General features: G+C 48.6%; 43 protein-coding genes, 2 tRNA genes, 2 pseudogenes and 1 riboswitch. Of the genes and pseudogenes, 26 read left to right on the forward strand and 21 right to left on the reverse strand.

The genetic code is table 11. The features are described 5' to 3' along the window. Nucleotides 1-195: pseudogene (locus H503_RS12555) on the reverse strand (ISL3 family transposase); the annotation flags it as partial. 71 nt (nt 196-266) lie between these two features. Between H503_RS12555 and H503_RS11885 the strand changes: the two are divergent. The 4 genes from H503_RS11885 to H503_RS0105760 all read left to right on the forward strand — a co-directional run bounded on the left by H503_RS11885 (nt 267) and on the right by H503_RS0105760 (nt 5,072). Then, on the forward strand, nt 267-1,028 hold the full coding sequence (locus H503_RS11885) for a TAXI family TRAP transporter solute-binding subunit (RefSeq protein ID WP_276324356.1): 762 nt from the start codon (nt 267-269) through the stop codon (nt 1,026-1,028). Between the two features lie 6 nt (nt 1,029-1,034). Continuing rightward, entirely contained in the window at nt 1,035-1,580 is a 546-nt protein-coding gene (locus H503_RS0105750; protein ID WP_009014951.1) for a DUF1850 domain-containing protein, read from the forward strand. Beyond that, complete coding sequence (locus H503_RS0105755; RefSeq protein WP_016459994.1) at nt 1,522-3,549, forward strand: TRAP transporter permease; 2,028 nt, start codon at nt 1,522-1,524, stop codon at nt 3,547-3,549. The genes H503_RS0105750 and H503_RS0105755 overlap by 59 nt, the downstream gene beginning before the upstream one ends. 248 nt (nt 3,550-3,797) lie before the next feature. Next, nucleotides 3,798-5,072: a nickel pincer cofactor-dependent isomerase, group 22 gene (locus H503_RS0105760; RefSeq protein WP_014129047.1), complete on the forward strand. Its 1,275-nt coding sequence runs from the start codon at nt 3,798-3,800 to the stop codon at nt 5,070-5,072. Nucleotides 5,073-5,160: 88 nt separating this feature from the next. On the opposite strand, the gene H503_RS0105765 is transcribed toward H503_RS0105760, so the two are convergent. Next, nucleotides 5,161-5,970 carry a helix-turn-helix transcriptional regulator gene (locus tag H503_RS0105765; RefSeq protein WP_009014948.1) on the reverse strand — a complete coding sequence of 270 codons (810 nt, stop codon included), beginning with the start codon at nt 5,968-5,970 and terminating at the stop codon, nt 5,161-5,163. A gap of 199 nt (nt 5,971-6,169) precedes the next feature. Here H503_RS0105765 and H503_RS0105770 point away from each other — a divergent pair, with 199 nt between their 5' ends. The 4 genes from H503_RS0105770 to H503_RS0105785 are packed head-to-tail and all read left to right on the forward strand — an operon-like array spanning nt 6,170 to nt 10,715. Continuing rightward, a complete protein-coding gene (locus H503_RS0105770) occupies nt 6,170-7,501 on the forward strand; it encodes an SLC13 family permease (protein WP_016459995.1) in 1,332 nt (443 codons plus the stop codon). 32 nt (nt 7,502-7,533) lie between these two features. Continuing rightward, on the forward strand, nt 7,534-9,072 hold the full coding sequence (locus H503_RS0105775) for an NAD(P)/FAD-dependent oxidoreductase (RefSeq protein ID WP_009014946.1): 1,539 nt from the start codon (nt 7,534-7,536) through the stop codon (nt 9,070-9,072). 10 nt (nt 9,073-9,082) lie between these two features. Further along, on the forward strand, nt 9,083-10,342 hold the full coding sequence (locus H503_RS0105780) for an NAD(P)/FAD-dependent oxidoreductase (protein ID WP_009014945.1): 1,260 nt from the start codon (nt 9,083-9,085) through the stop codon (nt 10,340-10,342). Continuing rightward, the gene (locus H503_RS0105785; RefSeq protein WP_009014944.1) at nt 10,335-10,715 is read left to right on the forward strand and encodes a DUF1667 domain-containing protein; all 381 of its coding nucleotides are present in this window, start codon (nt 10,335-10,337) and stop codon (nt 10,713-10,715) included. Before H503_RS0105780 ends, H503_RS0105785 begins: the two co-directional genes overlap by 8 nt. 50 nt (nt 10,716-10,765) lie before the next feature. Here the strand turns inward: H503_RS0105785 and H503_RS0105790 are convergent, their stop codons facing one another. The 6 genes and pseudogenes from H503_RS0105790 to H503_RS0105810 all read right to left on the reverse strand — a co-directional run bounded on the left by H503_RS0105790 (nt 10,766) and on the right by H503_RS0105810 (nt 17,236). Further along, nucleotides 10,766-12,073: a nickel pincer cofactor-dependent isomerase, group 22 gene (locus tag H503_RS0105790; protein ID WP_009014943.1), complete on the reverse strand. Its 1,308-nt coding sequence runs from the start codon at nt 12,071-12,073 to the stop codon at nt 10,766-10,768. Further along, the gene (locus H503_RS0105795) at nt 12,060-13,004 is read right to left on the reverse strand and encodes a LysR family transcriptional regulator (protein WP_009014942.1); all 945 of its coding nucleotides are present in this window, start codon (nt 13,002-13,004) and stop codon (nt 12,060-12,062) included. The genes H503_RS0105790 and H503_RS0105795 overlap by 14 nt, the downstream gene beginning before the upstream one ends. A gap of 182 nt (nt 13,005-13,186) precedes the next feature. Further along, nucleotides 13,187-14,326 carry a metallo-dependent hydrolase gene (locus H503_RS0105800; protein ID WP_016459997.1) on the reverse strand — a complete coding sequence of 380 codons (1,140 nt, stop codon included), beginning with the start codon at nt 14,324-14,326 and terminating at the stop codon, nt 13,187-13,189. A 52-nt stretch (nt 14,327-14,378) separates the two neighbouring features. Further along, nucleotides 14,379-15,434, reverse strand: a complete 1,056-nt coding sequence (locus tag H503_RS12950; protein WP_367281727.1) for a TRAP transporter substrate-binding protein — start codon at nt 15,432-15,434, stop codon at nt 14,379-14,381. After that, nucleotides 15,426-16,709 (reverse strand): annotated as a pseudogene (locus H503_RS12955) (TRAP transporter large permease); the annotation flags it as partial. The gene H503_RS12950 and the pseudogene H503_RS12955, both read right to left, overlap by 9 nt. Next, nucleotides 16,709-17,236: a TRAP transporter small permease gene (locus tag H503_RS0105810; protein ID WP_009014939.1), complete on the reverse strand. Its 528-nt coding sequence runs from the start codon at nt 17,234-17,236 to the stop codon at nt 16,709-16,711. The gene H503_RS0105810 and the pseudogene H503_RS12955, both read right to left, overlap by 1 nt. 154 nt (nt 17,237-17,390) lie before the next feature. Between H503_RS0105810 and H503_RS0105815 the strand changes: the two genes are divergently transcribed. The 4 genes from H503_RS0105815 (at nt 17,391) to H503_RS0105830 (ending at nt 22,077) form a co-directional block, all read left to right on the forward strand. Then, nucleotides 17,391-18,362, forward strand: coding sequence for a LysR family transcriptional regulator (locus tag H503_RS0105815; RefSeq protein ID WP_016459998.1), 972 nt, complete (start codon nt 17,391-17,393; stop codon nt 18,360-18,362). A 592-nt stretch (nt 18,363-18,954) separates the two neighbouring features. After that, a complete protein-coding gene (locus H503_RS0105820; RefSeq protein WP_014129040.1) occupies nt 18,955-20,031 on the forward strand; it encodes a tripartite tricarboxylate transporter substrate-binding protein in 1,077 nt (358 codons plus the stop codon). 104 nt (nt 20,032-20,135) lie between these two features. After that, nucleotides 20,136-20,573 carry a tripartite tricarboxylate transporter TctB family protein gene (locus H503_RS0105825; protein ID WP_009014936.1) on the forward strand — a complete coding sequence of 146 codons (438 nt, stop codon included), beginning with the start codon at nt 20,136-20,138 and terminating at the stop codon, nt 20,571-20,573. 19 nt (nt 20,574-20,592) lie between these two features. Next, entirely contained in the window at nt 20,593-22,077 is a 1,485-nt protein-coding gene (locus H503_RS0105830; protein ID WP_009014935.1) for a tripartite tricarboxylate transporter permease, read from the forward strand. 95 nt (nt 22,078-22,172) lie between these two features. On the opposite strand, the gene H503_RS0105835 is transcribed toward H503_RS0105830, so the two are convergent. From H503_RS0105835 to H503_RS0105890, 11 genes are all read right to left on the reverse strand, one after another. Further along, a complete protein-coding gene (locus tag H503_RS0105835) occupies nt 22,173-23,069 on the reverse strand; it encodes a hypothetical protein (protein WP_016459999.1) in 897 nt (298 codons plus the stop codon). A 163-nt stretch (nt 23,070-23,232) separates the two neighbouring features. After that, nucleotides 23,233-23,421, reverse strand: coding sequence for a hypothetical protein (locus tag H503_RS0105840; RefSeq protein WP_014129037.1), 189 nt, complete (start codon nt 23,419-23,421; stop codon nt 23,233-23,235). Further along, a complete protein-coding gene (locus H503_RS0105845; RefSeq protein WP_009014933.1) occupies nt 23,411-24,370 on the reverse strand; it encodes a LysR family transcriptional regulator in 960 nt (319 codons plus the stop codon). The genes H503_RS0105840 and H503_RS0105845 overlap by 11 nt, the downstream gene beginning before the upstream one ends. A 121-nt stretch (nt 24,371-24,491) precedes the next feature. Beyond that, a complete protein-coding gene (locus H503_RS0105855) occupies nt 24,492-27,983 on the reverse strand; it encodes an autotransporter outer membrane beta-barrel domain-containing protein (RefSeq protein ID WP_026385568.1) in 3,492 nt (1,163 codons plus the stop codon). 179 nt (nt 27,984-28,162) lie between these two features. After that, nucleotides 28,163-28,780 carry a thiamine phosphate synthase gene (locus H503_RS0105860; protein ID WP_009014931.1) on the reverse strand — a complete coding sequence of 206 codons (618 nt, stop codon included), beginning with the start codon at nt 28,778-28,780 and terminating at the stop codon, nt 28,163-28,165. Beyond that, the gene (gene thiH, locus H503_RS0105865; RefSeq protein ID WP_009014930.1) at nt 28,777-29,994 is read right to left on the reverse strand and encodes a 2-iminoacetate synthase ThiH; all 1,218 of its coding nucleotides are present in this window, start codon (nt 29,992-29,994) and stop codon (nt 28,777-28,779) included. The genes H503_RS0105860 and thiH overlap by 4 nt, the downstream gene beginning before the upstream one ends. A gap of 6 nt (nt 29,995-30,000) precedes the next feature. Then, nucleotides 30,001-30,780, reverse strand: coding sequence for a thiazole synthase (locus tag H503_RS0105870; RefSeq protein WP_009014929.1), 780 nt, complete (start codon nt 30,778-30,780; stop codon nt 30,001-30,003). 37 nt (nt 30,781-30,817) lie between these two features. Beyond that, nucleotides 30,818-31,504 carry a sulfur carrier protein ThiS adenylyltransferase ThiF gene (gene thiF / locus H503_RS0105875; protein WP_009014928.1) on the reverse strand — a complete coding sequence of 229 codons (687 nt, stop codon included), beginning with the start codon at nt 31,502-31,504 and terminating at the stop codon, nt 30,818-30,820. Further along, on the reverse strand, nt 31,488-31,688 hold the full coding sequence (gene thiS, locus H503_RS0105880; RefSeq protein WP_009014927.1) for a sulfur carrier protein ThiS: 201 nt from the start codon (nt 31,686-31,688) through the stop codon (nt 31,488-31,490). Before thiS ends, thiF begins: the two co-directional genes overlap by 17 nt. A gap of 144 nt (nt 31,689-31,832) precedes the next feature. After that, a riboswitch (TPP riboswitch) is annotated at nt 31,833-31,931 on the reverse strand. Between the two features lie 52 nt (nt 31,932-31,983). Further along, on the reverse strand, nt 31,984-33,714 hold the full coding sequence (locus H503_RS0105885) for a vWA domain-containing protein (RefSeq protein WP_009014926.1): 1,731 nt from the start codon (nt 33,712-33,714) through the stop codon (nt 31,984-31,986). A gap of 11 nt (nt 33,715-33,725) precedes the next feature. Further along, nucleotides 33,726-34,646, reverse strand: coding sequence for an AAA family ATPase (locus H503_RS0105890; RefSeq protein WP_009014925.1), 921 nt, complete (start codon nt 34,644-34,646; stop codon nt 33,726-33,728). Between the two features lie 155 nt (nt 34,647-34,801). Between H503_RS0105890 and H503_RS0105895 the strand changes: the two genes are divergently transcribed. After that, a complete protein-coding gene (locus H503_RS0105895; RefSeq protein WP_009014924.1) occupies nt 34,802-35,134 on the forward strand; it encodes an ArsR/SmtB family transcription factor in 333 nt (110 codons plus the stop codon). 19 nt (nt 35,135-35,153) lie between these two features. Beyond that, complete coding sequence (arsB, locus tag H503_RS0105900; protein ID WP_016460003.1) at nt 35,154-36,188, forward strand: ACR3 family arsenite efflux transporter; 1,035 nt, start codon at nt 35,154-35,156, stop codon at nt 36,186-36,188. 39 nt (nt 36,189-36,227) lie between these two features. Here the strand turns inward: arsB and H503_RS0105905 are convergent, their stop codons facing one another. Continuing rightward, nucleotides 36,228-37,766 (reverse strand): Na+/H+ antiporter NhaC family protein, encoded by a 1,539-nt coding sequence (locus tag H503_RS0105905; RefSeq protein WP_026385569.1) that lies wholly within the window; start codon nt 37,764-37,766, stop codon nt 36,228-36,230. A 178-nt stretch (nt 37,767-37,944) separates the two neighbouring features. Here H503_RS0105905 and H503_RS0105910 point away from each other — a divergent pair, with 178 nt between their 5' ends. Together H503_RS0105910 and H503_RS0105915 are read left to right on the forward strand one after the other, a co-directional pair. After that, nucleotides 37,945-39,477 (forward strand): alanine/glycine:cation symporter family protein, encoded by a 1,533-nt coding sequence (locus tag H503_RS0105910; protein WP_016460004.1) that lies wholly within the window; start codon nt 37,945-37,947, stop codon nt 39,475-39,477. An 11-nt stretch (nt 39,478-39,488) separates the two neighbouring features. Continuing rightward, on the forward strand, nt 39,489-40,244 hold the full coding sequence (locus H503_RS0105915) for a heparan-alpha-glucosaminide N-acetyltransferase domain-containing protein (RefSeq protein ID WP_009014920.1): 756 nt from the start codon (nt 39,489-39,491) through the stop codon (nt 40,242-40,244). Between the two features lie 885 nt (nt 40,245-41,129). Here H503_RS0105915 and H503_RS0105925 read toward each other — a convergent pair. Beyond that, nucleotides 41,130-42,323, reverse strand: coding sequence for an aminotransferase-like domain-containing protein (locus H503_RS0105925; RefSeq protein ID WP_009014919.1), 1,194 nt, complete (start codon nt 42,321-42,323; stop codon nt 41,130-41,132). 314 nt (nt 42,324-42,637) lie between these two features. On the opposite strand from H503_RS0105925, the gene polA reads away from it, so the two are divergent. From polA to H503_RS0105985, 10 genes are all read left to right on the forward strand, one after another. Beyond that, the gene (polA, locus tag H503_RS0105935; RefSeq protein WP_009014918.1) at nt 42,638-45,259 is read left to right on the forward strand and encodes a DNA polymerase I; all 2,622 of its coding nucleotides are present in this window, start codon (nt 42,638-42,640) and stop codon (nt 45,257-45,259) included. 50 nt (nt 45,260-45,309) lie between these two features. Further along, the gene (mutM, locus tag H503_RS0105940) at nt 45,310-46,134 is read left to right on the forward strand and encodes a bifunctional DNA-formamidopyrimidine glycosylase/DNA-(apurinic or apyrimidinic site) lyase (RefSeq protein WP_009014917.1); all 825 of its coding nucleotides are present in this window, start codon (nt 45,310-45,312) and stop codon (nt 46,132-46,134) included. A 9-nt stretch (nt 46,135-46,143) separates the two neighbouring features. Then, entirely contained in the window at nt 46,144-46,761 is a 618-nt protein-coding gene (gene coaE, locus H503_RS0105945) for a dephospho-CoA kinase (protein ID WP_009014916.1), read from the forward strand. Nucleotides 46,762-47,019: 258 nt separating this feature from the next. Continuing rightward, nucleotides 47,020-47,616 carry a lytic transglycosylase domain-containing protein gene (locus H503_RS0105955; protein ID WP_009014915.1) on the forward strand — a complete coding sequence of 199 codons (597 nt, stop codon included), beginning with the start codon at nt 47,020-47,022 and terminating at the stop codon, nt 47,614-47,616. 101 nt (nt 47,617-47,717) lie between these two features. Then, nucleotides 47,718-47,804: transfer RNA gene (locus H503_RS0105960), tRNA-Leu, on the forward strand. A gap of 16 nt (nt 47,805-47,820) precedes the next feature. Further along, nucleotides 47,821-47,906, forward strand: a tRNA-Leu gene (locus H503_RS0105965). Between the two features lie 390 nt (nt 47,907-48,296). After that, nucleotides 48,297-49,511 (forward strand): NADP-dependent isocitrate dehydrogenase, encoded by a 1,215-nt coding sequence (locus tag H503_RS0105970; RefSeq protein ID WP_009014914.1) that lies wholly within the window; start codon nt 48,297-48,299, stop codon nt 49,509-49,511. A gap of 196 nt (nt 49,512-49,707) precedes the next feature. Continuing rightward, nucleotides 49,708-50,892, forward strand: coding sequence for a Zn-dependent hydrolase (locus H503_RS0105975; RefSeq protein ID WP_248604841.1), 1,185 nt, complete (start codon nt 49,708-49,710; stop codon nt 50,890-50,892). Nucleotides 50,893-50,972: 80 nt separating this feature from the next. After that, nucleotides 50,973-51,278, forward strand: a complete 306-nt coding sequence (locus H503_RS0105980; protein ID WP_014129030.1) for an HIRAN domain-containing protein — start codon at nt 50,973-50,975, stop codon at nt 51,276-51,278. A gap of 66 nt (nt 51,279-51,344) precedes the next feature. Then, on the forward strand, nt 51,345-51,641 hold a 297-nt coding region (locus H503_RS0105985), incomplete at its 3' end, for a transposase (protein WP_026385381.1).

Genomic DNA, 51,641 nt, shown 5'->3' on the forward strand with positions numbered 1-51,641 from the left:
CAAAATGGATCCGATAGCAATCCTTTGCCAACGGTAATCCTTGATTCTATCGGTCTTCGCATGACAATTAGGGCATTGGACAACAGCTCGATTCAGTTCCATAATAAATTCAATTTGTTGCTCACTGTGGATGCATTTTTTTATTACGTTACCTTTGACATTCAAGGAATTTGCTATATAATCAAATGTGGACATAGGCCATCTTCCTTTCATTTAGGTTTGGCGATTTAATTGTAAGAGTGGATGCCGTCTATGTCCACTTTTTTATGCAAAAATGGGGTGAGGAAAGAATATTTCCTCACCCCAACATTTATTATAGAACCGTTATTCAATGCCAAGAAGCATTCGGCGCTTTTGAAGGTAAGAAAAAGGAACCGGATTTGCGCGTTATGATGGGCCTGTGGCCTAACGTTGTCCAGATTGTCACGACTGAAGACACGGGCATCAAGACTTTTGCTGATATCAAAGGCAAGAGAGTCGGTGTTGGTGCCCCAAACTCTGGCGTTGAACTAAATGCCCGTATGATTTTTGAAGCCAATGGCATGAGTTATGATGATGCTAAGGTTGACTACTTGTCCTATGGCGAAGCCATCGATCAGATTAAGAACGGTCAGTGCGACGTTGCTTTTGTAACGAGCGGTCTTGGCAACGCAACCATTAAAGAACTAGGTACGATGAAAAAGATTCGCTTTATCCCTATTGACGGGAAAGCTATTGAAAACTTGACTAAGAAGTACCCGTTCTATATGCCATACAGCATTCCTAAGACTTCCTATGATACCGAAGTCGATACGCCGACGGCTGCTGTTATGAATGTTATGCTTGTTGATAAGAAACTGCCGGATGATGTTGTTTATGACATTCTGACAGGAATTTATTCTGAAAAAGGACTTGCCACCATCGGTGCTTCCCACGCAACGGCAAAACGTGAAATTAAACTGGATACGGGCCTCCGTGGCATTAAGGGAACTCAGCTGATTCTCCATCCGGGTGCTGAAAAGTTCTGGAAGGAAAAAGGAAAGCTCTAATCCAGGATGAAAGGCAAACAAAAAATTGCCTTGTGTTTGGTCTTTCTGCCCCTTGCCATTGGACTTTTGGCCTGGTGGCATTGGGCAAGCCAAACCGTCATGAGAATCAAAAATTATGATACCCAGCACATCTATGTTGAGTTCCCTGCCAAAGCTGGGGATCGTTTATTTTTTGGTTGGATTCATTCACTCGAACATATTCACTGGCATGAGTACTTCCACATCGCTCCGGACCATTCATTGATTCTTGATACCATCTCGTTTCCTGCTTTTGGGGCAGGAATCCCAGAAAATAGAGGGAAGAAAACATGGGTGGATGAGAAGGGCAACATCTTTATGGATGAAATTGACCAGTCATTTCCACGGATTGACTGGATCAACTCCCATTACGCGACACGGAAAATCAAGCTCAATGACGAGCTTATCACCAGTGGCAGACTCCTGCCGGAACATACTCGATTGATTCTTGTAATTGAAGAGAGGGGATTCTTTGATGGAAGATTTGAAGAAAGCATCCACAACCAACCCTACCTCGGCAAGTTCTTTCAGTGATGCACCACTTAATAAGGATGGTGTCATTACCGGTGATATGTCCGAAGAAATGATGGCTAAAACAACGGCCATTATTGAAAAGGTAGATAAGGAATCGGCGACCCGTAAATTTACTGGCGTCATGCAATCGTTCTTTTACATTTTTTGTATCCTTGTTTCGCTTTATCATCTTTATACGGCTATCTTTGGTCCTCCTGTGACTTTGGTGCATCGGAGTCTTCATGTGGCCATGATGACGAGCTTGTGTTTTTTGATGTATCCGATGCGCAAGAAATCCAGTCGGACGAAACCTTCTATTCTTGATTGGATTTTGGCGCTCGCTGCGTTCGCAGTTCCAATCTATATCTATACCGATTATCTCGGTGTCGTGGAACGAGCTGGCCGAGCCAGTCAGACTGATATGATTATGGCTACGCTCCTTGTTGCCCTGGTCCTCGAAGCGACCCGCAGATGCAGTGGGAAGGCTTTGCCTCTTTTGAGTATTGGCTTCATTCTATACGGAATATATGGCCGTGAGTTTCCCGGCATGTTTATGCACCGGGGATACGACTGGCTGAGCCTTTCGAATCATTTCTTTGCCAACACGGAAGGTATCTATGGCACGTCGGTCAACGTTTCGGCAAGCTATATCTTCCTTTTCATTCTTTTTGGCTGCGTGATGACAAAGTCAGGAATGGGTAAATTCTTCAACGATATATCCCTTGCACTCGCTGGTCATACAAAAGGCGGTCCGGCCAAGGTTTCTGTTGTCGCTGCGGGTCTTTTGGGTTCCATCAATGGCAGTGCCGTTGCAAATGTTGTAACGACGGGATCCTTTACCATTCCGCTTATGAAAAAGACCGGTTACAGTGCCGAATTTTCTGGTGCTGTATCGGCCGCGGCTTCTGTCGGCGGCCAGCTCCTTCCGCCAATCATGGGAGCGGCGGCCTTTATCATGGCAGAAATTTTGGGTGTCAAGTATTCAGAAATCATTGTATGGGCAGCCATTCCGGCACTTCTTTACTACATGGGTATTTTAATTCAGGTTCAACTGCGTGCTTCTAAGGATGGGCTTGTAGGTGTCCCTAAATCACAACTGCCTAAAGCTATGGAAGTATTGAAAGCACAGGGCCATTTGATTATTCCCATTCTGTTCCTTCTGTATATGCTCTTTTTCTCAGGTTCTACCGTTGTTTATGCTGCCGTTCTGACAATTGGTGTTACGATTGTCGTTGCAGCTGTGAAAAAAGCAACGCGAATGAGCCTTAAACAAATTGTTGATGCTTTAGCCGATGGAGCTAAACAGACCGTCAGTGTGGCAATGGCTTGTGCTTGTGTCGGTATTGTCGTTGGCGTGTCCTCCAAGACTGGTTTTGGCCTGACCATGGCAAATACCATTATCAGTTTGGGCCAGACATCCATTCTCTTTACCCTCGTCTTTACCATGGTGACGTGCATGATCCTCGGCATGGGGCTTCCTTCCATTCCGTCCTACATCATCACGTCCTCCATTGCAGCACCGGCACTGTTTAAGCTGGGGATCCCGAACGCATCGGCCCATATGTTCAGCTTCTACTTTGCCATGTTTGCAAACCTCACGCCCCCTGTTGCCCTGGCTGCCTTTGCGGCAGCTGGCGTTTCTGGCGGCAATCCCATGAAGACGGGGTGGACAAGCGTACGTCTTGCTATTGCAGGCTTTATCATTCCGTACATCTTTGTGCTGTCCCCACAGCTCATGCTCATTAATACGACCCTTGCAGAAGGGCTTCTGACAACGGCGACGGCAGCACTTGGTGTATTCCTTCTAGCAGTTGCCTGTGAAGGCTACGTCTATGCACCGGTTGCTCTCCCTCTTCGAGTAGTGGCCCTTGCTGGGGCATTGTGCCTCATGATTCCGGGCTTCCAGACCGATATCGTTGGTGCGGCTGTGCTTGTGGGTCTGATTTTGATTCAGAAAAAGAAAAAAGCCGGTCTGAAATCAGCTGCGTGATAAGATTGGAGAAAGACTTCCCTATAAATGCGTAGGGAAGTCTTTTTGATATCATCAATGACCTAATGGGGAAGACCTTACGGAAGCATGAGTGAAGTACTGTGGATGCAGAAATAGAAGCCTATTCCTATTGGCTTTCTTTTAAAATTCTTGGAAGATTCATCAGAAAATCTGAATGATACAAGAATATTCTGTCATCTCTTTATGTTATACTTTGAGGGGAAGGAATGCTTGGGAGGTGTCATGATATGATGGATGCGCTAAAGAAAATGCTTGATGAATACAGGATTCCTCCTGTTATTGAAATCAAAACGAAATTTGATAAAACTCGTCTGCCTAAGGCAGAAGAGGTCCTTTTGGCGCGCCTTCAAGAGAAAAAACTCCCCATACGGCCAGACATGCGAATCGCTATTACAGGTGGAAGTCGCGGTATTGCGGATTATCCTGCCGTGATGAGGGCTGCGGTCCGTTATATCAAGGCATGTGGGGCTGTCCCCTTTATCGTTCCTGCCATGGGAAGCCATGGCGGGGCCACTGCAGAAGGTCAGGTTGAGGTCTTAAAGAATCTTGGCATTACGGAAGAGACCGTGGGTGCTCCAATCTATTCAAGTATGGATGTCGTTGAGATTGCCCGAACGGAACTGGGACTCCCTGTTTATTTGGACCGGATTGCATCGGAGGCAGATGGCATCCTGCTGCTCAATCGGGTAAAGACTCATACATCCATTTATGGTGCCTATCAGAGTGGTCTTGTCAAGATGATGGCTATTGGACTGGCTAAACACAAAGGAGCAGCGATGACCCACAGCCTTGGTACGGATTATCTGAACGATAACATGGCAAGGGTGGGGCTTCTGGCTCTTAAAACCGCTAAAGTCGTTGGCGGGATTGCGGTCATAGAAAATGGTTACGATGAACTCGCTGATGTCTATGCCCTCAGAAAAGAAGAAATCCCAACAGAAGAACCCAAAATCCTGGAACGGGCCAAGAAAATGGTCCCGCGCATTCCCTTTGACGCGATGGACGTGCTGATTTGCTGTGAGCTAGGAAAAAATATATCAGGGACCGGGATGGACCCTGCAATTGTGGGAAGACCCATCAATAATCGGCCCAATGTTGGACCTGATGTGACGGAGCTGGGGATTCTCTCCATTACGCCTCAATCCGAAGGCAATGGCAATGGAATCGGCATGGGAAACTTTATTTCCCGGCGCGTTCGGGACGAACTTGATGAATCCATGACGGTCATTAATGCTTTGACGGGAATGAAGCCCTTTACGGCTATGATTCCGCCGACGATGGAAACGGACGAACTTGTTTTTAAAGCCTGTATCAAGGCCGCAGGAAGAATTGCCCCGGAAGATCTTCGCATGGCGATTATCCGCAATACAGGGAACCTCGAACGAATCTGGGTATCAAAAGCCCTTGCAAAAGAACTCGAACCAGAGCGAGGATCCTTGGTAGGGGATTATTTCCCTGTTCCTTTTGAAGGTAATGGTGCCCTCAAACATTTTTGGAAATAATAAGAGGTCACTTTACACGAAAGTATTGGATAACAAAAAGATGGAAACAACAGTATGTGAAGTGCTGTTGCTTCCATCTTTTTTGTTGTTACTTTTTTGATTCGCGTACAAATTTTTTCGGTGACATTCCAATTTTATTGGTAAAGGTTCGAATGAAATGCGGATAGCTCTTAAATCCTACCGCAGCTGCTACATCCCGTACCATCATGGTATTTTCTTTCAAGAGGACACAAGCTTTTTGCAGACGGAGCATTGTCATATAGTCGCCAATGGAAATCCCCGTATGATCCTTGAAAATCTTGCAGAGACGGGATTTGCTGACATAAAGGTGGGTGGCGATATCGTCAAGATGGATGGACTCCAGGTAATGGGCCGAAATATAGGTGATGGTATCCATAATGGTGCGGTCGCGCGTTTCGATTTCGGCTGTTTCGTCTGTCTTGCAATCGTGCAGTTTCCTTGCCACAGCAAGCAGAAATTTTTCTAGCAAAAGGGTGCGATAGATATCTTCCCCAAATTGGGGGCGTACAGGAGCAATCAAGTCCTCCATAAGACTCGAAAATTTAATGAGGTCATGCTGAGAAAGCATGATATGGTGGGGAACATTTTCAAATAGCTTTTTTAGATTAGTTTCCGGTGTGGACATCTTTTCAAGGAAACCAACAGGAAAGCGTAAAGCATAACGATCTGTATGATCCTTGACTGAACTGAATAAATAATGGATTTCAAAGGGTCGGATGATGATCAGACTGCCCGTTTCGAGGGGATAACGGGTATCTTGGACCAGAAAGCTGCCATTATGATTCAGACTGAGATAAATTTCCATTTCATCATGGAGCTGTGGAACGGAATAAACGATAGAGGATCCAAAATAGGCATAATAAGGAAGCTTACCCAAGAAAATCGCCTTCTTTAATTTGCATTTATTCTTGCCTTTAAGGTGAATATTAACAAATTAAATCAATATAATCAATATAAATTGACTAGAACTTAAATATTTCCTAGGATGAAAGAGGAGATTGTGATCACAACTGCAGAAAACTGAATATTACGAGTCCTTTGAATTTTTACGGAGACATATTGAAGGAGGCGCAAATATGTCCGAGACTACACTATGTATCGTAATTGTCGCAGTTACGATGGTCTTATTCATCACGAGGGCGTTCCCTATGGCGGTTACGGCCGTCCTTTGCTCACTGGCAATGGGAATCATGCTCCCCAGTGTCAAGTTATCTGCCATCTATTCGGGATTTGGCAGTGCTCCTGTCTGTATGATTGCCGGGATGATGATTGTTGGAGACGCTATTTTTCAAACCGGCGTGGCTCAAAAGATGGGGGTTGCCATTGGAAAACTAAGGATTGTGCAGAATGAAAGGATCTTTACTGTTGTTGTGGTGACCATCTGTACCTTCATGTCTGCTTTCATGAGTGATTCTGGATGCATTGCCATGTGGATGCCAATCATAGCAGCGGTTGCGGCTGGTTCGAGAGGAAAAATCCGTTCCAAGATGGTCATTATGCCCGCCGGAATTGCCTGCATTGTTGGTGGGGCAACGACCCTTGTTGGGTCAACTTCACAGAATACAGCCAACAGTTTCCTCATGCAGACAGCAGGGTATGAGATGGGAATGGGGGTTTTTGATGTTACACGCATCATGTGGATCGTTGATATTGTCATGGTCCTTTACTTTGCAACGATTGGGTATACCATTACTAAAAAGACCCTAAAGCCAGGGTCCCCTCATTTTGACGATGGAAACCAATATGCAGCGGCGCCCTGTGATGAACTCGATGGGGTCGGGATTCCTCAGGTTCCTAAGAAAAAGCAGGTCATCTCGGTCTTTACGTTGGGAATTTGCATTGTGGGATTTATCCTTTGTGGTTTCAGGCCCTTCAGTGCCTATTTGAATATTGCAAATGTTGCCCTGATTGGCGCGACGATCCTTTTTATGACCAAAACGATTTCTTTTGAGAAAACCTTGCACGAACTCAATTGGGGTGTTCTTCTGACCGTCGGCGCCATTACCACTTTGGGAACGGGATTGGAAAAGACCGGAGCAGGAGAGCTGATTGCCAGTAGTATCCTTGATTTTTTCGGAGGTGAAAATGCTTCCTTGACGGTCGTCATTTGTGTGATGTTTGTCTTAGGAAGTTTCTTGACCTTATTTATGCAGAATGTTTCGGTTTCGGCGATGCTTGCACCTATTTATATTCCTTTGGCACTCAAGATGGGGCTCAGTCCTGTACCGTTTATCATTCTCATTGCTGTGGCGTCTAATATGGCCATTGCAACCCCAATCGGGACGCCTGTAAATATGCAGATACTTCCCGCTGGGTATAAATTTAGTGATTACGTTAAAATTGGGGGGCCCTTATGGTTGTTATTCATGATTGTGGTTTGCCTAACAGCGCCTTCCCTGCTATTTTAGAAAGGAACCTTGAATAAGGAGGAAAAAGAAGAATGGAACAATACGATGTCATTGTCATTGGCGCAGGGGTCGTAGGAAGCGCCATTGCAAGGGAACTATCCCGATATGAACTAAAAACAGCCGTTCTTGAAAAGGAACTGGATGTGGCGACAGGAAACTCCAGCCGCAACACGGGCATGCTTCACGGTGGGTTTACGTATAAACTGGGGACGCTGCGGGCCCAATGTTCCGTAGAAGGCAATCAGGAATTCGATAAAGTGGCTTCCGAACTGGGTGTGCCTTTTAAGAGAACGGGAAAATTGGTTGTTGGATTTACCGAACATGACCGCCAAAATATCCTGCGCTTTAAGGCCAACGGGGAAGCAAACGGCGTCAAAGGTATGCGTATGGTCGATGCTGACGAAATGCATCGCATTGAACCTAACGCAGGCGGCAATTTTGCCATGTATGTTCCTAGTTCCGGAATCTTGGATCCTTTCCAGTACACCATTGGACTTGCTGAAAATGCCTGCCATAATGGCGTTCATTTCTACTTCGGATCCCGTGTCACGGGCATTAAGCAGATTGCTAAGGATACACCCGACATGGCTCTTCTTATCAAGCGAAATCCTTCCATATCAGGGAAAGAAGACTTGTATGAGGTAACGACAGAACGGGCCATTTTCCTTGCAAGATGGGTCATTAACAGCGCCGGTGCCTATGCCAACAAGATCGGCCAAATGATGGGCTATCCGCATGTTCCTCAGTATGGATGCAAAGGAGAGTATTACGTCCTTGATAAAAAGGCCGGCCAGTTTCTCAAGATCCCTGTCTATCCAGCTCCAAATGACCAAGGGGGATTCGTGACGCACGCAACGCCTACGGTGGATGGCAATATTCTCGTAGGACCTGATTGGTATGATACGGAAGGCCCCGAGGATTATGCAAACCAGAAGCAGAGTTTGGATAAACTTTTTACTGATGGAAAAAAGATGTTCCCCAAGATGGCGCGCCCTTATTTCATCCGTAATTTTGTGGGAATCCGGTGGCGCAACTGTAATCCGACAACAAAGGAAGCTCTGGATTTCCGGATTGATACAAATGCAGGGATCCCCCATACCATCAGCCTTGTAGGAATCGAGTCTCCTGGTGTCACGGCGGCAACACCGCTGGCTCGCCGCGTGGCAGCCATTCTCCTTGGTACGGAAGAAAATGAAGGAACCCGCATTAAGAAAAAAGCGGCTTTCGATCCAATCCGCAAACCGATTCCGCGTTTTGCTGAAATGACCTTGGAAGAACGGGTGGAAGCGATCAGAGAAGATCCAAACTATGGACAGATCTTTTGCCGCTGTGAAAACGTGACCAAGGCTGAGGTCTTGGCGGCTCTTCATAATCCTTTGGGAGTCCATACAGTGACGGGAATCAAGAACCGGACCCGATCCATGATGGGAAGATGCCAGGGCGGTTATTGCCAGACGCGGATTACGGAACTCATCGAAAAGGAACTGGGGCTTTCTCCGGAAGATCTTCGTTACCAGCGTGAAGGCGGCTGGATCTTTACAGGAACAGTTCGGAATGAAGCCGGGAAATGAGAGGGAGCAGATGGAAATGAAAGCGGAAAAAGCTAAGGTGCTGCATACGGATGTCGTCATTGTCGGCGGCGGCCCAGCTGGTCTTGCAGCGGCGGTCCAGCTCTATGATGAAGGAATTACGGATCTTTTGATCCTTGAAAGGGAACATGCCTTGGGCGGCATACTCAAACAGTGTATCCATGATGGATTTGGCCTCACACGGTTTGGAGAATCGTTAAGCGGTCCTGAATATGCAGCCCGTTTTATCAAGGAAGTGGAAAAACGGAAGATCCCTTATGTGACGGATACGACGGTCATTAACGTGACACCTGATCATGAGGTGCAGGCAGCCCATGAATCGGGCATGATCATTGCTAAAGCAAAAGCGGTTGTCCTCACTATGGGCTGCCGGGAACGGACAAGAGGAGCCCTTGCTATTCCGGGAACCCGCCCGGCTGGTGTCATTACGGCAGGCGTGGCCCAGGCCTATATCAATCTTCAAAACCGGATGCCTGGCAAAGAAGTGGTGATCCTAGGGTCCGGGGATATTGGCCTTATCATGGCTCGCCGCCTTACCCTTGAAGGAGCGCATGTCATCGGCGTCTACGAGATCAACCCTATCCCGAGCGGCCTTCCCCGCAATATTGAGCAGTGTCTCCACGATTATGACATTCCCCTGCACTTGGGATACACCGTATCAGATATCAAGGGAACGGACCGTGTGACGAGCGTTGTCGTATCCAAAGTGGATAAAAAGCTTCAAGTGATTGAAGGAACAGAAGAGGAAATCCCTTGTGACACCCTTGTCCTTTCTGTTGGATTGATCCCGGAAAATGAACTGACCTTGGGTGCAGGCGCTGTTCTTACCCCGGCTACGAGTGGGGCCATTGTCGATGAATACTTTGAAACGACCGTACCGGGAATCTTTGCCGCAGGCAACGTCCTACATGTTCATGACTTGGTTGATTTTGTCTCCCTGGAAGCAGAAGCTATGGCCCGGGGAATCAAGCGCTACCTGGAAGGAAGCCGCTATGAGGCTGTCATTGACGTTAAAACGGGCCGTAATGTGGGACACACGGTTCCTCAAAAGCTTACAGGAAAAGAAGATGTAACCCTTTCCCTTCGTGTACGGGGCCCTCAGAAAAATGCCAAAATTACGGTTCGCCAAGGGAATCATGTTGTTGCCCAAAAGCTTGTAAAAAATGCCCTGCCGGCAAATATGATTGAACTGCCCATTAAGAGTAACCAGATTATTGGAACAGCGTCCTTGGAGGTGAGCGTTGATGAATAAGGAGTTAACCTGTATTGTCTGCCCCAATGGCTGTGACCTGCATATCGCCTATGAAAAAAGCGCAGAAACCATTGAGGTCCTTTCCGTTGAGGGGGCGCTATGTAAGCGGGGGGAAACCTATGCTCGGCAGGAGCTCATTGCCCCCAAACGCAGTATTGCTAGCTCTGTCCTTGTTGAAGGTGGAGAATTGCCGCTCGTGAGTGTAAGAACTAAAGGCGTGATTCCTAAAAACATGATTTTCCCCGTGATGAAAGAAATCCGGAAGACGGTGGTGAAGGCTCCTGTCGAAGAAGGAAGTGTGCTTATTCCAGATGTACTGGGGCTTGGCATTGACGTGATTGCAACTAAGCGGGTGGAAAAGAAGCAAGGATAACAAATGGCCCTCTCCTACAGAAATGCAGGAGAGAGCCATTTTTAGTAGAATCAGATGATCTTCGTCAAAAGGTTGCCTTCATCGTCAAATTCCATATATTCAGGCGTATCTAGGGCTTCCAGTCCTTCATATTTGCCTTCTGCGACATCAGCATAATAGGCTTCGGAAAGCATGATGGTTCCGATATGGAGACTGTTGGGAATCCGGATGACACGGGCATGTACCTTATCAACCCCATTTAACGTGCGGATGCAGAACTGGATGCTTTCCTTGTCCGTTGCCATGATGATAGGAAGCTCTGCCGAACGGATGACCGTGTTGGTAATGGTGTTGGGATACATCATCTGCAGGTCAATCTTGTCAAAGAGGCGCTTAGATATACAGCTTGCGAGGCCCGTCCCGAGGGCGTTGCCATGAGAAGCTTCCGTTAGATCAAGAAAACATGTCCGCTGCACGTTGACGCCGCCATGGGCATAAGGCGTGGAGAAGGTTCCTGTAATGTTGGGGTCAACGCCGGTGCCGCTGTAATTCTTCCCAATCTCGTCGACGATGAGTACATCGCATTCACCAACGATGAGACGGGGCATATTGCCAAAGGCTTCTTTAAGAAGCCCCGGTTCCTCCGTTAGGATGTCATCCCGATGAACCGCTGCAATTCTAGCTGTTTCGTCGTAAGCATTTTCAATGGTACAGACGCCCATGAGAATGGGGGCTTTATCGAGAATGACTTTGGCGTTTGCTGGAAGATTCTTGGCAATGACGCCCATGCCGTCGCTGTGGACGCTTTCGGCGCCTTCCTGTTTGCCGAGGCCAACAACCATCATCTTGCAGAACCCGCTTTCATAGGGGCCGCGAAAGGCATTGTGGGGCTTTACGCGGCAGGAGACGATGATGCCGTCGGAATGATAGGCAATCTTGTCTAGGTAAACAGGTTTTCCCAGCTCGCTTGTTCCCAAAAGGACGGTTTCCATGGAGGAGCGGATAGGGCAACCCATGCTTTCTTCCGTAATGTTGTAGCCTTCAAGGATCTGGAGCTGTCCTTCTGCTGTCGCCCCGCCGTGGCTTCCCATGGCAGGAACGATAAAGGGATGAGCCCCCTTTTTCTTTACGAAATCAACAATAGCTTTAGTGATGACGTCGACATTGGCAATGCCGCGGCTGCCTGCCGTGATGGCAATGTTCATACCTGGTTTGATGAGTGAAGCTACACGTTCGCCTTCCATGGCTTGCCAAACGGCAGCGGGGATATCTTCCCGTTTGATGAGAGGCCGGGGAAAGCTTTGCTTTGCCCGGAACATCTTTGGGATAGGCACGCCTTCAAGCAGTTTTGAAACAACACCGCCTCTAACAATTTCCATTATTTTTCCTCCTTGTGTTTCCTGCACGTAAGGTAAATCCGGTAGCGGACACAAAATGGTCCAGTTCTTTTTCAAAATAAGTTAGCAGTTCCTTACGGACGGGATCGAGATCCCGATGGGTTACCTTATACGTCACGCGGCGCGGTGGCGGCGTAGTCAGTTCGTAGAGAAATAGGCCTAAGCGATCCAAGATTCCAGAGTCCTTGAGATAGAGGGCAAAGGCTTCTGGAATAATGCTCCACGTTTCTTTTCCCAAAAGGGAAAGCAGGGCTTGGGATGTGTCCACCGTGGCAAGGGGACTTGCCGATGAACCGAAAACTTCTTGATGCCAGGGCTCAAAATCTGGTGACCAGTCAGCAAGCAGCTCTTGACCAGGTGGGAGAGTGGTTGGATCAATAGGCTGGGGATGATTTCCAAAATCTCCAACAACATAGTGTTCTTCGGAAAAAAGGGGATCTGTTACAAGAAGGGGACTGCGCCGCTTCCTTACGACCAGAGCCACGTCAAGTTGATGGGCTTCCAGGGAATCATAGAGTTTAAAGGATGGGCTTGTTGTGTAAAAGAGGTGGAGCGGGGAAGAGCCCCCTTTGTCATTGAGCAGTCTTTTGTAAAACGGGCTCATGACCATGCTGATGGATTCTATACTGCCGATACGCAGCATCTGGGACCGTCTTCCTAGGTGAAACCCCTTGATGGAACGGGATAGGTGCATCCAATCCTCGGCAAGAGGGATAAACTCCAACCCTGCTTCAGTAAGGTGAAAATTCCGTTTCCCTCGGCTGCGGCAAACGAGGATATTTCCCAATTCTTCTTCTAGCTGATGGAGACGATGACTCAACGTGGATTGGGAAATGGTGAGCTTTTCGGCAGCCGTGGAAAAACTGTTGCATTGGGCAAGCGTCAAAAAAGTACGAATCAAATCAGTATCCATGGCACCTCCTGGAAATTAATTTTAAAGATAATATATCATGATATTATCTAAAATTCAAATTAAATATATTGGATTGTGAGGCAAGAAGGATTGATGTAATCGATGCATTGCAAAAATCTCTCTATGATGAAACAAAAGCCTGGCAGCTCCTGATAGGTTGGAGTGCACAGGCTTTTGTTTACTTATTGGAAGTCAGCTTGACAATAGACGCAGCGACCATCTTTAAATGTCATTTGAGGTACAAGAACATGATGGCCAATGAAGGTATGACCATTGCAATCTTCATAGGGGACTTGTTTTCTTTTATCTTTAAAAATTACAAGATCTGCAGGCGTACCGACCTTCAGCGTTCCTAATTCAGGATGGCCAATGAGATGTGCTGGTTTCTTTGTTGCTGTTAAGAGCACACTTTCTAAACTCATCCCGAAATCTACATATTTTGAGAGAATGCGGGGAAGGGAATGAAGGGGTTGAAGAAACCAACTGGATGCATTGTTATCGGAACTGATGATGTCTGGCACAAATCCTTCTTGGACTGCGTTTTGAGCCACGACGAGATCGAAATTGCTTCTTCCATTACAGGCATCGAAGAGGACACCGCGCCGGCGTGCTTCCCATAAGCCTTTGAGAACATGGCCATCTTTGTCTAGACAGGTATGTTTACCCTTTCCGTGGAAAATATGGCAGATGACATCGCCAGGACGGAGATACGATGCAAGTTCGTCAAGGGGAATGGGAGAATCGGTGACGTGAACCACAACACGGGTACCAATGCGATCCGCAATTTCAATGGTCTTTTTTAAGGAAATACGAGCCATTCCTGCAGAGAGAATATTTTTTGACAGTCTTGTTTTCAGTCCAACAAGGTTATGACCATACCTCTTGAATAGTGACATAATCTTTTCTTCATCAAAATATTTGGGGTCTAGATTCTCTGGATATCGGTTATTGGATTGACCACCGGAGGCGACGAGCAGACAGTTAAGAATCCGTACGTCAGACATCGATATAATGGTCTTGTAGTAAAGTTCATAGCCACCCGCACCTGTTGTGCCTGCATCCACTGCTGTTGTAATACCAGTGCAGAATGAAGTCGCGTCTGGATTCACACCATTTTCACTGCCGCCTTCGTAGTAGTGGGTGTGATAATCAATGAGACCTGGCGTAATGAGACAATCTTTGGCATCGATGATACGATAGTTTTTCGATTTGTGAGGGAGTGGCGTCTCCGCAATCTTTCCACCTATGATAGCAAGATTGGAATGAATCCAAGTGCCTGTTTCTGTATCCAAGAAAGTTCCATTCTTGATGAGAAAATTCATAAAGTACATCCTTTCTAAAAGCCTTGATGGCAGGCATCAAGGCTTTTGTAAATTACTGCTTTTTGGTTTGTGCAATTGCGTCCATGAGTTGGTCAACAATTTCATTACCTACATCGCGCCGGACCATTTGCTGTACGACTTTGCCTTTTTGGCGAATTTCTTCTACGACAGAGGGATCCAGCGTAATAATCTGATCACCTGCGTCAATGCAGATCTGTTTGTATTCTTTGATGCTGGCATCCGCTTTGGTATTGCCATACGCAGTAGCGGCCGCAGCGCATTCGTCGACAAGCTGACGGACATTTTCAGGCAGAGAGTTATAAACATCCTTGTTCATGAAGAAGGTGATGATGTGCCCGATATGATTGGTTTCGATTACATATTTCTGCACTTCCTGAACATTGTTTCCTACAATGTTCATATAAGGGTTTTCCTGTCCGTCAATGGTTCCTTGCTGCAGTCCCATGAATACTTCTGTGAACTGCATCGGTGTTGCTGCTGCACCTAGGGCATCCCAATAAGCAAGATGGTAAGGATTGGTCATAACGCGGATTTTTTGCCCTTTCAGATCATCCAGTTTTCTTACGATCTTGTTTGTTGTGAGTTGACGGAATCCAGCATCAGAGTAACCAAGCATTTGGATGCCGCCCGCATTGCAATACTGGTTCATGATGTTAGGAAAATTCCCGTTGAGGACGGCTCTCATTTGTTTTACATCATCAAATAGGTTTGGCATGTCAAAGACGGCATATTGGGGGATAAAATCAACAAGGTCTGTTGTCATTCCTGTCCCGATGTCTATTGAACCACTGACCACAGCTTCCGTAAATTCCGTTGTGTTGCCCAGCTGACCGCTTGGATAGATATCAACCGTGATCTTACCGCCGGATTTTTGGTGAATTAAATACGCAAATTCAGAGACCATCTTATAGTTGATAGATGAGTCAGCAACAGTCATGGCGGCTCTCCAATGGTATTCTGCAGGAATCGACGCAGGGTCCAAGGCTTTGATGTTTTTTCCATAAAAATCGGCATCAGCATCCAAAGCAGGTGTTGTCGTTGCTGCAACTTTTGCAGTATCTTTGGAGAGGGCACTGACAAGCCCCATAGAAATCCCTGGAACAGCGGTAATCAGACCTAGGGAAATCAGGAATGTAACGAGGAAGGGAACGACGGAACGGGCAAGTCTCAGCATAGGAATTTTTGTCATGCCGGATGCAACAAAAAGATTGATTCCCATGGGAGGAGTAACCATACCAATAGCTAGGTTGCAGGTCATGATGATCCCAAAATGAATCGGGTCAACACCTAAGGCCGTAGCGACTGGAACCATGATTGGAGTTAAAATCATGATATTTGGAATGTTGTCGATGAACATGCCGCATACAAGCATGACAAGGTTCATGATGAGAAGGACTGCATACTTATTGTCCGAAAGGGCAAGAACCCCTTGGCTGATGGTCTGAGGATAACGGAGCAGCGTCAATACCTTTGCAAAAGCGGCTGCTGCAGCGATGACGAAAAGAATATTGACGTATGTCTTGGCACCTTCCATAAAAACATGTCCAAGGTCCTTGATAGAAAGTGTTCGATAGACACAGATGCACACAAAAAGACCGTAGAAAACGCTGATTACAGCAGCCTCAGTAGGACTGCAGATGCCTGTATAAATCGTTCCCAAAATGATGACCGGTGTCATAAGAGCAAAGAAGCTGTCTTTAAAGAGCTTCCATAATCCGTCTTTGTGGAGCTTGGCATAGCTTTCCTGAAGTTTTTGTTTATCTTCACCATGCTTCTTGCAGTAAATGTAGCAATAAACCATGAGGGCAACGCCAATGAGGATGCCCGGAATGATTCCGGCAATGAAGAGTTTTGAGGGAGAACAGTTGGCGATGGAAGCGTAGACAATGTAAGATATGGACGGTGGAATGATGACTCCAAGTCCACCTGCAACTGTCACAATTGAAGTTGCAAAGATCTTGTCGTATCCTTTGGCTACGAGAAATGGAATTGTCATGGATCCTACAGCAGAAACTGTAGCTGGGGAGGATCCGGAAATAGCCGCATAGAACATACAGGTAACGACGACAGCGCAGGGAAATCCTGCCGTTTTATTGCCGATAAAATAACCAAAGAAATTGAAGAGTTTCTTCGAAATACCGCCCCTTGCCATAATCATACCGGAGACCATGAACATAGGCACGGCTAGAAGGGTGAAGCTGTTTAGCCCCGAAAACATGGCACGGGCAACATCACTTACACCAAAGGAAAAGGCTTGATTTGCTAAATGGGGCAACATAGAGAGAAAGGAAAAAACGCCTCCAATGGGAAGTGCCGCGATGATAAGCACGAATAGAACTAGAAAGAAAATCCCGATACCCATTAGTTCATCTCCTCCTTCTCATTTTCCATATCGTTTCCGTTGTCTGCTTCTGTTTGCGCTTTTCCTGTAAAGAGACGATATAGAAGCTGAAGGTAACGAACCATTCCAAGTGCAAGGCCTAAGGCCATGAAACGGTACAGCGAAGCGACTGGAATCCGGAGTGCAGGACTGGCCTGATGAATCAAATCAGCTTTTCCTATCAGTTCAATGGTTCCTTGAAAAAGAAACCAAATAATCCCCATCATGACAAGGGTGATGAGAATTTCAATATACTTTTGAATTGATTCAGGGAGCAGTCTTGTAAAGGTATCTACCTTTAGACTGACCCCTCTCCGAATGGCGCAAGGTAGGCAGAAGAATGCTGACAGTGCAAGCAGGTAGCAACATACCTCATCTGACCAAGTCAAGGCATGGTGGAATCCATAGCGCATGACAACATTTGCAAAGGACAGTACGCACATGACAGCGAGCATGATTGCCAAAATCAGGAGCTCGAAATTTCGGTCAAGCCAGTGTAATACTTTCATGATAAAACCCCTTTCTTTACCTTTTCCTAGGGAGATGAAATAAAAAAATATTCCGATAACTCTTGCGATTCATTTTACTGGCTTGACGAAATGAAATGAAGGTGATAATAATTTATTTTATAAGTAGAAAAACTACTATTAAGGAGGATCCTCCATGGATATTAAGATGCTGGATTACGTCGTCATGATTGCCAAGTGTGAGAGCATTTCCAAAGCCGCTGAGAAACTTTATTTAACGCAGTCCGGTCTCAACCAGCAATTACTGAAGCTGGAACGCAATCTTGGAATCAAGCTCTTTGAGCGGGATCATCATCATTTTCGGATTACTGATGCAGGAAAAATTTATGTGCGCAATGCAATGGAAATCCTCCGAATACAGCGTAATACCCTTATGCAGCTAAGTGATCTCAAGAATAATATCCATGCTGAAATTTCCATAGGTCTTACCCATGAACATGGAATTGATCTTTTTACGGCTGTCTATCCTATTTTTCGTCATCATTACCCTTATCTTCGATGCAAATTGGCAGAACATATTGTACGTGATCAATATCAGCTCATCGAAGAGGGGGAACTTGATATTGGGATTGTCTTGACCAATATTAACACTGCAAAATGTTTTCCAGATTTGGTCTTTCATGAAGTTTATCAGGAAGATTTGCTATTGGGGATTCCAATGACCCATCCTATGGCTAAAAATGCCGTACCTATTGGAACCGCCCAGCCGCTCCGAGTCACCGATATCCATCTATTTAAAGATGAGCCATTTTCTCTTATTTTTGAGGATTCTACCATGCGCAAGGAAGTTATTGATCCTATGTTTGAGGAAAATCAACTGCATCCTATCATTATGCTTGAAACGGCAATCAATACAGCACTCACACAAATTGTGGGTAAGGGGCTTTCCTGTACAATCCTCCCGCATTCTCGTGTCTTATCTAGTCCATATCGCGATGATTGTGCATGGTTTCGCCTGCTTGATAATCCCGTGTGGAGTGTCTCTATCGTCCACAGGAAAGACTATAAACTCAGCAAATCAATATATGATCTTATCCGTTTGATGGATCAGTATGGTCAAAAATTAGAAAAGATATTTTTAACTGAAAGTCCTGGCTATCTAAAATAATGCATATTAAAAGACCTTTCGAGAATGGCAGATCAAACTCGAAAGGTCTTTTCCATATCTATGTGAGGGTAGATATGGGTGAGGGATTGCCTCATATCCCTAAAATAGCAGATTTTTCGGTAAAATGCAAATAATTTCAACTATAAGCATCTTTCTGAATTTTATTAGTAAAACAATGTAGATGAATAATATAAATATAATTTAACTGCCGAAAGGATGAACCAAAAGAACGTATGAAAATCATTCAATAAGTTTTTCTTAGAGAAAAACTAACTATTTAGAATTTGTGTTAATGGTATGCATGGAATAAAATTGAAATAACAGAAAATTACATCTTATCCGAATAGGATTGCAACAGATGTAATACGAGGTGAATTGAGCGGTGATTGCCTTCTTTCATGATGAACTTTGCATTTTCTGAAATCATGGAAGAGTGGAAACCTTCAAAAAGTAATAATCTAAAGTAATGATCCTTGGAAGAATCTTCAAGCAGGTGTTGATTCTTCTGCAGGGCAGAAGAAATCTCATAAGATTCCGGACTTCCTCTATCGTGGAAGGAAGACGGGCAATAAAGAAAAGGAGTGTTGAAGTTATGGGTAAATTAGGAAAACGGATCATGGCATGTCTTAGCGCCAGTCTCGTTGTCATGTCCTTAGCTGGCTGCAGTGTCGGCGGCGGTGGTAATGGTGGGGATAAGAAATCAGTTGCAGGCAGCCTCAAAGGGAAAAACGTCCGGGTTGTCATCGGCTCCACTTCGACTTCTGGTGACTCTTACATGATGGCAGATCTCGTTACGCGCTATCTTTCCAAGAAGATGGGGTTCAAGGGTAAGGTTGACGCCATCGGGAACTCTGCAGCACTTGACACCATTTCCAAGGCCAAGGGCGATGGTACGACGGTCATGATGTTCCACGATATGACTTTCTTGAGCGTACTCTTTGGCTCTGTTGATAAGAAATATGCCCTGGAAAACCTGACGGTTGGTCCTCGTATCGGTCAGAACCCTGGCGGTTGCTTTGGTGCTGCTAAGGATGCTCCGTACAAGTCACTTTCTGAAGTGACAAAATACTTGAAAGCAAACCCAGATAAGACGGTTTCATTTAACATTGAATCGGGCGCAACGAGCCATCTTGCTTTCGTTGCTTACTACCTTGATGTAAAGCGTAAGGAAGGCGATGCTGTTGCAAGCCGTATCAAAGCAATTGTTGGCGGCACGACGGCTGATAAGCTGCAACGCCTCTGGGACCGCAATGCTGACGTTATCTACGGTGATACCTCTGCTTTCGAACAGTATACCAAAGATGGTGTCGATGCTAAACTTGCAATGAACATGTTTGATTCCTGCGGCAAGGTGAACGGTCTTAAAATTAACTCCATGGCTGAAGACGGAATTGAATTTGAAGGCAAACCCTTCGACTTTGCAAAAGATTTTGCCATGTACTTCCCGAAGAACATGGATGAAAAGGTTCTCAAAGAATATGAAGCGGCTATGGTTGAAATCGTAAAGGATCCGCAGTTCCAGAAAGACATGGCTGCCCTTTACTACAACACGTTGAAACCTGAAGAAGTAACTCTTCAGGCTTCCAAGGACTTCATCTATGGTAAACGTAAGATGTGTGAATCCTTGATTAAACAAGCTCCGGCTCTGGATACGCTGACCAGCCACTGAGAACGGTCCTTCATCTAAGTGAAATCAAATGGCGCTTCCCGATGCGAAATGAAATAGAGGTCCTCGGGAAGCGTTTTTTATGAAAAGAAAGAGGGGAAGAAAATATGATTAGTGTGGTTTATTCCACAGAGCACTTGCTGATGCCGAAAATCATCGGTACATTGCTCGTTATCATGCTTGCTGTCATAGTCCTTGTAGAAGGTCGGGAACGCAAGGCAGCAACCGGAAAATTCTTTGGCAGCTTTGGCCCGTTCTTCCGTGAAAATGCGGATTTCAAGAAACTTTTCGGCACGCTGCTCCTATTCATTGGCTACATTTTTGTTGTTGAAGAGGTTGGCTTTACGGTTACCAGCATTATTTTTGTATTCCTCTTCAATGTACTTTATACAGGTTGGAGTAAAAAGGCACTTCGAACGAGTCTTATAATTTCCATCCTGGCACCTGTCATTGTCAGTCTAATTTTTGGTGTTGCTTTCAATATTACGCTTCCCAGCGGAATTTGCAGTATCACCTTCATTGATTACGGCATCACCATTTACTGAGAAAGGAGGATAGCCCATTATGATTACATTTACTTTTACTCACGTTTTGGTCTGTCTCCTTGGTGTTATCGGCGGGATCGTCTTTGGCGCCATTCCGGGCATGACAGCTACTATGGCTGTTGCTGTTTTTCTGCCTTTGACCTATGCCTATGATATTCAGACGGCTATGTTCCTGCTCTTGGGTCTTTATGTCGGCGGGATTTCAGGCGGTCTTGTTCCTGCTATCTTGATTAATATTCCTGGTACGCCATCTTCAATCACAACGACTTTCGATGGCTTTCCTATGGCAAAACGAGGCGAGAGTGAACGTGCCCTGAAGATTGGGATTCTCTCCAGCTTTATCGGAGGCATGATTTCCTTAGCCTGCCTAGCTCTTTTGACGCCAGTCCTCAGTGCCTTTGCCTTAAGTTTCAGTGCTGTTGAAAAGTTTCTCATTATTCTCTTTGCTCTTACAGTCATTGCTGCCCTTTCCAATGGACAGATGCTGCGGGGTATTTTTGCGGGATTCCTCGGCGTTTTCATCAGTCTTATGGGGATGTTCAGCGTTAACAATGCATACCGTATGGTTCCTGATTCCCTGATGACTTACATGCAAGACGGGTTCCAACTTCTGCCGGTCCTCATTGGGCTTTTTGCCATTGGCCAAATATTCGAAGAAGCAGAAGAAGGGATGACTTTTAATCTTAAACGTGTTGACGAAGGCGGAATTGAAGGAAAGAAATTTTCTCTCAGCGATTTCAAGGGACAAGGCGTCAATCTAATTCGTTCGGCTTTGATTGGGACTTTTGTTGGTGTCCTTCCTGGTGTTGGCGGATCTGCTGCATCCATTTTGTCCTATGCACAAGCAAAAAGTTTTTCTAAACACCCTGAACTGATGGGAACAGGTGTCCCTGAGGGTCTTGTTGCTTCGGAGACCTCTAATAATGGTCTTACGGGCGGCGCTCTCATTCCACTTCTGAGCTTGGGTATTCCTGGTGACTCGACGACGGCTGTCCTTATTTCTGCCTTCATGTTTCAGGGTATTCAAGTAGGTCCGCTCTTTATTGCCCAGAACCCAGATACATGGAACTGCATTCTTGTTGGGATGCTTCTTGCGAACATCATTATGTTCCTTTGTATGTTCTATCCCATCAAGTGGATCAGCAGACTTGTCTATATTCCCAAACAGCGCCTTTATCCGGTCATCATGATGATTTGCATTGTAGGTGCTTACGCTACGAAAAATGGCCGTATCTTTGATGTGTGGACGCTTCTGGGATTTGGTATTGTTGGCTATGTGTTTGGTAAGATCCACATTCCATCGTCTTGTTTCCTCATCGGCTTTATTCTGGGTAAGGATCTCGAAAACTACTTCATCCAGTCTATTAGTGCCTCAAAGGGAAGCCTTGCGGTGTTCTTCTCTCGGCCAATCGGTCTTTTCATCTGGGTTCTCATTGCCATTTCCATCTGGTATTCCTTCTATAACGCCAGAAAGCTGAAAAAGCAAAAAGCTGCCCAACAGTAACATTGCCCGTTCTTCAACTCCATATATGAAAGGTCATCTTCCACCCGGAAGGTGGCCTTTTATATCGCTTCTTATAAACATAAAAAAAACTGCCCTTAGCGGGCAGTTTTTTCATTTACAAGAAGTGACGCCAGATGCACAATCTTATCGAGCTCCGGCATGGGGTCAAAGGTAAGAAGTTTTTCTGAAGGCGCTGTGCGGACCGTAATCGGCATGGCAAAGAAACGGCCTCGCAGGAATACGTCCATCTGGTTCTTGCGGACACTGATGGCAATACGGCCTGGCGTGTAATCGGAAAGTTCTTTCAAGGCATCAAGGAAAGGTCCCGATAGGGTGGCTTTCCCCACTTTACCGTAGAGGGCAAAGTCTTTATTGAGACGAATGTCAGGCACTTTAAGATTGATGAGTTGAGGCTGTGCTTCAAAGAAGGCAAGACGCATCGGCGTAGGGAAGGAGTCCTTTTGGAGCAATCTAAAATCAAGATCCGTTTTCTTGGGGAGCGTCAAGTGGAACCAGGCCCCACTATTCATGTGGATTCGTTTCTTCCCTTTTTCTTTCAGCTTAAAAAAGCAGGGGAGGGTGGCATCGCAGACGGAAATGGGAACATCCTTATAGGTGCCGCTCATGCCTTGTGCAAAATAGGGCTTTGCTTTATCGTCAGAGAGTGTAATGAGCTCTGCCTCATGAATCGTTGCCGCCGTAATCTCACCGCCGCTTTGGGGAAGCGGTGCATCAGAATGCAGTTTCTTTGCCGTCGTAAGAAGCAGGTTTTCCCGCGTGACGGACGCAAGATAGTTTTTTTGTTTTTTGCGCAGGTAAAAAATTTGGTAAATGACGGCAGCTGCCAACAGGACGAGGGAAAGAACCCGATTGAAGAAGGTTGCCGCCGCTGCAATGGCAAGAATGGGAATGATGAGAAAGGACGCTTTCTTATAGGTTTTATACTCATTGATGAGGGCTTGGATGATTTCCTTAGGTTCTCTTTCTGTCATGATCTGGTTCCGTAAGGGGAACCACACCTCCTTTTACTGTAACGTCTTTCCTTTAAGTTTACCATGGATGGGACCGAGTCACCACAGTAAAACGGCCATTTTACCAATAAAAGAAAGGCGTGGTGGAAGGTGTTCCATCGCCCTGTTGGCTGATTACTTCTTTCTATTTCTCCATCCATGCGGCCTTCCCCTCTGTCACTACAATTTTTTGGGGCGTGATCACAAGGCTGCATTCCGGCCCGTCCAGGGCATAGGCTTCAAAGTAGACTTGTCCTGCGTCATCTTTCTTGCTAACAACAATGGAAAAGCCGTTCTTTTTAGCAAAGTGAAGGGCAATCTTTTTATCGTTCATCGTTTTTTCGTTCTTTTCTTTCGTCATTTTTTCGGTAACTATGGGGCTTTTTCCAGTAGGCTGCGGCCATGTCGATGAAGTCGCGGGCAGCGCGGCTTAAGGCCGTTCCTTTTTGGTAGCTTGCCGTCATGGACCAGCGCAGGGGTGTTTCAAAGGAAAAATAGCGGATGCCTTTGGTGAAGTGACGGGCTGTCGATTCGGCGACGATGCCGCAGGAAATGCCGGCCCTGACCATTTCGAGGATGGTGGAGGGGTTCTGCGTTTCAAATAGGACATGGGGCGCAATTCCGCTTTCCCGGAAGGCGGCGTCGATAGAGGGACGCATGGTTGTTTCCTTTCGTAGAAGGATAAAAGGATAATCTGCCAGTTCGGATAGGGGAAGCCGGGGATACACGCTTTCTTTTGGCTTCAGGATGCCTGCAACTTCAAGAAAAGCGGGTACGGCAAGCAGGATTTCCTCTTCAAAAAGGGTCTCGTAAGCATCCTGGGTTTCTTGATCTGGAAAGAGGGTCATAAAGCCAAAATCGATGTCTCCACGGGCAATGAGGGGCTGCATGCGGTAAATATTGAGTTCATAAGGGACGACGGCCATGAGGGGATATTTTTTGTGAAAGCGCGGATAGACGTGGACGAACATGTCGGGACCGCGGACCGGAGTCATGCCAATGGAAAGGGTCCCTTTATAGCTGCCCGTAAGGTCGCTGATTTCGGCATAGGTCCTGCTTTTGGTGCGGAGGATCTCCCGCGCGCCTTTAAGATAGATTTCGCCAGCCCGGGTGGGAATCATTTCCGTTTTGGCGCGGCGAAAGAGGGGTATCCCGAGCTCCCGCTCTAGCTTGAGGAGCTGCTGATTCAGGGCGGACTGGGTGAGATAAAGCTTTTCCGCCGCCTTGGTGATGCTTTTTTCCTCGGCAATCTTGATAATATGTTCAATAAGATGAGTATCCATGGCGCTTCTCCCTAGACTTGATGCTGTCATTATACTACAGTGCTTTTTTCAAGGCAAAAAAGAGGCCTTCCCCCTGAATGTAAGGGAGAAGACCTCCGAAAGATTTCTTGTAAGGAAGTAGTCAGAACTTCCAATTGAATCCAGCTCGCAGGCTGTAGGTGCGATGAAAGTCATGACCAACGTAGCGTTCCATATCAAAGTACATGGACTGTTTATCTCCGGTCTTGACGCTGTAGCCAAGGCCGATAACGCCCCAGGTTCCTTTTTGATCATTTGTTGTGATATAGCGGTCGGTGCCATATGCCGCTGTTACATCATCTCCATCGAGGAATTCGTGGAGCAGGGACGCCTTGAAATAGCATTTGCTGTCAAGTTTCGGGTCAAGGTGCTTTACGAGGTCAAAGCCGAGGCGCCCCACGAGGCTCCAGCTGTGGTCCGCGGAGAGGGAAATCCCTTGGGAATCCACGGTATCAACCCCTCCGAGGTAAGAAACCTGGACCTGGGCTTGCGGAACGACGCTCCAGTCTTTTGAGAGCTTGTTGACCCGCCCGTATTCGGTAGAAAGATTGACTGAATGTCTGGTGTAATCGGCTGCATAGCCTGTGCCTGTTATTGCATCAGTGACACTGTAGTCTTCCTTGCCATAATGGTATTTGAGATAGCTGTCCCAGTAACTGTAGGTGCCTTTTTTCCAGTCGGCTTTCCTGGTGAGCTCTGTCGGGGTGTACACATGGGTATCATAAACGCTGATGGCGGTATCACGAAGCCCTAGGTTTCCGCTGGTTCCTTCAAAGTGACCTTCATTTTTGGTGTAGGCCACAGAGGTACTCAAACGATGCTTATGAGGCTCCTGGTTCCGTAAGACTGTTGTATAGCCAAGTTCATAGGTGTTGCCGTCAAGTTCGCCCGTCCCATCAATGCCAAGATTGCGGTAACGGAAACGAATCCAAGCCCCTTCGTGAGCGTCCGGCGTGAAGTACTGCGTGTGACCGCTTCGATTGGTAAAGGTATCCAGGTCGGTGAGGTAGCGCCAAGAAAGATCTGCTAGACGGGAGGGTGTCTTTGCGCCTTCATTGTGCTCGCGGCTCTTGACGACATAGATATTGACGGCGCTGTCCCCATTATAGAGGGCTTCCACATTTTCCGTACCGGGTTTTGCGAAATTTAGAGGACCGACTTCCTGAGAAACAGAGTAGGTCGAACCGCCGTTTCGGTCGTTATTGTAGGCAGCCGTATTCAAGGCGTCGGACGAAAGGGAACGGTATTCCGTCTTGTAGAGGTTGTTATAAATGCCGGAAGAAAGGGCGGCGACGAGTGTGCCGCTGCCAAAACCAAAGCCCGGATTCTTTACTGTTGCAAAACGAACGGCGTCACCCGGTTCCATCTCCTTATCCAAGGTGCTGATGTTTTTAATGGCGAGGGTCTGTTTATCACTGGTTCCGTTCTCGACGTAGAGCATATCGCTTTGACTGCCGTCATCGGCATCAAGGTCCATGGCAAAGGTGTGACTCCCCGAAAGGGTTCCGATTTCAAGGGAATCTCCACCGCTTTGATACTGCACGACCCCGCCGTCGCCCGAAAGGGTCGTTACGGCAGAAGCCTCCGTCATGTTCCATGTACTGCCGGCGTCAAGGGTGAGATCAATGGCTCCTATTCCCGGCAGGGGAGGATGAATGATATCTTCTCCTGAAAGGAGGCTTTCTTCTGACATGGAGGCCGCCATGATGCGCTCATTTAGAAGCCCCGTATCGGCTTGCCCCGTAAAAAGGGAGCCGTCACTGAGCGTAAGGGAAATTGTCCCGCCCGGAAGGGCTGCCTCAGGGTCCGTCGGGAAAATCCGTGTTATATTTCCAAAGTCGCTGCCAACGGAGGCATCCTCTCCATAGGCATACAAGTTGCCCGTAAGGGTGAGGGTTGCACCATCTGTGGGTGCCATCGTGATGGTGCCCTTGTCGTAGGCGAGAAGATGGCCCTCTACAGAGCTCCCTTTTCCGTAGGTTACAGAAAGGGTGCTCCCATCGCTTGATTTAGCTGATTCGGAGGCCGTCTCATTTTCTGCGACAAACAAATTTTCACTAGACGAAGGAAATCCGCCCGTGGAATCATCTCCAGTTCCGTCCCATCCGGGAACTGACTGACCGGAGCCACTGGCATCTCCTTCCTGAAAGGGATCGGGCACACCTGGGTCTACATTGGACGTATCCACGGCATGGGCTGCCAGGAAGGCAATACTACTTTTTACGGAAAGGGAGGCATTCTTGATTTCTGTCTGACTGCCCGTAAGGGACGCCGCCGCAATAGGACGCGCCACCACGGCCTCAAATTCCTCACCTGTGGCATCATCTGTCATCTTAGCCATGATAGGCTCTGTGCCCGTCGCAATTGTAAGGGTGCCGCCCTGAGCATCAACGCTTGTTTGGGACGCGTTCCGCGTCATGATGCCATAGAGAGGGGCTGTAATTTTTGTGCTTCCCGTGAGGGTCAGCTTGGCGTCCGTGCTCAGCTGGGCCCCTGTGCTATTTTCAGCGGAGATGACGTTGGTCCCTTTTGCGGATAGACTGGCTTCCATGCCATTCCATAGGTTGACAGCCGTCTGTTTCGCATCAATGATATTGTCGCCCTCTGCTTTAAGAATGACTTTCCCGGCAAGGTAAGATGTGATAGGGCTGCCTTCCGCCGTCACATCGATGCTGCTATAGCCACTCCCGCGGATGCCATAGGTAGCTCCGGTGACTTGGTTATTGCCACCAGCTGTGAGGGTGACGGTCCCAAAGGCCGGGCCGGCTTCTCCCCCACTTGCTATTGTCCCGACACTGATGCCGCTGCTGTAGGCATCGTTTGAATTGACAGAAATGAGATTGTCTTTTCCTGCCGAAAGCGTTACATCAGCACCGAGGAGGGTCTGGATGCCTGAAATACCGTAGGGGTTTTGATTCTGCAGAGCATTGCCTGCCGTGGCTGTGATTGTGTTGCTGCCATTTGTTGTAAGGGTAATCTGGGTGCGTTCATCCGTATTGATTCTACTGGGTGGCATATCCGGATTGGTTGGGTCATAAGGAAGTTCGCTTTCCCAAAAGCCATCAGAATCATCGCTCGCATCGGGAAAAAATCCTGTATCGTTATTGTCGCTGGGTCCACTCGCATAAAGGCCATGGTTGAATCCTTGCAGGGTAATCCCTTTTTCTCCTTCCAGAGTCACGTTTCCCCCTTCCGCGTAAAGGCCGGCTGCTTGGAGAGGGGTGAAAAACCAATTAGAATCATCGATGAGCTGAGTGTTGGTGGTGGAAGAAAGGGTCAGTTCCTGGGCTTTCATGGTGAGCGTCTTGCCGCTTGGCACATAAATCCCAGCCCGCGGACCCTTAACAGCAAAGCTTCCGTCCGCATTTGTAATGGTCACTTGCTCCGAGCTATCGTTATCCCATGTGTTCCCGCTCCCCATGGAAAGAGTCGATTCGCTGGAAGCATTTTCGAAGACTGTATCTTCCGCATAGGTCATTTCTGAATCAGATCCTATGGTAAGCACTTCAGCTGATGCTGCCGGTGATAACGATAGCACATAGAGCAGCACGCCTAGCGCACTTGCTGCAGATCGAAAAGAACCGCGATGTTTCATGTTACTTCCTCTCTTTTCTATTTAATAATGTGAATATTTGATGAAATCGTATATGCCGTTCATTATACCACAGATAAATGAAAAAATAATTTAAAAGATAATTATTATTGAATGTAAATAAAATAATGAGTATTTACCATAAAATGAGGATTAAAATGAAACATTGGGACGGATCCCTGTTAAACAATGGCACTTCGAATCACGGCTCCACGGACGCCAAGAGCCTCCAGAAGGGATGCCCTTGGATCGGGCCAGGAAAGGCCTCCCAAGACATAGATAGGCAGGGGGGAAGAGTGTATGAAGTTGGGGAGAGGCGTTAATCCGAGGGGAAGATTGTTGGGTTTGCAGGAGGTCGGAAAGAGGGGGCTTACAATCAAGTAGGAGGCTCCTGATTGAAGGGCTGTTTCAACTTCACTTAGAAAGTGTATGGAAATTCCCACGCCGTGGGGATAGGGCAGCTTCGTTTTGCCCTTTTCCAATAGGCATCCTGCTTCTTGAGGATGCATCTTTGACCATGCAGTCCAACTGCGTAAGGGCATATGAACTCCAGCAATTGCATCATCAAGGGCCAGATCCGGATGATTATGCGCAAGGAGCGGAAGCTTCCAGGCTTTGCAGAGATGAGCCGTTTCCTTAAATAGGTCCTCGTACGCCTCTTTTGATAGATCTTTTTCGCGAAGGATGAGGGCCGACGGGAATGGTGAAAGGTCAGGGATGCGTTTTTTTAGATAAGGAATCAAGGGCTCGGGATAAATCGTGCGGTCCGTCACAAGGACGTAGGGAAAGGACGCGTTCATAGGAAAATTGCGTCCGCCATGACGGGCTGCATCCCTTCTGATACAAGGTCGTTAAAGACGGCGTCTACGGAGCGGTGGTCGGCAATCTCAAACTGGTCGTCCCCTTCTTCTTTTTGGTGGCTGTGGGCACCAATGCCCGTGCTCACGCCGGCGGAAATCTTTGTGGCCGCAATCTGCATGAGGTGATCCCTGACGCGGGGCACTTCACGCGTTGAGACCGTGAGGGCCGAACTCGGCATCAAGAGACGGTAGGCACAGCAAATCTGGAGGAGTTCCGCTTCGCCGACGCCCATGGGGTAAATGGTCGTATTGCCCTTGATGGGGCGCAGGCGAGGGCAGGAAAAGGCGATTTCCGCATGGGGATACTTGCGCTGAAGGAGGTAGCCATGAAGGCCTGTAGCAAAGGCGTCGCGGCGAAAGTCTGAAAGACCCAGGAGCGCGCCGAGACCAACGCCGCGCATGCCGCCTAAAAGGGCCCGTTCCTGCGTATAGAAGCGGTAGGGGAAGACCCGTTTATTGCCCGCAAGGTGCAGCTTGCCATAAAGGTCATGGTCGTAGGTTTCCTGGAAAACGGTCACAAAGTCGCAGCCGCATTGGTGCAGGTATTCATAGTCTTTTTGGTTCACGGGATAGATTTCAAGACCGACAACGCGGAAGTAGCGGCGTGCCATCTTGCACGCTTCTCCAATATAGGAAACGGGGGACATGTGGCTGCTTTCGCCTGTGAGCATGAGGATTTCCTCAAGACCTGTGGCGGCAATGGCCTTCATTTCTTCTTCCATCTGGGCAAGGTCAAGACGGGCCCGGTGAATCTTGTTGTGGCAGTTGAAGCCGCAGTAGATGCAGTAATTTTCGCAGTAGTTTGCTAGATATAGGGGCGTAAAAAGAGCAACACTATTGCCGAAATAGCGGTCCCTAACGGCTTTGGCCTTTTGCGCCATGGCTTCAAGGTAGGGCCTTGCCGCAGGCGAGAGGAGGGCTCCGAAATCATGGGGCGAAAGGACGTCCTTTCTAAGGGCCGCTTTGACGTCACTTGCCGAGTAGGTCTGCTCTTCAAATTCTTTCATGAGGCGCTCCACATCTTCCAGCATGGTGGATGGCAGCTGGTCCATGCCGGGCTCGTAGGTCATGGGGTCCTTGATAGAGGAGGCAAGGGTCTTTTTGGCTTCTTCCGTCACAATGGTGGGGTTGATCTTTTCTTCTGTCATGGTCATCGCCTCCTAGTCTTCGTCCCGCAAAAATCCCGTCAAGGGACTCGAGGGGTCGGCCCCTTTTTGAAGGACGCGGCCAAGCCCCGCAAGATAGGCTGTGCGGCCCGCTTCAATGGCAAGGCGGAAGGCTTCTGCCATTTGGACGAGGTTTCCGCTTGTGGCAATGGCCGTATTGGCCATGATGGCTGTTACGCCCATTTCCATGGCGGCGCAGGCTTCGGACGGCTTTCCGATGCCGGCATCAACGATGATGGGAAGGTCAATTTCATCAAGCAGGATGTTAATCCATTCCTTATTGACAAGGCCTTTATTGGACCCAATGGGGGCGGCAAGGGGCATGATGCAGCTTGCGCCGGCATCTTTCATGGCGCGGGCCGCTGTAAGGTCCGGGAACATATAGGGCATGACGACAAAACCCTCCTTTGCAAGAGTCTCCGTGGCCTTGATGGTTTCTGCGTTGTCAGGAAGGAGGTAACGCGAATCCTTCATGATCTCGATCTTGATAAAGGGCGTATGGCAGATTTCTCGGGAAAGACGGGCGATGCGTACGGCTTCGTCAGCGTTTCGGGCACCTGATGTGTTGGGAAGGACTGTCACCGATTTGGAAATATAGTCCATGATGTTTGCCTTGCCGCCTGTATTGACGCGGCGCAGGGCAAGGGTCACCATTTCCGCACCGGCCCCTTTGATGGCCGCTTCGATAAGGGGCAGGGAAAATTTCCCCGACCCTAGAATAAAGCGGGACGAAAAGGTGTGTCCATCCAAGGTCCAAGTATCGTTTTCTTTCATGCTAAATTCCTCCGTATTCTTTTAAAAGGTGCGGCGCTTAATAGGCGCCGTTTTTTCCAAGCAGTAGCCACGTGACGACGTTTGCCATCATGGCACTGCAGATGGCAACGCGGGGCGCCATGAGTCCAGCACCGGGTTTAGGGGCCGAGACACTGTCGCCGCAAAGATAAAAATGGGGGCTCACTTCCCGCACTTTCATGAGTCCTGTTTTCCCAAAGCCCGCCATGCCGGAGCCGCTTACAAGATAAGCGTCCGGTTTTTGGCAGCGCACTTCACGGGCCAGCATGGCCTTTTGGTCCGCCTTATCAAAGGCTTCACAGATGATGGTCGCGTCCCCGACGCAGGATGCAAGGTTTTTCGGGGTGACGCGGGCCGTGACGGTTTCATAGGTAAGGAAAGGATTGATCTTCATGAGGAATCCTTTGAGGGCGTCCGTTTTTTTGACGCCCACGTGCTCCACAAAATAGGACTGGCGGTTGAGGTTTGTCCAGTCCACGTTATCAAAATCGACAAGGCGCAGATGGCCTACCCCGATGCGGGCAAGACTCACGGCGATATTGGAGCCAAGGCCACCGAGACCGCAGATGGTGACAAAGCCAGCGTCCAGTTTTTCCTGGACCTTTTTCCCATGGCGCTCGCAAAGGGCGCTATAAATGGCGCCTGCCACTGGATCCGATGTATTCCAAGGGGTGAGAACTGCCGTTTTTTCAGCCGCCGCCAACAAAGCTCACCACCTCCAGTCGCATGTCCTTTTTGAGCGCCATGGCGTCCCAATCTTCTTTTGGCACAAGTCTGCCGTCCACTTCTACGGCCGTGTAGATAGGTACGGCACCTAGGGCCTTCAAGGCGTCCGTAACAGTGGCGCCTTCTTTTAGGGTGCAGGCCTTGCCATTTACCATGATTTCCATTTCTTCCTTCCTCCTTTTTGCTGAAACGGCAAAAAAGGTCCACGAAAGTTGGCACCCGAGGTGGTGCCCCCCTTCGTGAACCTTTTGGTTCAGTCTCAGCCTATGAATTTTTTCAAACAAAATAGCGGGGACCTTTTCGATCCCCGCCTGTCAATTGCGTCATCCCTACGTTGGCATTATCCAAATCAGGTTGTGGGTCGAAGTCGAACTTCCTCTCAGCAAAAAGCTCCCCAAATATTCTGTTTACCTTGTAAGCATAGTCCTTTTACATAACATTGTCAAGTCAGGCGCCCCTTTAGAAAGTCGAAATCTGGTGGCACAGGGCCTTCCCCACGCTTTCTGCCATCTTGTCAAGGGTCTTTACGCGCACCAGGTCCTTACCAAAGATTTTTTGGGCATCTTCCATGGAGCCTGCAATTTCGTCGTTGATGAGGCCCACGATGCGCACGCCGTCGCGGCGCAGGGACGCGGCTTCGGCCGCCGTGTCATCAACGGCCCGCTCGTCCCGGTATTCGTGCTGGCTAAGGGCTCCTTTGCCAGTATAAAGGGGATGGTCATCATTCGGAGACGCGTCCGTCAGCATGACAAGGATTTTTTTGGCATCTGTCAGGTCCCCCATGAGGACGCGGGCGCCGCGCAGGGCAAGACCGTCCCGGTTCCAGCCCGTGGCACAATAGCTAAAAACACTCGTGCTTTTTTTCTTTTCTTCATAGCTTTGGTAGAGCGTCATGACTGTATAGCCTCGGAGGGTACAGAAGGAATAAATTTGGTAAGGAATGCCGCAGGCGCGCAGGGCCTCTGCAATGACGTAGGCCTGGGCTGCAATGACCCGCTGGTATTCGCCGCGCGACGCTGAGGCGTCGAGCATAATGTCAACCGTAAAGTTTGGGGTATAGACATCTTCCTGACCATAAAAGACCCTGTTGTCGTCCAAATAGAGTCCCCGCCAGATGAGCCCTGGCACAAGGTCTCCGCTTTTTGCTGGAATGGGCAGCTTCATGCGCGTCATCTGGAGCGCCGTGCGCAGCTGCCCCGTAAGACGGGTGATGCTCTTGCGATATTTTTCGTTATTTTCTTTGTAGTAGGTGATGTTGCGGGCGCGCTGTCTGCGGGCATTTAAAAGCCACTGGGAAGCATCTCCCGTTGCTCCTTTGCTCCCGAGGCGCCCCCGCGTAAAATGCAGGTGGGCGCCCCGATGGGGGCCGGTGCAGTATTGCCGTTCAATCGCAAGGACCTTATCGGCACTGTAAAGGGAGGCCCCAAAGCAGGTGACAATATAATCGTGGTTTTTTACGGCAGTTTGGCCGGTAATCAGGGCCATGAGGCCATTACGCTCCTTCTTGCCGTTTACGATTTCTTCCTCATCATGACGCACGACCTGGAAGTTCAGGATGGATTCATGCCGCGTCTTAAACTGCGGCACGAGAAAGTTCAAGATGGCGGCTACAGGGCTTGAGATGATGACCTTTTCCAAGCTTTCTCGAACAAGGAAGCGGGAAACAAAGTACTTTTTTGTCAGCTTGCGAAAATGGTCGCAAATTTCTTCTGCTGTCCATGACGGGTCAAACCGCAGCCCTTCATAAAGCCCCTTGGCCCAAGGATCCACAAGGCCGGTTTTTTCACCAAGAACTTCATGCCAGCGGGCCGCTTGCATTTCTTGGGCCACGCCATGACGGATGGAAAGGGGCCCGTTAAAATAGTTTTGGGCCTGCTGCCTGCGAAGATAGGCAAGGACAGGGCGCTGGGGGAGTTCCTTGACATAGGCGCAGCCTTCTAGCCCCAGCCACAAAAGGTCACTGAATAGATCGGCAAGGGCGGCGGTCTTCATCTCGTCAAAAAGTGCTTGCAGGACCTTCATGTCATAATATTTTCGAATAATGCCAATGACGGCATTGAGGTAGAGGTTCGGTTCGTGCGTGTCAGGGACAAAAGAAAGAAAATCCGGATCGTAAGTGTAGTCTCCGGATACGTCCCAGACGATGTTGAGAGCCCGTCTCCGCCGGTAGTCATATCTTTTCTTTGCCATCGTGAACCTTCTTAGTCACTGAAAATATCACGTCTGCCATAGGATCCTGGAATGTGGAGGTTGATTACATCGAGGATGAGGGCTGGCTCATATTCGTCAAAGGATTTGTTGATGATACCCATTTTGAGGGCCCGGTGAGCTTCAAGACCTCGTTTCATGAGATGGAGGGCGTCAAGGAGACCGCGCAGGTCAAGGGCCTTATCGGAAATTTCCGCTTCACTGCATTTTTTCTCCAAATCAAGGAAAATCTGCACAAAGGCATCGCAGGCCGTATCCTTCATGGTCGGGAATTCTGTCCGTAAGAGACGGGCCAGCGGCTTTTCCTTGATGGGCGGCAGCTGGATGACCGTAAAACGGCTCATGAGGGCCTCGTTCATTTCCCGCGTGCCTGAGTATCCGTAGTTCATGGTGGCAATGAAGCGGCACGCCGGGTCGACTTCAATCATGCGATAGCCCGGAATGTCGATGCGGCGGCGGTAGTCGAGGAGGGAATGAAGTACTGCCATGGCTTCGTTGCGGGCCATATTGATTTCGTCAAAAACGCCGAAGCCGCCCCTCGTAGCGCATTCATAGACCGGACCGGGACGGAACTGGACTTCCCCGTTTTTAAAGGTATCGGTGCCCAGCATGGCTGATGCGTCCATGTTGATATGGAAGGAAATGTTCCACATGGGGCGGGAAAATACTTGGGCCAGATTTTCAGCAAGAACGTTTTTGCCCGTTGCCTTGGGGCCTACAAGGAGCAAATTCTGCCCACATAAGAGGGCAGAAAGGGCGTCTTCCCAGACTTCCTTGCCAAAAAAAGGAAAATGGGGCATGGGCACACGGTCCTTATCCGCTTCTGTTACAGGAAACTTGCCGCGATAGGCTTCAAGGTCTTTGATGAGGCTTTCCTCGACGCCTTCACTGCGCAAAAAATCAAGTGATAACATAGTGATCAGTCCTTATCAAGTAAATGTCACTGCTATTTCATATTATACCACGGGGACTTGATGGTGCTGATAAAATCTCCCTGTTTTTCTGTTGACAGGAAAGAAAAGCGGTTGTAGAATCATATAGAAAAAATTCTATATGTAGGAGGCTGCAAATGAATGACAGCTACCAAGACTTGGCCCGCTTTTTGAAAGCCCTGTCCGATCCCAAACGCCTTGCCATTGTCGATATGCTTTCCTGCGGCGAGCGCTGTGCCTGCGACCTGCTTGATTATTTTTCCGTTACCCAGCCCACCTTGTCCCACGATATGAAGGTACTTCTTGCGTGCGGTATCTGCACAAGCCGGAAGTCAGGGAAAAATACCTATTATGCCCTGTGTGGTGACACCCTTGAAAAGTTCGAAGGGGTTCTCCATCATATCCTGTCACCCAAAAAAGACTGTATTTGCTTTTTGCAGAAAAAGGGGAAATGTACCTGTGAATCCTAACAGAAAGAAGGAATCCATCTTGAACTTTGAACCTGCATCGGGTATCAGTTTTTTTCAGCGCTATTTGACCCTTTGGGGCCTTTTATGCATGGCTGCAGGCATTGCTGTAGGCCATTTTATGTCGGGCCTTGTTACCTTGCTGAATGGTCTTACAGTGAGCGGGATTTCTCTTCCCATTACAGTCCTTATTTGGATCATGATTTTTCCTATGATGATGGAGGTGGATTTTGAGAGCATCCGCAGCGTAGGAAAAAATCCTAAAGGTCTTTTTGTCACGTGGATTGTCAACTGGCTTGTGAAGCCCTTTTCCATGTATCTTGTGGCCTCCTTTTTCCTGATGGTCCTGTTCCGCTCCTTGATCAGCACGGACCTTGCCCGTCAGTATCTTGCCGGAGCCGTTTTGTTAGGGGCGGCGCCCTGCACGGCCATGGTTTTTGTCTGGAGCACGCTCACAAAGGGGGACCCCGCCTATACAGTGGTGCAGGTTGCTACGAATGATCTCATTATTCTTGTGGCATTTATCCCCATCGTGCGTTTTCTTTTGGGCGTTTCCCAAGTGGCGGTGCCTTACGGAACCCTCTTTTTGAGCGTCATTCTCTTTGTCCTCATCCCCCTTGTAGTCGGCACGCTGACGCGCCTTATGGTCACGTGGCGAAAGGGCATAGCCTATTTTGAATCCGTCTTTTTGCCGCGATTTGACCATGTGACCATGGTGGGGCTCCTCTTGACGCTCGTCATCATTTTTGCCTCTCAGGCGGAACTTATCCTTCGTAATCCGTTCCATATCGTCCTGATTGCGCTTCCCTTGGTGCTGCAGACCCTCTTCATCTTTACTGTCAGTTTTGGCACCTGCCGGCTCCTGCACCTGCCTTTTGCCATTGCTGCACCGGCGGGCATGATTGGGGCGTCAAATTTCTTCGAACTGGCTGTTGCTGTTGCCATTGCCCTTTTCGGGACTTCAAGCCCGGCGGCTCTTGCAACGACGGTGGGGGTCCTTACGGAAGTGCCGGTCATGCTTTTTTTAGTAAACGTTGCCAATCGGCTTAGATGGTAACAAAAAACCTGCTGCCTCAATATGGACAGCAGGTCATTTTTATTTTGCGTGCCGTTTTTTTGCCCGTCGATGGAGCACAAAAAGCAGTAGGTAGAGCATGCCGACACCGGTAAGAAGTGTCAGGGGTGCGCTGCCGCCTGTTACGCCGGCAACAATGTAGCTGATGAAGCAGGAAATGGCAACGACCGTTGCATAAGGAATCTGGGTCGCGACATGCTGCATGTGGTTGCAGCCTGCACCGGACGATGACAGGATTGTCGTATCGGAAATCGGGGAGCAGTGATCGCCGAAGACGGAACCCGCAAGGGTGGCCGCCAAGGTCACGGTCATGATCTCACTGGGAGCAGCCTGGCAGATGAAGACGACAATGGGAATAAAGATCCCAAAAGTACCCCATGCCGTTCCGATGGAAAAGGACAATCCTGCGGATACGAGAAAGACGATGGCTGGAATCAGTTCCACAGGCAGATGGCTTTGCTCAACGAGCATGCCGATGAATTTTCCTGTGCCAAGATAGCTTTGACAGAGCGTTCCAATGGTCCAAGCGAGGGTCAGGATGATGTAGGCGGGTACCATGGTGTTGATGCCGGTTGCAATGTTGCTCATGAAATCCTTGAAAGACAGGAGCTTTCTAGGAACAAACATGATAAAGGCAAGGATAAGGGCCATAAAACCGCCAAGAACAAGGGCCGCTGAAGAGTTGCAGTTGCCGATGGCTTCTTGGATGGTCATAGGTTTGGTCCAGTAGCCGCCGTTGTAGATCATGGCAAGAATGGTAAAGATGATGAGGCCTCCAATGGGGATGATGAGGTCCCAGACTGTTCCTTTAGGAAGGTTCCCTTTGTCAGTGGGGCTGACCTTTTGGTCAATAGCGCCCAGGTCTCCTTGGGTCTCTGCCTTCCATTCCGCGTCCGCCATGGGACCAAATTCAGGATCCGTAAAGGAAAGGGTGAGGACCATGAGGATGGACAGGATGGCGTACATATTGAAAGGAATAGTGGCAAAGAATGCGGACAGTTCATTGGTAAAAGAGCCTGTTTCAAAAAGGGTGGAGCCTACGGCGGCAGCCCAGCTCGAAACCGGTGCGATGATGCAGACCGGAGCGGCCGTCGTATCAATGATGTAGGCTAATTTCGCACGGGAAATATGGTACTTGTCCGTAACTGGCTTCATAACCGTTCCGACTGTGAGGCAGTTGAAATAGTCATCGATGAAGATGAGCACACCGAGAAAACTGGTGGCAAGTTCTGCGGACCGTTTGCTGCGGATTTTTTGCGTGGCCCAGGCTCCATACGCTTGGGAGCCGCCCGCTTTGGTAACGACACAGACGAGGGCACCCAGAAGGGCTAAAAAGAGGATGATGTTAAATTTATCCGGTGTGCCGACAGTCTTTGCCATGACCTCAAAGGGAAAGGCCACCATATCCATGAAGCCGGCGCCCGTAAAGGCACAATAGATTACGCCGCCGGAAAGGATCCCCAGCATGAGGGAAGAAATGACTTCTTTTGTGATGAGGGCAAGGGTGATGGCAATGAGGGGTGGGAGCAGGGAATATATGCCAACGTCAATGGGTTCCATAAAATCTTTGTCTCCTTTTTGTTTACGTGAATTGATTTGCTTGTTACAAAGCCTTACTATTTTACCATATTTCACGGATTCGACATCAAAAATCTATAAAAATTCTCCATTTTGCTGTAAAATGGAACTATCTGAAAATAATTCTATCAATTTTGTTGCAGAAAAGGGAGCGATGCAGATGGAGAACCTTTTTCAGTGGATCAATTCGGTCCTTAAGTTTGTCGGCCCCCTCAGTGACTTTTTCTGGGACGTGCCGACTATGTTCCATGCCTATAAGTCCTTGCCTATCTTGGGCTCTTTTTCCCTTGCTATCGTGCTGCTGATGGGAAGCGGAATCTACTTTACCCTGCGTCTTGGCTTTATCCAAGTAAAAGGCCTGCCGCGCGCCATTCGCCTCATGGCGCATAATAAAGCCGATATGGGTATTTCTCCTGTTGCTGCCTTTATGCTGAGCTCTGCCATGCGCGTTGGTCCGGGTAACATCCTTGGCGTGACGGGGGCTATTTCTGTTGGGGGGCCGGGGGCCATCTTTTGGATGTGGGTATCCGGCTTTTTTGGCATGGCTACGGCTTTTGTTGAAGGAACACTGGCTCAGCTTTTCAAGGAACAGAAAGGACGGGAATTTGTCGGTGGTCTTCCTTTTTACGGCAGTGCCCTCCTTAATGGAAGCTCTGCGATAGGAATCTTCCTTTCAGGCCTTTATATTTTCTACGCCTTGGGCTGCCTGCCCGCCCAAGGGTATAATGTTGTCTCTTCCCTTGGCACCATGGCCGAAATCGTGACAGAAAGCTCCATCGATACGCAATCGACCTTCTATTATGCGGCGGCAGCCATTGTCATTGGGCTTACGGCCATCCTGACTTTTGGCGGCATCCGGAAAGTCACGAAAGTAACGGATCGTATGGTTCCTGTCATGGCCGTAATCTATGTGGGAACGACACTGATTCTCATTGCCGTAAACCTTGACAGCGTACCCTATTTCTTTCGTTCTGTATTAGAAGGCGCCTTTACGCCGGCGGCAATTTTTGGCGGAACCTTCGGTACCGTTCTCGTTCAAGGCGTCAAACGCGGCCTCATGTCAAACGAAGCCGGCCAGGGGACCATCACCATGAGTGCCGCCGCAGCAGACGACAATCATCCCTGTGAACAAGGACTGCTTTCTGCCCTCGGCGTCTTTCTTGATACGCATATCATCTGCACCATGACGGGGTTTATCGTTATTATGGCCCACGCTTGGGACAAGGATCCTGCTCTTTGGCAGGATGCCGGAAAGCTCCCGAAATACCTTCTTTCTGTTTCGGAACTGGTCCCGACAGCGTCCTTCCACGCCGCGGTCAATTTTGCCCTGACGCTTTGCTTCTGTCTGTTTGCCTATACCTGCCTTGTGGGCATGATTTCCTTTTCGGAAATTGCCGCTGCCCGTATGGGAAAAAGTCAGAGCCTTTTCATAACGGTGCGCGTCCTTGCCCTAGGTGTTGCCCTTTTCGGTGTTCTGGTCAATATTGCGGGCTATGATCTGGGAAATCTCTGGGCGTTTTCGGACCTTGCCAATATCATCCTTTGCTACGTCAACGTGCCACTTCTTTATCGAGGTTTTGCCTACGTCCTAAAGAGCAAGGAACACTTTGTAAGCGGCAGTACGGAGCCTTTTGACGGCAGTATCATGGGTATCCATACGCCATGCTGGCCCCGCGATTCCCATAAAGGGTAAGGCAGGTGTTCATGCGTTATCCCTTCCTTGATGCCCTGCGCGGGTTTTCCCTCTGTTCCATGACGCTCTACCATCTCCTGTGGGATATCGTCTACTTGAGTGGCCGCAGCCTTCCTTGGTATGATGGAATGGCGGGGTATCTTTGGCAGCAGAGCATCTGTTGGACCTTCATTGCTGTGAGCGGGATGTCCCTTGCCCTTGAAGTTAAAAAGAAAGGACGGAAAAGGGCAGCGAAAAGCCGACTCGTCCTTGTGGGGTGGGGGACGGCCATCACCTTTGTGACGCGGCAGGCCATGCCCCAGGAACCTATTTATTTTGGCGTCATTTTTTTTCTTGGTGCAGTGTCCTTGCTGACGATTTGCTTCTGGCCTGTCATGGAGAAAAAGCCAAAAGGAGCAGCCCTTTTCTGCGGCACCCTTTTTTTCTTTTTGCGCAACGCACCGCGGGGCTTTTGGGGCTTTGAACGGATGGTGGGGCCGGCCTTACCGGAGATGCTCACCCATTTCGGTCTTTTCAGTGCTTTTTGGGGGTTCCCACCAAGGGACTTTTATTCAGCGGATTATTTTCCTTTGATTCCATGGTGGGGCCTTTTTGGGTTTGCTGCGGCTCTGGGTGCCCTGTGGCTCAAAAAAGGCTCTGTACCTGACCTCCTAAAAAAAGACGTCCCTTTTCTGCGCACATTAGGCAGAAAGTCCCTATGGATCTACCTGCTGCATCAGCCCGTGATCATGGGGGTGATGTGGGGGATGGGAATGATAAAGATTTAACTCGGAGTATAAATGACTCCGAGTTTTTGTTTTGATGCTGTGATGCTAAGGCTGGCCCCAAACCGTCCCTTCTTCGAAGGGTGGGGGCCGAATTACATTCACCCTCAAACATGTTTCTCGGACTTCCGCTTCGTTTCAAAAGCGTCCTTTGAAACTCCGGGCGAATATGCCTCACTACCGTTCGTATAGGGACGTCACTGTCGTTCCTCATCTACCTCCAAACCCGGGAAATTCTGATCATAATAAATTTGCTGAAATTTCCACAAAATAGTAGTGCTAATGAATTTTGTAAGCGACACCTTCTTACACGAAAACGGTTCCTTTACTTCTGCAGCCGCTTTTTATAGGACCGGGCGGCTTCCAAAGTTCCGGATCTGTATTTGAGTAAATATGGCAGACGTCCATTACAAATTTAGCAGTCACTTGTTCCGCGTTTAACAACGCAGATGGACCGATATGGACCGTAGACGAAATCGTTTTCCGTTGCAATCAGAAAAAAATCCTAGGAGCGGTTCGACCGACGACTGCATTTTTTCGGGCGAATTTAAGCTGAATTTGTGTTACGTAACTTGTTACGACGGGGCATGCCCCATTACCATCAAATAGCTCTGTTTTCTGTAATGGGGCACGTAATTACATCGAATCGGAGCGATTTTTTGCTTCAAGTAAAAATAAAGAAGGTGGTTTGGGGTCGGTCTTATGAGCCAGCCGCCGCAGGCGGCCTCAGTCAGGCTGCCACTGGCAGCGTCTTAGCCAAGGGCATGATGAATGTTGAAGTTGGCTCGCCTCAGCCAAAGAAGGCCCCGTATCTATATGCTTTCCGCATTAGCCTACAAAAAATCCCCTAGAAAACAATTCGTTTTCTAGGGGATTTCTTTCTTTTCCTTACTTTCCAGCTGCCACTTCGCGCAGGGCTTCACCCATGCGGCGGATGCCTTCTTTGATGCGGTCATCAGGCATATTGGAGTAGTTGATGCGCATATGACGGTCGCTCTTTGTTGTCGGGTAGAAGAATTCCCCGAGGACGCCAGCTACATTTTTTTCAATGCATTTATCGAAGACCTTGCGGGCCGAGACACCTTCGGGGAAGGTGAGCCACAGGAAGAGCCCGCCTTCAGGATGGGTCCAGGTCGTGCCGTCAGTAAATTCCTTTTCCATGCACTGGATGATGAGGTCGCGGCGATGGCCATAAAGGGCGTTGATTTCTTTTACATGTTCATCAAGGCTGAATTCGTCCATATAGCGGTCAATGATGGCCTGATCAAAAGCGGACGAATGAAGGTCCGCACTTTGCTTGACCTTGACGAACTGAGGCATGATATCCGGGGAGCAGGCCAGCCAGCCGATACGCAGGCCTGGGCAGAATGTCTTGGAGAAGGTGCCCATGCCCATGACCTGACCGCGCTGATCCATGCTAAGGAGCGAGGGATTTGTTGTCCCTTCATAGCGCAGTTCCCCATAGGGGTTATCTTCCAGAACGGGGATATCATACTTTGCCATGATTTCCATAAAGGCTTTACGGCGTTCCATAGGCCAGCAGATGCCTGTCGGGTTTTGGAAGTCGGTAATGACATAAACAAGCTTGACATTTTCCGTCGTTTCAAGGATTTTTTCGAGGGCTTCCGGAATCATGCCCTTATCATCGGTCGGGACTTCCTTGAACGTGCATTCGTACGCCTTGAAAGCGTTGATGGCAGCAAGGTAGGTCGGAGCCTCCATGAGGACCACGTCGCCGGGGTTCAGGAAAATCTTGCCGGCCATATCGAGGTTCTGTTGGGAACCCGTTGTAATCAAGATGTTTTCCATCTTGAGATCGGAGTTGTAGATTTTGTTCATGCGGTCAGCAATCTTTTGTCGCAGGGTGGGTCGGCCTTCGGTCGTTGCGTACTGGAGAACTTTGCGGCCTTCTTCGGCGCAGACTTCCTGGGCAACCTTACTGATTTCATCGACAGGGAAAAGTTCCGGTGCGGGCAGACCGCCGGCAAAGGAGATGACTTCCGGGCGCTGGGTTACTTTCAGGATCTCACGGACGGCCGATGCTTTCATGCCGGCCATGCGGCTTGCTAATTGGTACTTCATAATTTTTCAAACCCCTCTCGAATACATGGTAACGGTGATTGCACTTTGTATACAATCCATTGGTATGTTATGAATGACTCTATTTTATTCCTCATCATTACAATAGTCAATTGAAAATATAGCAATCTACCTATAATGTAAAATAAAGAAAAAAACGTATCTAAATACGGAGTTTCGTCGTCGCTAAAAGGACAATTTTTAGTGGGATAAACCCTTTTTTCACGCTTCGTCCAATATGGTATAATGACAGGGATCCAGTTACGGGTGGGAAAAAGCGACTTTTTCCATCTTTTCAATCCTGAAAGGAGATTTTCATGAACGAGACCTTCCTTATCATCGATGGCAGCAGCTTGATCCATCGCGCGTTCTTTGCCCTGCCTTCCTTTACCAATAAAAAAGGCGTCAATACAGGTGCTGTCTATGGATTATGCAATATGCTCCTAAAACTTCTTGAAGAAGTGAAGCCAAGCTATATGGCCGTTGCCTTTGATAAATCGCGGCATAGCTTCCGGACGGAAAAATTTGCCGATTACAAGGGGCAGCGCAAGGCAACCCCGCCGGAACTTAAGGAACAGTTTCCTCTTGCCATTGAGCTCTTAACGAGCATGGGCATTCCGACCCTGGAAATGGATAATTACGAAGCAGACGATCTGATTGGGACCCTTTCCGCAACAGCTCCAAAAGAAATGAAGGTCATCATTGTAACGGGCGACCGTGATGAATTCCAGCTCATCAAGGAAAATGTCCATGTCTACTTCACTAAAAAAGGCATCACCCAAATTGGTAATTACGACGAAGCGGCCTTCCAGAAAGAATACGAAGGCCTTAGCCCCCGCCAGATCATCGATCTTAAGGGCCTTATGGGCGACACGAGCGACAATATCCCCGGTGTGCCTGGTGTCGGCCCCAAGACGGCCCTCAAGCTCATCAAGGAGTACCAGTCCGTGGAAGCCGTTTTGGATCATGCCGAAGAGGTCAAGGGCAAGAGCCTAAAGGAAAAGCTCATCACCTTTAGGAATCAAGCTCTCCTTTCCAAGGAACTTGCCACTATTTGCCTCACTGTTCCCATGGATACGGATCCTGCGTCGTATCGACTGACGGGCCTTACAGAAAAAAGCCGTGTCCTCATGGATGACCTCCAATTCAAGAATATGTGGAACCGGTTTTCCCCGGTCCTCGGACTTGCCGATGGAGTGAGTAAAGCTCAGGATGGCGGTGAAATGAGCATGTTTGGCGAGGTCATTGCCGAAGATGCCTATGAAACAGTCCCGCTTGCTTCGTTAGAAGCTGCCACAGCCTTTTTGACGCGTGTAAAAGAAGGCAGTGCGCCCCTGTCCCTTATGTATGAAACAGAAGGCCTCTTGCCGCACCTTACCCTTACCAGTCTTTCCGGTGCCCATGATCACAAGGTCTATGTTTGGGATAAGGCCCTTTTGAATGATGCAAATATGCTCGCCCTTTTGTGCGATGGCGCGATCAAAAAGATCGTCCCAAACCCAAAAGAACTGTATAAATTCATGCAGGGAAAGGGTGTTAGCCTGCAAGGCGTTATCGGAGATCCGTCTCTAGCGGCCTATCTTTATGAGCCGGGTGAAACCCATTATGACGTAAAGAGCCTTGCTGAAACGTATCTTCCTGCCAGCTGCGGCGGTACGGCCCAAGATGTGGAAGCCCTTATGCCCGTACTTGAAGGCCTCATGGCTGAACGCGGTCTTACGGAACTTTATCGGGACATTGAGCTTCCCCTTACGAAGGTTCTTGCTAATATGGAAGTAAATGGTATCACCCTGGATAAGGGCATGCTTGATGAAGTGACAAAGAGCATGACAAAACAGGTGGCTGACCTTGAGCAAAAGGCGAAGGAAGAGGCTGGTGAGGACTTCAATGTCAATTCACCCAAACAGCTGGGCGTTATCCTTTTTGAAAAATTGGGCCTTCCCATCATCAAAAAGACAAAATCAGGCTATTCCACGGATGTGAGCGTCCTGGAACAGCTGCAGGGAGAACATCCCATCATCGAGACCATCATGGAGTACCGTACGCTGTCAAAGCTTTTATCCACGTACTTAGTGGCGCTCCATCCCCTCATCAATCCCAATACGGGCCGCATCCATACCCATTTCAATCAGATGGCGACCGTGACCGGACGGCTTTCCAGTACGGATCCAAATCTGCAGAACATCCCTACCCGGACGGAAGTAGGCAAGCAAATGCGCCGGATGTTTGTACCCGGCAAAGGGTATGACCTCCTCATGAGCTGTGATTATTCCCAGGTTGAACTGCGCGTCATGGCAAGCATTGCCGGCGATGAACGCCTCATTGACGCCTTCCGTCATGGCCAGGATATCCATAGCAGGACGGCCTCGGAAATCTTTGGCGTGCCCATTGAGGACGTAACGCCTTTCATGCGCAGCAAAGCAAAGACCGTAAATTTTGGCATCATCTATGGCATCAGCGATTTCGGCCTTGGCCGGCAGCTTGGTGTGCCCAGAAGCGAAGCCGCTCAGTATATTGACAGCTACTTTGCCCGCTATACGGGCGTTAAGGAATACATGGAAGGGGAAAAGAAGAAAGCCCGTGAAATGGGATATGTCGAGACCCTTTTTGGCCGGCGCCGTTATTTGCCGGACATCCATGCAAAGAACTTCAACCGCCGCAGTTTTGCGGAACGGACGGCCATCAATACACCTATCCAAGGGACGGCAGCGGATATCATCAAGATTGCCATGCTCCATGTGGCTAAAGAACTCAAGGAAGCCGGCGTAAAAAGCCGCGTCCTTCTCCAGGTCCATGACGAACTGGTCCTTGAAGTGGTGGAAGAAGAAAAAGATAAAGTCAGTGCCATCGTGAAAAACGCTATGGAGCGCGCTGTCACCCTGAAGGTGCCCCTTGTGGCTGATATTGCCTTCGGTAAGACCTGGGCTGACGCAAAATAAGAGGGAAGGTGTGGGGGAACCCGCGCCTTTTCTCTCAAGGTAAAGGAGAAATGATGCCGGAACTTCCAGAAGTCGAACAGGTACGGATCTCCCTGGAGCCGTACGTATTGGAACAGAAAATTGAAGACGTGAGAATCTTATTGCCCCGCATGATTGTCCACCCTTCGCCTGAAGGGTTCAGGAAGGGCCTTAGGGACGCTGTCGTGACGGCTGTCCTCCGCCGAGGAAAATATTTGTCCCTCATGCTCAAAGGCGGTGAAAGGCTTATGGTGCATCTGCGGATGACCGGTGCCTTCCTCGCTGTAAAAAAAGGGGAGTCCCTGCCGCCATTTGCGCGCTGGGGCCTGATTCTTTCCGGAGCTTATGATTTGTGGATGACAGATATCCGGACTTTTGGTACAGCGGCCCTTTATCAAGAAGGGGAGCCCCTTGATAAGGGCTTTGAAGCGCTGGGACCGGAACCGCTTGATGACGCAATGACCGGCACCTATCTTAAAGAAAGGGCGCGTCATAAGAAAACCCAAGTTAAACCCTTTATCCTTGATCAGTCCATCATCGCGGGACTTGGCAATATTTATGCCGATGAATCCCTTTTTGCGGCTGGCATCCGGCCTACGAAAAGGGTTAGCCGAATGACCAAAAAGGAATGGGAGCGACTTGCCATTGCCATCAAGGAAGTCATTCAAAGTGCCTTGCGCCATCATGGAACAACGTTCCGCAATTACCAGGATGCAGACGGAAAAATGGGGGATAACTTCCGGTACCTCAAGGTGTATCATCGCGGTGGGAAGCCCTGTCCATTGTGTGGGAAAACGCTCACGAAAACGAAAGTGGCGGGACGAGGCACCGTGTACTGTGCCCACTGCCAGAAATAGGAGGTTCATATGATCATTGGACTGACCGGCGGTATTGCGTCCGGAAAAAGTACGGTGAGCGCTTATTTGGCCCAAAAGGGCATCCCCGTTTTCGATGCTGATCGCTCGGGCTGGCATGTAGAAGAAAAGGGATCGCCTTGTTTAGCAAGGCTTGCCAAGCGGTTTGGAGAGAAAATCCTGATGGCAGATGGGCGCTTGGACCGAACCCGTTTGGCGGCGCTGGCTTTTTCGTCAAAAGAGGCCACACAGGATCTTAATGCAATCGTCCATGGCGCAATCAAAGAAGAAAGGGATGCGTTTTTACGCCTTCATAAGGACGACAGCCTCGTGGTCATTGACGCCCCCCTCCTTCTTGAAGGACACTGGGAAAGCGTATGTGATGAAGTTTGGCTTGTTTTTATTCCTGAAGAAGAACAGGTCCGCCGCGCCATGAAACGCTCTGGAATCACGCGGAAAGAAGTTCTCATGCGCATCAGGCGTCAGATGCCCCTTGTTGAAAAACGCAAAATGGCCGATGTCATCATTGATAATAGTCAAACGCTGGAAGCCCTTTATGAGCAAGTTGACCAGGCCCTTATGAAGGCGCTGGAAAGAGCCAGCACTATGGAAAATGAAAAATTTTCATGAACTTTACTTTTTTCCTCTGTATCTAAAAGGGAACTTTGGGCATCTTTCCGTGTCAAAAGGCTTTTTTGCTTTGGTCTTCCGTAAATAAGGAGAGTTGTCATACCCTCTTCCAATTTGTTACAATGAATAAGCAGGCTTTTTGTCGTGACCATCCTCTACGGGGGACCGCTTCAAAAAGCACGCCTGAAGTTAATCGTGATGCAGCTGTCAAGTGGGTGTCTGCTAGGGCAGCACCATGATCCATAGAGAGGGATTTCATTGAAGAAAAAAGAACAAAAGAAGCAATCTTCAAGACACTTCCATGGCCTTTTGGCCCTTATCCTAGTGGCTGTGGCGGGGTTTCTTATATGGCGCACGGATTTTTTCCAGCGCCGTGCGGTCTATCAGTGGCCTTATGGAAAGGAAATTCATCAATATAGTGCGCAGTACCGCGTAGATCCCTTTCTTGCCGTTGCCGTGATCAAAAATGAAAGCGGTTTCAATCCAGATGCGGAATCAAAAACAGGGGCCTTGGGCCTCATGCAGATTATGCCAGAGACGGGAAGCTGGATTGCCAAGAGTACGGATTTTCCTAATTTCAAGGCCAAGATGCTGATGCTGCCTGAACTGAATATCAAATTTGGGTGTTGGTACCTCAGTGAACTGGAATCAGAGTTCCAAGGCAATGAGATCCTCATGCTTGCCGCTTATAATGCAGGTCGCGGCACGGTCAAGGAATGGATGGCTGAAAACGGGTGGGGATTTGGCTTCAGTGATATTTCCGCCATTCCTTTTTCCGATACGCGGGAATATGTGCGAAAGGTCCTTTATGACCGTCAGCGTTATGCCGAACTCTACCACACCGTGAGCAACTGATGATGGGAAAAAGGGCGAACTGCAGCTTGATGAAATTTCCTAAAAAACTTCTTGACTCTCTTTTTGATTTCTGCTAGAATAGCATTGTTGTTGATGACAACGCGGCCATGGCGGAACAGGCAGACGCGCTAGCTTCAGGAGCTAGTGGGGGCAACCCCGTGGAGGTTCAATTCCTCTTGGCCGCACCAATTTTATCTGGTGCACGCGGTTGTGGCGGAACGGCAGACGCGTCAGCTTGAGGGGCTGGTGAGAGCAATCTCGTGTGGGTTCAAGTCCCACCAACCGCACCAAATCAAAGGATGAATCGTATCGAGCAAATGCCCGATACGATTTTTTTGTTGTAAAACTTTCAGCCTCGTAACAAAAAAAGGAGGACGTTTCTCTTTTTTTGAAGGATTGCGGGATGACTTCCCGTTTCTATAGTATTTTTCGATGGATGGGAAATCGCCTTTCTTTCCTTTTTGCTGGAAATTTCTTATTAAGGGATAAAATTCACTCTTTATTCATTTTAAGAAGTGTCTTTTTTCTTGTTTTACCAAAGCTGCTACGGTCTTTTCCTGTTTACTTATCCCATCAGTTTTTCTGATAGGGCTTTTTTCTGCCATGGGAGAACGTGGCGAACCATGCTACAATATGGGTATGATGAAAGAACCGAAATCTTGAAAAAGGAAGTGGACCCTATGACCCCAAAAATTCAGATGAAAACGCCCCTTGTTGAAATGGATGGCGATGAAATGACCCGCATCCTCTGGAAGATGATCAAAGATATCCTGATTCTTCCCTATATCGACCTCAAGAGTGAATACTATGATCTGGGGATGAAACACCGTGATGATACGGATGACGAGGTCACCATTGAGTCGGCGCTTGCCACAAAAAAATACGGAGTCGCTGTCAAATGCGCCACCATTACGGCAAATGCGGCCCGTGTAAAGGAATATGACCTTAAGAAAATGTGGCCCAGCCCGAACGGAACGATCCGTGCCATCTTGGATGGAACCGTATTCCGTAAACCCATTATGGTCAAGGGGATTGCCCCGCTCGTCCGTAACTGGGAAAAGCCCATCACCATAGCGCGTCATGCTTTTGGTGACATCTATAAGAATACGGAACTGCGTATTCCTGCTGGCGGCAAAGCGGAGCTTGTCGTGACGGATGCGCAAGGTAGACAGACGCGCCGCACCATTCATGAATTTAAAGGAGAAGGCATCACGCAGGGCATCTTCAATACGGATGAATCCATTCGCAGCTACGCTCATGCCTGTTTTGACTATGCGCTATCTGTCAAGGAAGACCTCTGGTTTGCCACGAAGGACACGGTCTCTAAAATCTATGATCATCGCTTCAAGGACATTTTCCAGGAAATTTATGACAAGGAATATAAAACGCGGTATGAAGCGTGCGGGATTGAATATTTCTATACTCTCATCGACGATGTTGTCGCCCGTATCATCCGTTCCCGCGGTGGAATGGTCTGGGCCTGCAAGAACTACGATGGCGACGTCATGAGCGACATGATGGCAACCGCCTTTGGTTCCCTTGCCATGATGACTTCCGTTCTTGTTTCTCCTGATGGAAACTATGAGTATGAAGCTGCTCACGGGACGGTGCAGCGTCATTACTATAAATATCTCAAGGGCGAGAAAACTTCCACGAATCCTGTGGCAACTATCTTTGCTTGGTCCGGCGCTCTTAGAAAACGCGGTGAGCTCGATGGTCTCCCTGAGCTCCAAACGTACGCCGACGCCCTTGAAAAAGCCACTATCGATACCATTGAAAGTGGCACCATGACAGGTGATCTTTACAGCATGTCGAGCCTTCCGGAAAAAGTAAAAGTAAACAGCGAGGAATTCCTGAACGCCATTGCAGGTCGTCTCGAAAAACTTCTCGCTTGATTGGGATCCCTCGTGGCGATGGACGTTTGTCCCCTGCCATGGGGGATTTTTTACAAATACGGGGTATAATCAGATCACAATGGTTTTCGCATTCACAGTAGCATAGCATCACTGTGTCGGAGTGATTTTTTACACCGAGTTTTTCAATCCGGTCCCCGTTTGCTATGATGAAACTGAATCCAAAAGGAGGGATACCATGGATACGATGGGTTATTTACGTAAAATTGGCCAGTTCGGGAAAAATCCTGATGGCTCCTATACACGGCGTATTTTTAGCCCTGAATGGGAGCGTGCGGCAGACCTTGTCCGGAGCGAGATGAAGGCCCTTTCCATGAAGACGGACCGAGATGCCGCTGGAAATGAGCACGGTGTTCTTCTAGGCTCCGTTCCCGGTCTTCCGGCGATTATCCTGGGATCCCATCTTGACACTGTGCCTTCCGGCGGTCTCTATGACGGCGCCATGGGTGTCGCAGCGGCTCTTGCAGCGCTTAGCCGTGCTCAAAAAGAGGGCGTGATTTTCCGTCATCCAATGGAGATTTATGCCTTTAACGGCGAGGAGTTCAACCCCTTGGGAGCGCTTTTTGGAAGCCGCGTCCTCACAGGCTGGTTTGATTCCGAAGCGCCCCATATGAAAGATGCACTGCATTCCTTTGGCAAAACTGGGGAAGAGATGGCTGCGGCGCGGCGCGATTTTGCTGGCGTCAAATGCTATCTCGAGGCCCATATCGAGCAGGGGCCTGAGCTTGCTTCCCGAAAGCTTCCTGTGGGTATTGTTACGGGCATTGCCGGCGTCTTTCGGTATCGCGTCATCTGCCACGGCATGGCTAATCACAGTGGTACGACGCTGATGAAGCGGCGCCATGACGCCATGGTGGGCATGGCAAAACTGATTGTTTACGGGGATCTGAGGTGCCGTGAACTGGACGATCATCTCGTCTTTACGGCAGGGACCATCAAGTGCTTGCCCAATTCAGCCAATGTTGTACCAAACCGTGTGGAAGCAACGTTCGAAATGCGCCACTTGGATCGGACCCTGACAGATGCCCTCATTGCAGACATCAAGACCTACGCCGAAACAATCCCGGATGTCACCTTTTCCTTTGAAACGCGGGAAGAAAAGCCCGGCACCTACTGTGACAAGGGACTTCAGGAAGTTTTTCAAAATGCCGCGGACCGCCTTCATCTGCCTTACTTTGTCATGCCCAGCGGTGCCAGCCACGACGCTCACGCCCTGGCCCGCCGCGTTCCAGTGGGGATGATCTTTGTCCCGAGCCGCGATGGCATCAGTCATAATGGAAAGGAATGGACGGACGCAAAGGATGTGCGCGCTGCTGGGAACCTTCTTTATGAAGCTCTCCGAATCCTTGATAAGGAGGATTGAGCAACGTCCTTAAATTCCTCCTCAAAGTCCCCTATAATGGACAGTATTTGTGTTATGATGATGCTAGAGGAGGGGAGAATATGAAAACTATCTATGTTACGATTACAGGAACGGACTTTTGCTGCGGATTGGACTTCTTTCGCCGGCACGATGCGCTTATCCTTAAAAAAGAACCCAAAAACGAATGGGACCGCGAGGCCATTGCCGTCTATCGGGAAGGCCTTGGCAAAGTGGGTTATGTCGCCAACAGTCCCAAGACCGTTCTTGGCGAAAGCTACAGTGCTGGCCGCCTTTATGACAAGATTGGCAAAAAAGCCACGGCCCGCGTCGAGGTGATTACGGACAAAGGAGTCCTCTGCAAGGTTAAAGGCCCCTTCAAGGACTAAAAAAAGAGGCTGCCTTCTTACTGAAATGTACCCTCTTTACTGGACACCCAGTAAGGAGGGTACATTTTGCGTTATACGACTGAATTTAAGCTGATGTGTGTAGAACTTTATCGTCAAGGTAAGTGGGTAAAAACACCTAAAGGAATTAAAACAGCAAATTTTCGTAACAAGATTCGTACTTGGAATCGTATCGAACAGGCTGGCGGACCGGAAGCATTGTGTCACAAAGCACATTACAAGGCATGGTCCCCAGAGGAGAAACTTGAATTGGTTTCACAAGTAAATGCCGGACAGTCAATGATGGCTGTCGCCTGTCAATATGGTATGAGCTATAGTCTTTTGTACCAATGGGTTCGTAAATAC

It is taken from the genome of Acidaminococcus intestini DSM 21505 (genome assembly GCF_000425045.1).
Taxonomy (GTDB): Bacteria; Bacillota; Negativicutes; order Acidaminococcales; family Acidaminococcaceae; genus Acidaminococcus; species Acidaminococcus intestini.

Excerpts from the sequence above, each read along its gene's own strand:
- H503_RS11885 (WP_276324356.1), top strand. The coding sequence starts at position 267 with ATGCAAAAATGGGGTGAGGAAAGAATATTTCCTCACCCCAACATTTAT.
- H503_RS0105750 (WP_009014951.1), top strand. The coding sequence starts at position 1,035 with ATGAAAGGCAAACAAAAAATTGCCTTGTGTTTGGTCTTTCTGCCCCTT.
- H503_RS0105755 (WP_016459994.1), top strand. The coding sequence starts at position 1,522 with ATGGAAGATTTGAAGAAAGCATCCACAACCAACCCTACCTCGGCAAGT.
- H503_RS0105760 (WP_014129047.1), top strand. The coding sequence starts at position 3,798 with ATGATGGATGCGCTAAAGAAAATGCTTGATGAATACAGGATTCCTCCT.
- H503_RS0105770 (WP_016459995.1), top strand. The coding sequence starts at position 6,170 with ATGTCCGAGACTACACTATGTATCGTAATTGTCGCAGTTACGATGGTC.
- H503_RS0105775 (WP_009014946.1), top strand. The coding sequence starts at position 7,534 with ATGGAACAATACGATGTCATTGTCATTGGCGCAGGGGTCGTAGGAAGC.
- H503_RS0105780 (WP_009014945.1), top strand. The coding sequence starts at position 9,083 with ATGGAAATGAAAGCGGAAAAAGCTAAGGTGCTGCATACGGATGTCGTC.
- H503_RS0105785 (WP_009014944.1), top strand. The coding sequence starts at position 10,335 with ATGAATAAGGAGTTAACCTGTATTGTCTGCCCCAATGGCTGTGACCTG.
- H503_RS0105790 (WP_009014943.1), bottom strand. The coding sequence starts at position 12,073 with ATGGAAATTGTTAGAGGCGGTGTTGTTTCAAAACTGCTTGAAGGCGTG.
- H503_RS0105795 (WP_009014942.1), bottom strand. The coding sequence starts at position 13,004 with ATGGATACTGATTTGATTCGTACTTTTTTGACGCTTGCCCAATGCAAC.
- H503_RS0105800 (WP_016459997.1), bottom strand. The coding sequence starts at position 14,326 with ATGAATTTTCTCATCAAGAATGGAACTTTCTTGGATACAGAAACAGGC.
- H503_RS12950 (WP_367281727.1), bottom strand. The coding sequence starts at position 15,434 with ATGGGGCTTGTCAGTGCCCTCTCCAAAGATACTGCAAAAGTTGCAGCA.
- H503_RS0105810 (WP_009014939.1), bottom strand. The coding sequence starts at position 17,236 with ATGAAAGTATTACACTGGCTTGACCGAAATTTCGAGCTCCTGATTTTG.
- H503_RS0105815 (WP_016459998.1), top strand. The coding sequence starts at position 17,391 with ATGGATATTAAGATGCTGGATTACGTCGTCATGATTGCCAAGTGTGAG.
- H503_RS0105820 (WP_014129040.1), top strand. The coding sequence starts at position 18,955 with ATGGGTAAATTAGGAAAACGGATCATGGCATGTCTTAGCGCCAGTCTC.
- H503_RS0105825 (WP_009014936.1), top strand. The coding sequence starts at position 20,136 with ATGATTAGTGTGGTTTATTCCACAGAGCACTTGCTGATGCCGAAAATC.
- H503_RS0105830 (WP_009014935.1), top strand. The coding sequence starts at position 20,593 with ATGATTACATTTACTTTTACTCACGTTTTGGTCTGTCTCCTTGGTGTT.
- H503_RS0105835 (WP_016459999.1), bottom strand. The coding sequence starts at position 23,069 with ATGACAGAAAGAGAACCTAAGGAAATCATCCAAGCCCTCATCAATGAG.
- H503_RS0105840 (WP_014129037.1), bottom strand. The coding sequence starts at position 23,421 with ATGAACGATAAAAAGATTGCCCTTCACTTTGCTAAAAAGAACGGCTTT.
- H503_RS0105845 (WP_009014933.1), bottom strand. The coding sequence starts at position 24,370 with ATGGATACTCATCTTATTGAACATATTATCAAGATTGCCGAGGAAAAA.
- H503_RS0105855 (WP_026385568.1), bottom strand. The coding sequence starts at position 27,983 with ATGAAACATCGCGGTTCTTTTCGATCTGCAGCAAGTGCGCTAGGCGTG.
- H503_RS0105860 (WP_009014931.1), bottom strand. The coding sequence starts at position 28,780 with ATGAACGCGTCCTTTCCCTACGTCCTTGTGACGGACCGCACGATTTAT.
- thiH (WP_009014930.1), bottom strand. The coding sequence starts at position 29,994 with ATGACCATGACAGAAGAAAAGATCAACCCCACCATTGTGACGGAAGAA.
- H503_RS0105870 (WP_009014929.1), bottom strand. The coding sequence starts at position 30,780 with ATGAAAGAAAACGATACTTGGACCTTGGATGGACACACCTTTTCGTCC.
- thiS (WP_009014927.1), bottom strand. The coding sequence starts at position 31,688 with ATGGAAATCATGGTAAATGGCAAGGCCTGCACCCTAAAAGAAGGCGCC.
- H503_RS0105885 (WP_009014926.1), bottom strand. The coding sequence starts at position 33,714 with ATGGCAAAGAAAAGATATGACTACCGGCGGAGACGGGCTCTCAACATC.
- H503_RS0105890 (WP_009014925.1), bottom strand. The coding sequence starts at position 34,646 with ATGTTATCACTTGATTTTTTGCGCAGTGAAGGCGTCGAGGAAAGCCTC.
- H503_RS0105895 (WP_009014924.1), top strand. The coding sequence starts at position 34,802 with ATGAATGACAGCTACCAAGACTTGGCCCGCTTTTTGAAAGCCCTGTCC.
- H503_RS0105905 (WP_026385569.1), bottom strand. The coding sequence starts at position 37,766 with ATGGAACCCATTGACGTTGGCATATATTCCCTGCTCCCACCCCTCATT.
- H503_RS0105910 (WP_016460004.1), top strand. The coding sequence starts at position 37,945 with ATGGAGAACCTTTTTCAGTGGATCAATTCGGTCCTTAAGTTTGTCGGC.
- H503_RS0105915 (WP_009014920.1), top strand. The coding sequence starts at position 39,489 with ATGCGTTATCCCTTCCTTGATGCCCTGCGCGGGTTTTCCCTCTGTTCC.
- H503_RS0105925 (WP_009014919.1), bottom strand. The coding sequence starts at position 42,323 with ATGAAGTACCAATTAGCAAGCCGCATGGCCGGCATGAAAGCATCGGCC.
- polA (WP_009014918.1), top strand. The coding sequence starts at position 42,638 with ATGAACGAGACCTTCCTTATCATCGATGGCAGCAGCTTGATCCATCGC.
- mutM (WP_009014917.1), top strand. The coding sequence starts at position 45,310 with ATGATGCCGGAACTTCCAGAAGTCGAACAGGTACGGATCTCCCTGGAG.
- coaE (WP_009014916.1), top strand. The coding sequence starts at position 46,144 with ATGATCATTGGACTGACCGGCGGTATTGCGTCCGGAAAAAGTACGGTG.
- H503_RS0105970 (WP_009014914.1), top strand. The coding sequence starts at position 48,297 with ATGACCCCAAAAATTCAGATGAAAACGCCCCTTGTTGAAATGGATGGC.
- H503_RS0105975 (WP_248604841.1), top strand. The coding sequence starts at position 49,708 with ATGGATACGATGGGTTATTTACGTAAAATTGGCCAGTTCGGGAAAAAT.
- H503_RS0105980 (WP_014129030.1), top strand. The coding sequence starts at position 50,973 with ATGAAAACTATCTATGTTACGATTACAGGAACGGACTTTTGCTGCGGA.